The following is a 55073-nucleotide window of genomic DNA, read 5'->3' as shown; positions in this document are numbered from 1 at the left end:
GCGGATGAAGCTGCCATCCGCGTCGCTGGTCATGGCCCGCACCAGCACCACGTCGCCCACGTCCAGAAGGTCGTCCGCCACCTGCGCGCGCGGCCCCAGCTGGCCCGTCTCGCGGTCCAGCGGACGCGCCCACTGCACATCGGCGGCGGGGATCCAGTGGCCGTCGGCATCCTCCTCGATGCCCTCGATGCCGATGCGGGCGTCGGACGCGCCCATCTCCAGCACCACGGCCGGGTGCCAGCCCGGAATGTCGCGCGGCAGGCGCAGGTCCCACAGCGCCCCGCGCCAGGCGGCCTCGTCGGTCAGCAGCCCGGCCTCGATCGCCTCGCCGGTGCCGCGCCAGACGCCGCGGTTGCGGTCGTAATCCTCCAGCGCCGTCTGCAGCGCCGAGGCGGCCTCGGCCTGCAGGTCGGGGTCCACGGTGGCGCGGATTGTCAGGCCGCCGCCGAAGAACTCCTCCTGGCCGAACTCGCGGCTCAGCTGGCGGCGGATCTCGTCGGTGAAATAGTCGCGCGGCGGCAGCGACCGGCGGAAGGACGGATAGTCGCCGTTCTGCACCGAGCGCAGCGGCAGCGCCGCCTCGGCCTCGTAGGTCGCCTGGTCGATATAGCCGTTCTGCCACATCTCGCGCAGCACATAGTTGCGCCGCTCGGTCACCCGCTCCTTGGCGGTGACGGGGTGATAGCGGCCCGGCGCCTGCGGCATGGCGGCCAGCATCGCGGCCTCGTGCGGGGCCAGCTCGGACAGCGACTTGTTGAAATAGGTCTGGGCGGCGGCGGCCACGCCGAAGCTGTTCTGGCCTAGGAAGATCTCGTTCAGGTATAGCTCCAGGATCTGGTCCTTGGTCAGCGTCCGCTCCAGCCGGGCGGCCAGGATCAGCTCCTTGACCTTGCGCTCGACGCTGCGGTCGCTGGACAGAAGAAAGTTCTTCATCACCTGCTGGGTGATGGTGGAGGCGCCGCGCACGCTGGAGCCGCCGGTCGCCGCGGCCTCGTAGGCGGCGCCCAGGATGCCGCGCAGGTCGTATCCGGGATGGCTGTAGAAGTTCTTGTCCTCGGCGCTGACGAAGGCCTGCTTGATCAGGTCGGGCACCTCGTCGATGGGCACGAAGATGCGCCGCTCCTCGGCGAACTCGTCGATCAGCTGGCCCTCTGCGGAATAGACGCGGCTGATGGTCTTGGGCGAATACTGCGCCAGGGTCTCGTGGCTGGGCAGGTCGCGCGAATAGATCCAGAAGATCCCGCCGACCGTCAGGGCCGCGAAGAACACCCCCGTGACCACCCAGGAGAAGATCGCGCCGAAGAAGGACAGGATGGGTCGAAGCACGGGTCGGGGCCTTTCAGGTTACGGCCCGTCTATAGCGCCGCGCGGCCCCCCGGTCAAAGCAAGCTTGCCCCTCAGCGGCGCAGCAGCCCGGCCCGCGACTGCTCGTCCCGCCACCAGCCGGTGACGGCCTCGGCCACCGCCTCGACCATGCGCGCCCGCCAGTCCGGATCGGTCAGGTTGGCCAGGTCCTGCGGGTCGGACACAAAGCCCAGCTCCAGCAGGACCGACGCGATGTCGGGCGATTTGAGCACCGAGAACGCCGCCCCCTGCACCGGCCGCCCGTGCAGCACGATCCCCCGCAGCGCCATGCGCGAGGTCAGGAGCCGCGCGAAGGCCTCGGAGCGGGGCTGGGTGTCGGTGCGCGCGAAATCCATCAGCGCATGGGCCAGCCCGTCGTCCTGCCCGCTCAGATCCATCCCCGACAGCAGGTCGTCGCGCTGATGTCGCAGCGCCAGCTGCGCGGCGGCGCGGTCGTCGGCGGCCGGGGTCCAGACATAGACCGTGGCCCCCGCCGCCTGTCCCTGGGGCAGCGCGTCGGCATGCAGCGACAGCAGCAGCCGCGATCCCGAGGCGCGCGCGACCGTCATGCGGTCCTCCAGCCGGACATAGCTGTCATCCTCGCGCGTCATCGCGACGGTGACGCCCCGCGCCTCCAGCGCCCGGCGCAGCTCCTGGGCAAAGCCCAGAACCAGATGCGCCTCGGTCTCGCCGCCGGCCTGCGCGCCGGGATCAAAGCCGCCATGGCCGGGGTCCAGCGTCACCACCAGCCCGCCCGGCGGCGGCGCCTCGGGCAGGACGGACGGATCGGGCAGGTTGCGCAGCGCGGCCGCCGCCGAGGGGCGGGGCGCGAAATCCTCGGGCGCGACCGGGTCCAGCGCGATCGACAGGCGCGCCTCCGCGCCCTGGGTGCGCATGCCCGCGCGCGCCACGCGGAAGGGGCCGGGCAACTCGATCACCAGCCGCGACCAGCCGCCCTGCACGCCCCCCCACCGGATCGCCGGGGCCAGCGCCGCGCCGAACAGCTGCGCCGGGTCCTGCCCCGACAGATCGACGCCCTTCAGATCGACCACCAGCCGCGCCGGCTCTCCGACCAGAAAGACCCGCCACGGCACGGGCCGGTCCAGCGCCAGCGACAGCGCCAGCGGTTCCGGGCCGAAGATGCGCTGCCACCAGCCCTGCGGCGCAGGCGTCAGCGCCGATCCGCCAAGCGCCAGCCGCGCGGGGTCCTGCGCCAGGACCGGTCCCCCCAGCAGCAGCAGGATCAGCGCCAGAAACCTCATCGCGCCGCCATGAAGGCCGCAAGCCGCGCCAGACCTTCGGCGATGTCGGCGGTGGCGCGGGCATAGCTGAAGCGCAGCGTACGCGCGCCGCGATCGGGGTCGAAATCCAGACCCGGCGTGACGGCGACGCCGGCACCCTCCAGGATCTCGGCCGCGAAGGCCACGGAGTCGTCGGTCAGATGCGACACGTCGGCATAGATGTAGAAGGCCCCCTCGGGCGGGGCGATGCGGTCGAAGCCCGCGCGCGGCAGCCCCTCCAGCATCAGGCGGCGGTTCTCGGCATAGACGGCGCGGTTGGCCTCGGCCTCGGGGATGCAGTCCAGCGCCGCCAGCGCCGCGACCTGGCTGGCATGGGGCGGACAGATGAACAGGTTCTGGGCCAGACGCTCGACCGTGCGCACCATATCGGGCGGCACGACCATCCATCCGACCCGCCACCCTGTCATGGAAAAGTATTTGCTGAAAGAGTTTACGACCAGAACCTCATCCGTCACCTCAAGCGCGGAATGGCAGCGGTCGCCATAGGACAGCCCGTGATAGATCTCGTCCGAGATGACCGCCATGCCCCGCGAGGCGGCGGCCTGGGTCAGGGCCGACAGCTCGGGCACGGTCAGCACCGTCCCCGACGGATTGCCGGGCGAGGCCAGGATCAGCCCATGCGCATCATCGGGCAGATCCTCCGGGCGCGGCTGATAGCGGTCCTCGGCGCGCGTCGGGATGCCCACGGGGGTCAGCGACATGGCGCGCAGGATCTGGCGATAGCTGGGATAGCCCGGAAAGCCCATCGCCACCCGGTCCCCCGCATCGAAGAGCGCCGAGAACGCCAGGATGAAGGCGCCGCTGCTGCCGGGCGTCACCACGACCCGCGCGGGGTCCAGATCGACGCCGTACCAGCGGCGATAGAGATCCGCGATCCCTTGGCGCAGCGCGGGCAGGCCCAGGGCCACGGTATATCCCAGGGGCTGCTCCAGCGCCTGCGCCAGCGCGCGGCGCGCGCCTTCGGGGGCGGGGGTGCCGGGCTGGCCGACCTCCATGTGGATGATATGGCGACCGGCGGCCTCGGCGCGCGCGGCCGCCTCCATCACGTCCATCACGATGAACGGGTCCACCTGTCCGCGCAGGGAGTGTCTCATGGCTCGGCCTCGCTTTTTGGGCCGTGATAGCGCGGCACGGCGCCGCGCTCCAGTTCTTTACACGTCAAGGTGTCCGGGTCGCGGTTGCCTTGGGCCGCCGCCCGGTCCACTCTCTGCGCGACAGAATGCAAGGGGACCGACCCATGAGACGCCTGACCGCCGCCCTGCTGCTGGGGGCAACCCTCTCAACGCCCGCCGCGGCTTTCGACATCTCGGCCATGAGCCCTGAAGAGAAGGAGGCGTTCGGTACGGCGGTGCGCGACTATCTGATGGAGAACCCCGAGGTGCTGATCGAATCGATCAACGTCCTAGAGAACCGTCAGGCCCAGGACGCCGCCACGACCGATCTGCAGCTGGTCCAGCAATATCAGGCCGAGTTGTTCGAGGACGAGGCCAGCTGGGTCGGCGGCAACCCCGACGGCGACCTGACCATGGTCGAGTTCATTGACTATCGCTGCGGCGTCTGCCGGCAGTTCAATCAGGAGGTCCATGACGCGGTCGAGGAAGATGGCAACATCCGCCTGATCCTGAAGGAATTTCCGATTCTGGGAGAGGACAGCATCCGCTCCAGCCGCTTCGCCATCGCGGTGCTGCAGGAGGCGGGGCCGGAGGCCTATGCCAAGGCGCATGACGCGCTGATGGTGCTGCGCACGCCCGCCACGCCCGCCGCGCTGGAGGAGATCGCGGGCGATATCGGCGTCGATGCGGCCGCCGTCATGGCGCGCATGGACAGCGACGACGTGACCGCCGTTCTGGCCGCGAACCAGGCGCTCGGGCAGGCGATGGCGATCCAGGGGACGCCGACCTTCGTGATCGGCGACCAGATGCTGCGCGGGGTTCCGCGGGCGGGCGTGGCCCAGACCATCGCCCAGATCCGCGAGACCATGTGATCAGGCCAGCGCGGCGCGGACCGCCTGATCCAGCGGCTGCGACGGCCGCCCGATCAGCCGCGAGAGCACCGCGCCGTCGCCGTCCAGCGCCCCCTGCGCGGCCGCCGCGTCAAACCCCGCATAGGCCTGCGCCAGCGGTTCCGGCATGACCTGCGCCAGGATCGCGGCGTAGTCGCCTTCGGGCAGATCGAGATAGGGGATGTCGCGCCCGGTCTGGCGGCCGATCTCCTTCGCCAGATCCGCCAGCGTCCAGGCAGGGCTGCCCGCCAGCTCATAGGTCCGGCCGTCATGGCCCGCGCCGGTCAGCACCGCCACCGCCGCATCGGCGTAATCGGCCCGCGCGGCCGAGGCGATGCGCCCCTGCCCCGCCGATCCGACGAGCGCCCCGTGGTCCAGCGCCGCAGGAATGCCCGCCAGGTAGTTCTCATGATACCAGCCGTTGCGCAGGATGGTCACGCTCAGGCCCGAGGCCGCCAGCATCGCCTCGGTCTGGCGATGCTCCTCGGCCAAGGACAAGATCGAGCGGTCGGCATGCAGCACGCTGGTATAGACCACGCGCCGCACCCCGGCCGCGACGGCGGCCTCGATCACGGCCCGGTGCTGGGCCTCGCGGCGGCCGATCTCGCTGCCCGAGATCAGCAGCAGGCTGTCGACGCCCGCCAGCGCCGGGGCCAGGGTCTCGGGGCGGTCATAGTCGAACAGGCGCTGATCGGGGCCGGGCCTGCGCGCCAAGCCGATGGCGGACTGGCCCATGGTGGCAAGTCGGTTGAGGACAAGGCGGCCCAGCTGGCCTGTGGCGCCGGTGATGGCAAGGGTCATCGGATGCTCCGTCATTGAGGTCTTGTCAGATATGGCGCATCCGCTTACTTTCCGTAAGTACGCACAGAAAGGTAAGTATACGATGCCCGACAGCCTGACCGATCATCTGCGGCGCGGCGACCTTCTGGCGCCTCAATGCCCGTCGCGCGCGGTGCTGCGCGCGATCACCAGCCAATGGGGCGTCCTGGTGCTGATGGTGCTGCGCGACGGCACGCTGCGCTTCAGCGCGCTGCGCCGCCGCGTGGGCGGCGTCAGCGAGCGGATGCTGGCCGAGACGCTGAAACGTCTGGAAGCGCATGGGCTGGTGCTGCGCGTGGCCTATCCGGTGGTGCCGCCGCAGACGGAATATTCGCTGACCCCCCTAGGTCAGGAGGCCGCCGCCCATGTCGCGGCGCTGGCCGATTGGGTTGAGGTCACGCTGCCCGCGCTGCTGCCCGATCAGTCGGCGGAACTGCGGGCGTAGACGTCCTCGTAGCGGATGATGTCATCCTCGCCCAGATAGCTGCCGGTCTGGACCTCGATCAGGACCATCGGCACCTTGCCCGGATTCTCCATCCGGTGGACGGCGCCCAGGGGGACATAGATCGACTGGTTCTCGGTCACCAGGGTCACGCGGTCGTCGACCGTCACCCGCGCGGTGCCCGACACCACGATCCAGTGTTCCGACCGGTGCACATGGCTCTGCAGCGACAGGGCCGCGCCGGGCTTCACCACGATGCGCTTGACCTGGAAGCGGTCGGCCAAAGCCAGCGTCTCGAACCAGCCCCAGGGGCGGTGGTCGCGGGGAAAGGCCTCGGCCTGCTTGGCCTTGCGCGCCTTGAGCGCCGAGACGGCCAGCCGCACGTCCTGCGCCCGGCCCCGGTCCGCGACCAGCACCGCATCCGAGGTCGCCACCACCATCACGTCGGTCAGGCCGATGCCCACCACCTCGACCTCATCGCTGTCCGAGCGCAGCAGCACGTCGCGGCAGTCGATCGCGGTCGAGCGCGCATCCGTCACCACGCCCCGATCCGAGGGCGCCTGGCCCAAGGCCTCGCGCCAGACCGCGTCCCAGCCCCCCAGATCGGACCAGCGCCCCGAAAAGCGCACGACCGTCAGGTTCGACGCCTTCTCCATCACGGCATAGTCGATGGACTGATCCTCGGCCTCGGCCCAGGGGGCCCGGGCCAGGCGCAGGAAGCCCAGATCGGTCTGCGCCTCATCGACGGCGCGGCCGACCGGGTCCAGATAGGCCGGCGCATGGTCGCGGAAGGCCTGGATCATCACGTCGGCGCGGAAGAGGAAGATGCCCGCGTTCCACAGATAATTGCCCTCGTCCAGCATCCGGGCAGCGCTGTCGGCATCGGGCTTCTCGACGAAGCGCGCCAGGGGCTGCGGCCCGTCGCCCTGCCCCGCCAGCTCCAGATAGCCGTAGCCGGTCTCGGGGCGGTCGGGGGTAATGCCGAAGGTCACGATGCGCCCCTGCGCCGCGGCCTCGGCCCCCTGGGCAACGGCTGCGGCAAAGGCCGCGCGGTCGGGGATGACGTGATCGGAGGGCGCGACCAGCAGCAGCGCCTGCGGATCGTCCGCCGCGGCCATCAGCGCCGCCGCCAGGATCGCGGGCGCGGTGTTGCGGCCCGACGGCTCGATCACGATGCGGCCGGGCGCGATGCCCGCCTGCTCCAGCTGTTCGGCCACGATGAAGCGGAAGTCGGAATTGGTCATCACCATCGGCGCGGCGAAGCCTTGGCCCGACAGGCGCCGAGCCGAAGCCTGGAACAGCGTCTCGTCGCCCGTCAGGGCCGCGAACTGCTTGGGAAAGCTCTTGCGCGACACAGGCCACAGCCGCGTACCCGAACCGCCCGCCATCAGCACCGGAATGATCGTCATGCAATACCCCCCGGGGCCTGCCGGCCCGCGCAACCTATCCAAAACCGCCGGTGGCCCCGGTCGGGGCCGGACCATCCTACCGACGTAACCCGCAAACGGAACGATATCCACATGATGTTGCAGAAAACTCGTCCGAAACCCGCGGGTCCTGTGGCGCGCGGGTCCGTCAGCCGCCGCAGCCGTCGCAGCGCGGGCCGGTAGCATCGCGGCGGATCGTGTGACGGCCACAGGCGGTGCAGGGATCGCCCTCGTATCCTGCCATCCGCGCCCGGGTGCGCGCATCCAGCACCGGCATGGTCGCCGTGGCCAGCGCCGCGCTGCCCATCAGGACCTGCGGCACCCGCTGGCGCAGATAGCCCGCGCTGCTGATCCGCTTGAGCAGGGTCAGCGACTTCAGCTCGGCCGGGGCGACGGGTCGGCCCTCGTTCCGGCCGCCGCCCAGATCGTCGAAGCGCGCGCCCTCGGGCGCGATCTGGGCCAGATCGGTGCGGTCCAGATAGCTGACGGCCAGCTCGCGGAACACATAATCCAGGATCGAGGTCGCGGCGGTGATGCTGTCATTGCCCTGCACGACCCCCGCGGGTTCGAAGCGGGTGAAGGTGAAGGCATCCACGAACGCCTCCAGCGGCACGCCGTATTGCAGGCCCACCGACACGGCGATGGCGAAGTTGTTCATCATCGCCCGAAAGCCCGCGCCCTCCTTGTGCATGTCGATGAAGATCTCTCCCAGACCGCCATCGTCATATTCGCCGGTGCGCAGATAGACCTTGTGCCCGCCGACGACGGCCTTCTGGGTGTATCCCTTGCGGCGCTGCGGCAGCCGTTCGCGGTGGCGGCGCGCCGCCTCGCGGATGACGACCTTCTCGGCCAGCACGCGCGCCCGCTCATGGGTCGAGCCATGGGCCAGCGCCTCCTCGGCGGCCTCGTCATCGTCGATCAGCGCATCGACCAGCGGCTGGCTCAGACGCGCGCCGTCGCGGTGCAGCGTGCTGGCCTTGAGGCCCAGATCATGCGCCAGCGCGTGCGCCGCCAGCAGGTCCGCGATGTCGGCCTCCGCGCTCAGCGCGACCGTCCGGCCGATCCCGCCCGAGACGAAACCCTGCGCCGCCGCGGCCATGCGGATGCGGCTCTCGACCGACAGGGCGCGCCTGCCGGTCCGCCCGCAGGGCGTGGCGCAGTCGAAGACCGGCAGATGCGCCTGGCTCAGCAGCGGCGCGCCCTCCAGCGTCATCGTCCCGCAGACATGGTCGTTGGCCGCATCGACCTGCGCCGGCGTGAAGCCCAGATGGCACAGCAGGTCGAAGCCCGGATCGGCCAGCCGCTCTGCCGGGATGCCCAGGGTGCGACGGCAGAAATCCTCGCCAAGCGTCCATTGGTTGAAGACGAAGCGGATGTCGAAGGCCTCCGGCAGGGCGGCCTCGATCGCGGCGATCTCGGCCCGGCCGAAGCCGTGACCGGCTAGCGACGCGTGGTTGATGCCGGGGCATCCGGCCAGCGTCGCGTGGCCCACCGCATGGGCCACGATCCGGGCGATCTGGCCGGGGGCATAGCCCAGCCTGTCCAGCGCGGCGGGGACCAGGCGGTTGATCGCCTTGACGGGGGCGCCATCGGCCCCGGCCCGGAACGTGACCGGCGCGACCCCCGGCTCGATGCCGGGCGCGTCGCAATCCAGGATCAGGCCGACCGGGCCTGCGGGCGCGATGGCGGTGGTCTGCGCGTTGCGGAAACCGTGCGCGCGGCCCAGGGTCAGTGCCTCGTCCCAGGCCGCGCGGGCCAGATCGACCAGGCCCGCATCGGGGCAGTTCGCGGCATCCAGCGCCATGGGGGCATTGGCCAAGCCCGCGCAGGGCTGCCCATGGGCCAGGGCGCGGTGGTTGGCGATCACGCGCAGCATCGCATCGGCGTTGCGGGCGTGGCCGGGAAAGGCGCCCAGATCCGCGGCCATCCGCGCGCTGGTCGCATAGGCGGTGCCGGTCATGACCGCCGTCAGCGCCCCGCAGACCGCGCGGCCCGCATCGCTGTCATAGCCGAGGCCCATCGCCATCAGCAGCCCGGCCAGATTGGCATGGCCCAGCCCCACCGGGCGGAAGTCGTGGCTGCGCCGCGCGGTCGCGCGATCGGGGAAGCCCGCCATCAGCACGCCGATCTCCAGCGTCAGCGTCCAGAGGCGCGCGGCATGCGCGAAGCCCACGGCATCGAACCGCCCGTCCCGCCAGAAGGCCATGAGGTTCAGCACGGCCAGGGGCGCGGCCGTGTCCTCCAGGAACAGGCAGGCCCCCGACGCGTCCGACGCGCGGATCGGCCCGTCCTGCGGGCAGGTGTGCCAGGCGTCGACCGTATCGGCGAACTGCACGCCCGGATCGGCGCTGGCCCAGCCCGCATGGCCAATCCGGTCCCACAGATCGCGCGCCGAAACCGTCTGCGCGATGCGGCCGTCGGTGCGGCGGATCAGCGCCCACGGGGCATCCGCGCGCACCGCACGCAGAAAGGCATCCGTCACCCGGACCGTGGTGGCGGAGTGCTGGCCCGAGACCGTCGCATAGGCATCGGAATCCCAATCGGTGTCGAAGGTCGGGAATTCGATGCTGTCGAAGCCCTGCCGCGCGTAATGCAGCACGCGCTGCACGCAGGCATCGGGGATCATCGCGCGCCTGGCGCTGCGGATCGCGGTGCGCAGGGCGGGGTTGGCCGTGGGGTCCGTCTCTCCGCCACCGGCGCGGATGGCGGCGAAGACGCCGTTCAGCTCACGTTCGTGCAGCTTCGATCCGGCGACCAGGGCCGCGACCTTCTGCTCCTCGACCATCTTCCAGGCCACGAAGGCCTCGATCTCGGGATGGTCGATGTCGCAGGCGACCATACGGTCCCGGCGACGGGTCGCGCCGCCCGCCCGGAACGCGCCCGCAGCGCGGTCGCCGATGCGCAGCGCCTCCATCAGACCGGCCGCGACGCCGCCGCCGGGCAGCGCCTCGCCCGCGGCGGGCAGGCCGCCGACATCGGTGCCGATAGCGGTCACGGTCAGGGGCGCCTCGCGGCTCCACAGCGCCATGACGGCGGCCGCATCGCCCCGACCGCCCGCGGCCGAGCGGATGACGCCCGACTGGATCAGCGGGTGTTCATGCCCGCCCGTGACGGCCACCACCCGGCCCGTGCGTTGTTCGACGCGGAACGCCTCCGGTCCCGACCCGTCGATGCCATAGGCCCAGTGCAGGCCGACATGCAGCCATTGCGGTAGGTCGGGCGCGCCCATCTGGCGGGCCAGCATGTGGCGCATCTCGTCGCGATAGGCGCGGGCGTCGTCCTCGGTCGCGAAGCAGCCGCCCTTCCAGCCCCAATAGGTCCAGGCCCCCGCCATGCGGTCGAAGACCTGCCGGGCGCTGGTCTCCGGGCCGAAGCGCTCCTCCTCGGGCAGCGCGGCCAGGGCGGTCGTGTCGGCCTCGTGGCGCCACAGGAAGGCCGGAACGTCCGCCTCCGGCACGGGCCTCAGGCGGGCGGGAACGCCGCCGCGGCACAGGCAGGCCTGCGCCAGGGCATCGCCCGCGGCCGGGCTCCAGCCGCGCGGCCGCTCCACGGCGACATCGCCGGCCGGCATGTCGGGATCGACGGGCGCGCCGCCGCTGCGGGTGAAGGCGATGCCGCCATAGGCCCCGCCCCGCGGGGTGGTAAAGCGCCGTTCGATCCTCATCCCTGCCCCGTCCTTTCGATCCCCCGCGCGCAGCCGCGACCGGCCCCCGCAAAGGGGGGCGCAGGCGGACGGACCGCCCGTCGGTTCGGGGATGCGGCGATGGTCCTTACGGAGGGCCCCACGGGCCCGCCCTATCCAGTGCCATCATGGCCGTCGGGGCCAAGGTGACGCCGGGCCACGGGGCTTTCAACCGGGAAATTAGCAGCGTCCACAGGGGTTTGCCGTTGACAGGCCGCCCGGAGGCCCGCGCGCCGGATTCGCGCACAGACACCCCGCCCGACCCCCGGCACGACGCGGATTGTCCTGCGGATCGAAGGGCTTGCAGGAACCGCCCCACAATCTGTCCACAGGCTTATCCGACCGCCATCCCCAGCCCCGCCGATGGACCACGCATGCGCGAAATTCAGCGCGTCGGAATGATGATGCCGCTTTCGGTGACGATCATGTCCAGCGGCTGATCCAGCGGCTCGGCCGGGATATGGTCCAGCCGCTGGCAGTCGAAGGCCAGTCCGAGTGCTGTGACGGGGCCGGATTTCCTCAGCGATTCCAGCGTCCTGTCAAAGAACCCACCGCCATAGCCAAGCCGGTTCCCCCGCCCGTCGAACCCCGCGAGCGGCACGATCAGCACATTGGGCACCATGACCTCCGCCGATTCGGGCGGATGGGCCGTGCCGAAGGCTCCTGCCTCCAGCGGGCCCCCCTGCCAGCGGCGAAAGACCAGCGGCCGGCCGCGTCCCGTGACCACCGGCAGGACCAGCGGCCCGCGATGGGCGGCCATGGCGGGGCGGGGATCGGCCTCGTCCCGGATCGGCCAGTAGCCGGCCAGGACCGCCCCCGCGAAGGGCGCCAGCGCCGCGATCAGTTCGCGGTCCAGCGCGGCCCGGTCGCCCCCTGCGGCCCGCGCGGCCAGGGCCTGCGCGCGCAGGTCCGCCTTGGCCGTCACAGCAGGACCAGCGTGGCCAGGCCCAGAAAGGCCAGAAAGCCGATCACGTCGGTCATCATCGTGACGAAGGTCCCCGAGGCCAGCGCCGGGTCGGCGCCCAGCTTGTTCAGGCCCAGGGGGATCAGGATGCCCGCCAGCGCCGCGACCAGCAGGTTGATGACCATGGCCGACCCGATCACCGCCGCCAGACCCGGATCGCGGAACCAGGCCCAGGTGATCGCCGCCATGATGATGCCGAAGATCACCCCGTTAGTCAGCCCCACGCAGACCTCGCGGCGCACCACGCGCAGGGCGTTGGCGCGCGACAGATCGCGCGTGGCCAGGCCGCGCACCGCGACGGTCAGGGTCTGCGTGCCCGCATTGCCGCCCATGGAGGCCACGATGGGCATCAGCACCGCCAGCGCCACCAGCTGCGCGATGGCGCCCTCGAACACCGCGATGACCGAGGCGGCGGCCAGCGCGGTCACGATGTTCGTGGCCAGCCACGGCACGCGCTGCCGCACCGTCTGCAGCACGCTGTCCGAGATGCTGGAATCGTCGCCCACCCCGGCCAGGCGCAGGATGTCCTCCTCATGCTCGTCATCCAGGACGGACATGGCGTCGTCGATGGTGATGACCCCCACCAACCGGTCGTCGCGGTCCACCACCGGGGCCGAGATCAGGTGATACTGGTTGAAGACATAGGCGACCTCGGCTTCCTCGGCGAAGGCGCTGATGGTGCGGAAGCTGTCCTCGGCCAGCTCGCGCAGGGGCGCGTCGCGGCGCGAGGCCAGCAGGCGGCCCAAGGTGACGTAGCCCACCGGGTGGCGGCGCGGATCGACCAGCACGATGTGGTAGAACTGCTCGGGCAGCCAGTCCTCGGCGCGGACGAAGTCGATGGCCTCGGCCACGGTCCAGTGCTCGGGCGCGGTCACGACCTCGGACTGCATCAGGCGCCCGGCCGAATATTCGGGATAGGCCAGCGACTGCTGCACCGCCATGCGGTCGCCCGCATCCAGCGCGGCCAGGATCTCGTCGCGTTCGGGCGCGTCCAGATCCTCGACCAGGTCCACGACATCGTCGCTGTCCATCTCGCGCACGGCCTCGGCCAAGACGGCGCGGGGCAGCTGCTCCAGCACCTCCTCGCGGATGGATTCGTCGATCTCGGACAGGATTTCGCCGTCGATCCCGTCGGCGTAGAGCTCCAGGAACTGCCGCCGCTCGGCCGGGGTCATGCGCTCGATCAGGTCGGCGACGTCGGCGGCGTGCATCGGCTCCAGCGCCGCCTCCAGCGCGGCGGGGTCGGCGGCGGCGATGGCCTCGTCCACGCGCGCCATCAGGTCGTCATGCGGATCGGGCCGGGCGTCGCGGTCGTCTTCGGCCATGAGAGGTCCCTTCTGTCAGGCGTCGGGGTCGCTGCGGCTCAGCCGCGGAGGAAATCCAGGGCCGCGCGGTGCAGCGCGGGGGTCGCTGCGGCGATGACGCGCCCGCCCTCATGGGCCGGGCCGCCCTGCCAGTCGGTGACGACCCCGCCCGCCGCCTGCACCACCGCCAGCGGTCCCGCGATGTCATAGGATTGCAGCCCCGCCTCGATCACCAGATCGACCTGCCCCAAGGCCAGCAGCGCGTAGCCGTAGCAGTCCAGGCCATAGCGCGTCAGCCGCACCCGGTCCGCCACGCGGCGGAAGGCCTGCGCCTCCTCAGACGTGCCGATCTCGGGGAAGGTTGTCAGCAGCGTCGCGGCAGCGAGCGTCCCGCAGTCACGCACCCGCAGCGGCCGGTCGCGGCCGCCATGCGACAGCCGGGCGCGGCCCAGCCCGCCCTCGAACCGTTCGGTGGTGAAGGGCTGGTCGATCAGCCCGTAGACGACGCCCTGGGCGTCCGTAACCCCGATCAGCACGCCCCAGCTGGCCGCGCCGCACAGAAAGGCGCGCGTGCCGTCGATCGGGTCCAGCACCCAGGTCAGCCCGGTCGTGCCGGGCTGCGCGCCATATTCTTCGCCCAGGATGGCGTCGTCGGGCCGCTCGCGCGCCAGAACGGCGCGCATGGCGCGCTCGGCCTCGCGGTCGGCCTGGGTCACGGGGTCGAAATCGGCGGGGCGCTTGTTGTCGGCCGCCAGATCCGCGTGGCGGAACCACGGCAGGATGGCCTGCCGCGCGGCGTCGGCCATCAGATGGGCGGTGCGGATGATCTGGTCTGCGTTCTGCATGCGGCCCCCCTGTCACGTCGCGCCCGGTGTAACCCGTCGCCGGCCGGGGGGCCAGCACTCAAAGTCGGTCGTCGCCCGGCGGTCACACGGCGCGGGGCGACGGTGGTGTCAGGCGCCTTCTGGCGCGCTGGACGCTCAGGCCGCGTCGGAGAGGACGCGGGCCAGTTCGAAGATCTGGCGGCGCTGCGCCTCGGGCATGGCGTAATAGGCGCGCACCAGCTGCAGCGCCTCCTTGTCGGCGAAGATGTCGCCTTCGACGACGCCCGGCACCTCGGCATCCGTTAGCCCCTCGAAGAAGAAGCTGACCGGCACGTCGACCGCGCGGGCGATGTCCCACAGACGCGAGGCCGAGACGCGGTTCATCCCGGTCTCGTACTTCTGGATCTGCTGGAACTTGATGCCGACCTTGTCGGCCAGCTGCTGTTGGGTCATGCCGATCATCCAACGGCGATGGCGGATACGTTTACCAACATGAACATCTACACTGTGCTTCATTGCCCAACCTCTTGCAATCTCAGGATGCTCTAGCCCGGAAAGGCACAATTTTCGAGTGTCAACTTGGTTAAGGGGCCCGTTCCTGCCCAAAAAGACAGGTCCACGCGACCGTCCGGGCGGTGTTTCAGCCGCACGTTGACTTGGCCCGCCCAGATGCGAACCTGACGCCCTCAAGATCGCCGCCCCCGAGGAGCCAGATGATTCGCACCGCCGTCATACCCGCCCTAGGCGCAGACCCCGTAATCGAGGACCGCGTCCCGCCCCGCCCGGCCCGCGGCCAGGCCCTGGTCCGGATCGAGGCGGCGGCACTGAATTTCGCGGATCTGCTCAAGGCGCAGGGCCGCTATCAGGAACCGGCCGAGCCGCCCTTCGTGCCGGGCCTGGAGGGGGCGGGCACGGTGATCGAGGCACCGGGCGGCTCGGGCCTCGCGCCCGGCGTGCGGGTCGCGGTCTCGGCGCCGGGCACCATGAGCCAAGTCATGGCGGTCGATTGCGACGCGCTCCTGCCCATGCCCGACGCGATGGGGATGGAGCAGGCGGCGGGCTTTCAGGTGGCTTATGGGACAAGCCACCTGGCGCTGTCCGGGCGTGGCGGCCTGCAACCGGGAGATGCGCTGGTCGTTCTGGGCGCCGCCGGCGGGGTCGGCGTGACCGCGGTCCAGATCGGGGCCGCGATGGGCGCGCGCGTGATCGGCGTGGCGCGGGGCGCCGAGAAATGCGCGGCCGTGCGGCGCGCAGGCGCCCAGGACGCGATCGACAGCGACGCCTGTGCCGATCTGCGCGGCGCGCTGCGCGATCTGGGCGGGGCCGACGTGGTCTATGACCCGGTCGGCGCCGAACCCGGAGAGGCCGCGTTCCGCGCCCTGCGCCCGGGCGGGCGATTCCTGTCGATCGGTTTCGCCGGCGGGCGACCCCCGGCGCTGCCGCTGAACCACGCGCTGGTCAAGAACATCGCCATCCACGGCTTCTACTGGGGCGGCTACCGGCGGCTGGACCCGCAGGCGCTGCGCGCCAGCATGCAGGCGCTGTTCGCCCTGTTCGAGCGGGGCCTGCTGGACCCGGTCGCGGGCGACGTCCTGCCGCTGGAGCGCCTGGCCGAGGGCTTTGCCCTGCTGCGCGAGCGACGCAGCATCGGCAAGGTGATCATCACCCTGTGAACGCGGGGCCGCACCGGCCCCGGCCGGTGGCTGCGGCATTGAAAAATGTGACGATACAACCGATATTATGCCCAAGCCGGACCCCGTCCGGCACGCCTTTCAAGGGAGAGTTCGATGGCAGATTACAACACATACCGCACCGCGCAGGGCGTGGGCCAGCGCCAGGCGGTGGTGGACCAGGGCCTGCGGGCCTACATGAACAAGGTTTATGGGCTGATGGCGGTCGGCATGGGTGTGACCGCCGTCGCGGCCTACGGCATTGCGACCGCCGCGGTCACGCCCACGGGCGAGCTCACGGGTCTGGGCGCCGCGATCTACACCTCGCCGCTGCGGTGGGTGATCATGTTCGCGCCGCTGCTGATGGTCTTCGCCTTCGGCGCCGCGCTGAACCGCCTGTCGGTGGGCGCCGCGACCGGCGTCTTCTACGCCTTCGCTGCGCTGATGGGGCTGTCGATCAGCTCAATCTTCCTCGTCTACACCTCGGTGTCGATCGTGCAGACCTTCCTGGTGACGGCCATCGCCTTCGCGGGCCTGTCGCTCTGGGGCTACACCACGAAGAAGGACCTGTCGGGCTGGGGCACCTTCCTGCTGATGGGCCTGATCGGCCTGATCGTGGCCTCGATCGTGAACATCTTCATCGCCTCCTCGGCCATGCAGTTCGCGATCTCGGTCATCGGCGTGCTGATCTTCGCGGGCCTGACCGCCTATGACACGCAGAACATCAAGAACAGCTACCTGCAGATGCAGGGTTCGGGTGCGGATTTCCTGGGCAAGTCCGCCATCATGGGCGCGCTCAAGCTGTATCTGGACTTCCTGAACCTGTTCATGTTCCTCCTGTCCTTTATGGGCAACCGGGAGTAACCTCGCCTTCATCCATGCTCCGGAAGGCTCCGCCCCATGGCGGGGCCTTTCGCGTTTTCGGGGTGGCAGTCCGTGCGATGCGCGGATGCGGTGCCGTCCGCGATCCACCCGTCGCACGGCCCGCCATGAGACAGGGCCGCCATCCTGTCGGGATGGCGGCCCTGCGGTTCGTCGTCACCGTCGGCGAGGCGGGTCGGGCGCGGGTGATTCAGGCAGCCTGACGGATGGTCAGGGCGGATGCGGCCTCGGCGGCGATCTCGAAGCTGCGCAGGCGCTTGCCATGGTCATGGACCTGCCCGGTCAGGATGATCTCGTCCGGGCGGTGCGTCTCGACCAGGGCCGCCAGCTGGTCCTGCACCTGCGCGCGGTCGCCCACGGCACTGATGCGCAGCGCCCCGTCCACCGCGCGGCGCATCTGGGCGCCGATCTCGGCGTCGATGTCGCGGACCGGGCGCGGCAGCTTGCCGGGCTGACCCGTGCGCAGCCGCGCGAAGGCCAGCTGCATCGTGGTGCGCAGATAGGCGGCCTCGCCGGCATCATCGGCGGCGAAGACGTTGGCCGCCAGGATCGCGTGGGGCCGCTGACCCCAGGGCGAAGGCCGGAACCGGTCGCGATAGATTGCCATCGCCTGCTCCAGGTGATCGGGCGCGAAATGGCTGGCGAAGGCGAAGGGCAGGCCCAGATGCGCCGCCAGCTGCGCGCCGAAGAGGCTGCTGCCCAGGATATAGACCGGCACGCCGGTCCCCTCGCCCGGCAGGGCGCGGACCGGGGCGTCGGGGCGTTCGGGGCCCAGATAGTCCAGCAGTTCGACCACGTCCTGCGGAAAGCTGTCGGCCATGGGGTCGCGGCGCAGGGCGCGGATCACCGCGCCGTCCCCGCCGGGCGCGCGGCCCAGGCCCAGGTCGATGCGGTCGGGAAAGGCGGTGGCCAGCGTGCCGAAAGCCTCGGCCACGGTCAGCGGCGCGTGGTTGGGCAGCATGATGCCGCCCGCCCCCACGCGGATCGTGCGGGTCGCCTGCGCGATCAGCCCGATCAGCACGGCGGTGGCGGAGCTGGCGATGCCCGGCATGTTGTGATGCTCGGCCAGCCAGAAGCGGTGATAGCCCCAGCCCTCGGCGCGCTGCGCCAGATCGATGCTGTTGCGGATCGCATCCTGCGCCGACGACCCCTCGGGGACAGGCGACAGGTCGAGAACGGAATACGGAAGATGCTGTGTCATCCCACCGATCTAGGACCGGTTGCGCATAATGCAATGTCGGACACCGCCCGACGGCACGAAATTCGCGGCCGGGCGGCGCGGATCAGGCCATCTTGCGCAGATAGGTCCAGGTCGGCACGCGGCTGCCGCGCGCGACCGACCAGCTTTCGGCATCGCCCAGATAGACGAAGCCGCAATTGGTCAGCACGCGCGCCGATCCGGGATTGTCTTGGAACGCCTCGGCGAACAGGGTCCGCGCGCCATGCGGATTGGCCGCGACCAGCGCCGCGACCGCTTCGGTGGCGAAGCCCGTGTTCCAGAAGCCGGCCCCGATCCAGAAGCCCAGCTCGGACTGCGACCCCTCCATCCGGGTCAGCGACACCACTCCCAGCAGTTCGGAGAGGTTCTGTTCGCTGCCGTCGATGGCCCAGACATCCTCGGTCCGGTCGGAGGCCAGCGCGCGGGCGACGAAGCTGTCCGACGCACCGGGCGGCAGCGGATGCGGAATGGCGCGGGTGCCCTCGGCCACGCGGCGGTCGGCGGTGTAATGGGCGATCATCCCGGCATCTGAGGCACGCAGCGGCCGCAGCGTGAACCGCTCGGTCGCGATCACGGGCTGGTCGGGCGCGGCGCCCGGAACGGCGCACAGGTCATCCAGACGACTTCCCTCCCGCAGGGGTGCAGACATCACCATGTTTCCTCCCCAAGAAACTGTAAAGAATTGAGACGACAAAACGGTTTGGGGGACCGGCTTGCGCCGATCCCCCCTTAGCATCTGAATATTACGCTAAGGTTACTCGGCTGCTTCCAGCTCGGCGGGGACGATCGAAACGAAGGTCCGGCCCTTCAGGCCCTTCTTGAAGCTCACATGACCGTCGGTCAGCGCGAAAAGGGTGTGATCCTTGCCCATGCCGACGTTGACGCCCGGCCACCAGGTGGTGCCGCGCTGACGTGCGATGATGTTGCCCGCGATGGCGGCCTGGCCGCCGAACAGCTTGACGCCTAGACGGCGACCGGCGCTGTCGCGACCGTTGCGGGAGGAACCGCCTGCTTTCTTATGTGCCATGGGTCGTTCTCCTTAGGCTTCAGCGGCGTCTTTGGCCGGTTTCTTGGTCTTGGCGGGCGCCTCGGCGGCCTCGACCTTGGTGCGGGCGCCGACGGCGGCCTTGACGCCGGTCTTGTCCGCGCCCTTGTCCAGGACGTCCGTGACGCGCAGCAGGGTCAGCTGCTGACGATGACCGCGGGTCCGCTGCGAGCTGTGCTTGCGGCGGCGCTTGACATAGGTGATGACCTTGTCGGCCTTGATCTGCTCGATCACGGTGGCCTGCACGCAGGCACCGGCGACCAGGGGCGCACCCAGGGTCGAGCCGACCATCAGAACGTCGTTGAACTGGACAGTCTCGCCAGCCGCGGCATTCAGCTTTTCAACGCGCAGGACGTCGCCCGCCTGCACCTTGTACTGCTTGCCGCCAGTTTTCAGAACCGCGAACATCGCTTTCTTCCTTCATCACCGCGTCCTGCGGCCCCGACGATGTCGGCGTTGGGGGGCGGACCCCGCCTTCGGACGGCGCACCCTGTTGCGGGTGTCGTTAAAATCAAGAGACCGGCCAAGGGCGCACAGCCCTGCCGGTCGGCGTCAGATGCCCGATCCGCCCCGCGATGTCAAGCCTGTCGAGCCGGCCTGTCCTGCCGGGCGGAACCCGCGCGCGGATCGCGGGCTTGTGTCCCTGCGCCCCGACGGACCGGAACCCACAATGAAACGCTTTACCTGCCCGCATTGCGGCACCCGCGCCTATTTCCACAACCTGCTCTGCCTGTGCGGCGAAGATCTGACCTACGATCCCGGCGCCCGCCGCATGGTTGCCGAGGCCGCGCCCTGCGCCAACCGCGACAGCCTTGCCTGCAACTGGTCCGCGCATCGCGACGGTGCGCTGTGTCAGTCCTGCGCCATGTCGCGGGTCGTCCCGGTCCTGAACGTCGGCGACAACCAGCGCCTTCTGGCCAGCGCCGAGCGGGCCAAGCGGTGGGTGCTGGCCAATCTGGGGGAGTGGGACTGGTTCACCGATGCCGATCCGGGTTGGCGGCCGCGCTTCCTGATGCTATCGGAGCATACCGGCGGGCGCGACCAGCAGATCACCATGGGCCATGCTGACGGAGAGATCACCATCAACGTCACCGAGGCGGACGAGCTGATCCGGCTGAAGCGGCAGCTGAAGCTGGGCGAGCAGTATCGATCAATGGTCGGCCATTTCCGCCACGAGATCGCGCATTTCCTGTTCGACCGCCTGAAGGTCCTGCCCGACTTCCTGCCGGCCTTCCGGGCGATGTTCGGCGACGAGCGCGCCGATTACGCGGCCGCGCTGAAGGCGCATTACGCCGATCCCCGCGATCCGGGCGAGGATTACATCACCAGCTACGCCACCTCGCACCCGCATGAGGACTGGGCCGAGACGGTGGCCCATCTGCTGCATCTGACGGACGTGGCCGACAGCTTCTGCAGCACACATCTGGCCATGCCGGGCGTGCCCGACGACTATCACCCCTATGCCGAGACCGATGCCCACCGCCTGCTGACCATCGCGGCCGAGATCACCATCGCGGTGAACGACATCAACCGCGCGCTGGACAACAGCGACCTCTATCCCTTCGTGCTGACCATGCCGGTGCGCCGCAAGATCGCCTTCGCCCATGGCTGGCTGCAGGGGCATCTGGCCCGCGGCGGTCAGGTCGCCTAGACGGCGGCCTTTTCCTCCAGCATCAGCCATTCCTCCTCGGCATCGGCCAGGGCGGCCTGACGCTCGGAGAGGGCTAGGCTGGCCTTCTCGAACTTGGCGGGGGCGGTCGTGAACAGGTCCGGGTCGGACATGAACTCGGACAGCTTGGCGATCTCGGCCTCCAGCTTGGCGATGATGCCGGGCAGCGCCTCCAGCCGATGCCGCTCGGTGAAGGTCAGCCCGTCGCGCGCCGCCGCCTTGGGCTTCTCCGCGACGGGTGCCGCCTTGGCCACCGCCACCGGCTCGTCGGGCGCGGTCTCGCCGCGCTGCGCCTGATAGTCGCTCCAGCCGCCGGCATAGACGGTCGCGCGACCGTCCCCCTCCATCGCGACCGTGGTGTCGGCCACCCGGTCGATGAAGTCGCGGTCGTGGCTGACCAGCAGCACGGTGCCGTCGTAATCGCCAAGCAGGTCCTGCAGCAGGTCCAGCGTCTCGACATCCAGATCGTTGGTCGGTTCGTCCATGACCAGCAGGTTCGACGGCCGCGCCATCAGCCGCGCCAGCAGCAGACGCGCCTTCTCGCCGCCCGACAGGCTGCGGACGGGGGCGCGGGCCTGGGCGTCGTCGAACAGGAAATCCTTCAGATAGGCCACGACATGCTTGGGCTGGCCCCGCACCATCACCTGATCGGCGCGGCCCGACACGCGCATCTCCGGATCGCCGGTCAGCGATTCCCACAGCGTCTGGTCGGGGTTCAGCGCCGCGCGGGCCTGGTCGAACACCGCGATCTCCAGGTTGGTGCCCATCGTGACGGTTCCCTGATCGGGGGCGATCTCTCCGGTCAGCATCTTGATCAGCGTGGTCTTGCCCGCGCCGTTCGGCCCGACAAAGGCGATGCGGTCGCCGCGCTGGATGCGCAGGTCGAAGGGCCGCAGGATGACCTTGTCGCCGAAGGCCTTGGCGATGCCGCTGGCCTCGACGACCTTCTTGCCGCTGGTCGTGCCGCTGTCGAACGCCATCGCGGCGGTACCCTGACGGCGGATCTGGCTGCTGCGCTCGGCCCGCAGGGCGGCCAGGGCGCGGACGCGGCCCTGGTTGCGCTTGCGGCGCGCGCTGATGCCCTCGACCGCCCATTTGGCCTCGGCCTTGATCTTGCGGTCCAGCTTGTGGCGGGCGTCGTCCTCGGCCGCCCAGGTGGCCTCGCGCCAATCCTCGAACCCCTCGAAGCCGCGCTCCTGGCGACGGACCTGGCCGCGGTCGATCCACAGCGTCGCCTTGGTCAGGCGGCGCAGGAAGGCGCGGTCGTGGCTGATCAGCACGAAACCCGCGCGGGTCTGGGACAGATGGTCCTCCAGCCAGCCGATGGCCTCGATGTCCAGGTGGTTGGTCGGCTCGTCCAAGAGCATCAGCTCGGGCGCCTGCGCCAGCAGGCGGGCCAGGGCCGCGCGGCGACGCTCGCCGCCCGATGCGGTGGCCACGGGGCGATGAGGGTCGAACTTCAGCCCTTCGGCGGCCATGTCGACGCGGTAATCCTCGCCCGGCTCCAGCCCGTCGCGGGCGAAATCGCCAAGCGTCTCGAAGCCCGACAGGTCAGGATCCTGCTCCATGTAGCCGGTCGAGACGCCGGCGGCCAAGACCACCTCGCCCCGGTCGGGTTCGACGAAGCCGGCCATCACCTTCATCAGGGTGGACTTGCCCGAGCCGTTTCGGCCGACCAGCGCGACGCGGTCGCCCGGCTGGACGTTCAGGGACAGGCCGTCGAAAACGGGATCGCCGCCATAGGTCAGCGAGATGTCGGAAAGTTGCAAAAGGGGTGCGCGTGCCATGCCCGCGCCCTAGCGCGCGGCCCGCCCGTGGTCAATGCGTCGCAGCGCGCAGGCCCTGTCGGGAAAAGATTGACAGGAACGCTAGGGATAGGCCAGAACGCCATTCATATTCTGACCAAAGGAGTCAACATGCGTCCCCTGATCCTTGCCTCGCTGCTGGGTGCCACCGCCATGCCCGCCCTGGCCCAGGAGGTGAACGTCTATTCCCACCGTCAGCCCGAGCTGATCCAGCCCCTGATCGACGCCTTCACCGCCGAGACCGGCATCACCGTGAACGTGGCCTTCGTGGACAAGGGCATGGTCGAGCGCCTGCAGGCCGAGGGCGACCGCTCTCCGGCCGATCTGGTGCTGACCGTGGACGTGGCGCGTTTGGGCGAGGTCAAGGAGGCGGGCGTTCTGCAGCCGGTCGATGACGCGACCCTGACCGAGGCGATCCCCGCGGCGCTGCGGGACGACGAGAACCAGTGGTTCGCCCTGACCACCCGCGCCCGCGTCGTCTATGCCCACAAGGACCGCGTGGCCGATGGCGAGGTGACCACCTACGAGGACCTGGCCGATCCGAAGTGGCAGGGCCGCATCTGCACCCGCAGCTTCACCAACGACTACAACGTCGCGCTGACCGCGGCATATCTGGCCCATCACGGCGAGGAGGAGACGGTCGCCTGGCTGGAGGGCGTCAAGGCGAACCTGGCCAAGCGCCCGGAGGGCGGCGACCGCGACCAGGTCAAGTCGATCTGGGCCGGCGAATGCGACATCAGCCTGGGCAACACCTATTACATGGGCGCCATGCTGAAGGACCCCGAGCAGCAGGAATGGGCCGAATCGGTCCGCATCGTCTTCCCGACCTTTGAGGATGGCGGCACGCATGTGAACGTCTCGGGCGTGGCGATGACCAAATCGGCCCCGAACCGCGACGCGGCACTGCAGCTGATGCAGTTCCTGGCCGGCGATGAGGCGCAGCGCATCTATGCCGAGACCAACAACGAGTTCCCGGTCAAGGAAGGCGTCGAGCGTTCGGAGCTGGTCGCCAGCTGGGGCGAGTTCACCCCGGACGACCTGACCCTGACCGAGATCTCGGACCTGCGCCCGCAGGCGCTGGACCTGATCGAGCGCGTCAACTTCGACGGCTGATCAGGGCGCGATCACGAAGAAAAAGAAAGGCGCAGACAAGGGCTTGCGCCTTTTTCCATACTGACGCACAAATCCGCGTCCGGACCGGAGGGAGAGCGGAATTGGCGCAGAAGATCATCATCGACACCGATCCCGGCCAAGACGACGCCGTGGCGATCCTGCTGGCGCTGGCCTCGCCCGAGCTGGAGGTTCTGGGCGTCGTCGCGGTGGCGGGCAACGTGCCGCTGGCGCTGACGCAGGTGAACGCGCGCAAGGTGGTCGAGCTGTCGGGCCGGACCGACATTCCGGTCTATGCCGGCTGCGATCGGCCGCTGTCGCGCGATCTGGTCACGGCCGAACATGTCCACGGCAAGACCGGCCTGGACGGGATCGAACTGCCCGAGCCTGTGCTGCCCCTGCAGGAGGTCCATGGCGTCGAGTTCATCATCGACACGCTGCGCGCGCATGAGGCGGGCACCGTCACGCTGGTCGCCATCGGCCCGCTGACCAACGTCGCCGAGGCCTTCCGCCGCGCCCCCGACATCATCGGGCGGGTGCAGCGGATCGTGCTGATGGGCGGCGCCTATTTCGAGGTGGGCAACATCACCCCCGCCGCCGAGTTCAACATCTATGTCGATCCCGAAGCCGCGGCCGAGGTCTTTTCCGCGGGCGTGCCGCTGGTCGTCATGCCGCTGGACGTGACCCACAAGGCGCTGACGGATCGCGAATGGGTCGATGCCATGCGCGCCCTGCCCGGCCGCTGCGGTCCCGCCGTCGCGGGCTGGACCGATTTCTTCGAGCGTTTCGACACGGCCAAATACGGCAGCCTCGGCGCGCCGCTGCACGACCCCTGCACCATCGCCTGGCTGCTGCGGCCCGACCTGTTCCAAGGCCGCGAGATCAACGTCGAGATCGAGACCGAGGGCCGCTGGACCACCGGCATGACGGTCGCCGACTGGTGGCGGGTCAGCGGGCGCGCGCCGAACGCGCTTTTCCTGAAGGATGTGGACCGGGACGCGCTGTTCGCGCTCCTGTCCGAACGGATCGCGCGGCTGCCCTAGTCCGTTCCGGGCTGCGCGGGCAGCGGCACCGCGCCCTGCCCGTCGCCGATCCGCTGATCCAGCGTGTCGATCAGCTGCTGCGTCACGTCGATCGCGTCCAGCGACACGAAGACCGTGCGCCGGTCCAGCACCGCCACGGCGCCGCGTTCCTGCATGATCTGTCCCATCACCGGCAGCGCGTCGCGGAAGAAGGCGGCGCGGTCGCTCTCGGCCCAGGTGTTCAGGTCCTGGACGGCCTGCGCGCGTTCGCGGCGGATGCGGGTCGCGCGCAGATCGAACGCCTCGGCCAGTTCGCGAAAGCGCGCGGCGTCCAGCGTCGCGCGCTGCTGGGTCAGCGCGGCCTCCTCGGAGGAGAGAAGCTGGGTCAGGCGCTCGTTCTCGGCCGCGACCTCGGCGCCCTCGGCCTCCAGTTCGGCCTGCGCGCGCAGGCCCCAGGCCGAGTTCAGGTAGAGCACATCCAGGTCCAGCGTCAGGATCGGCGCGTTCTCGGCCAGATCGCCCGGCCCGGGAACGACGGTGCTGGGCAGCGTCGAGGGCGCAACCACGGGCGGCAGCTGCGGGTCGCCCGGATCGGCGTCCTGCGGTTCCGTCGCAGGAACCGGCAGATCGGCCGCGGGCTGCTGGGCGGCCAGGGGACCGGCCAGCAGCACCGCCGCGAGGGTCGCCGCGCCGCGCCGCATCAGAACGTCGTCTGGATCGTCAGGTCGAAGTTCTGTTCCAGGTCGTAATCCTCCTTCTTCAGCGCCTGCGAGAAGTTGAAGCGCAGCGGACCGATGGGCGTGGTCCAGAAGATCGAGGCGCCCACGGCGGCGCGCACATACATGTCGTCATCGACCAGCACCCCGTCGGTGCCGACGCGCTGATCCAGACCCCAGAGCGATCCGACATCGGCGAACAGGCCGCCCTCGATGCCGTATTCCTCGGGCAGGCCCAGGGGGAACTGCGCCTCGGCGCGGGCCGCCCAGTAGTAGTTGCCGCCCAGGCCGTCCTGGTTCTCCGCCTGCAGGTCGCGCGGGCCGATGCCGTTCGGCTCGAAGCCGCGGACGCGGTTGCCGGTGCGGAAGCGGTCCAGGATCCAGGTCGAATAGTCGCCATAGGTGTAGATCGCCCCGGCCTCCAGCTCGGCACGCAGCGTCACGCTCTCGCGCCAGGCGTTGCTCTCGACGCCGGCCAGGGCGGTGGTGGTGATGGTCTTGGTGTCGCCGCCCGCGCCCGCGAAGTCCTGCGAGAAGCGGAACCGGTAGGCGGTCAGCGGATCCAGCCCGGTGCGGCGCGAATCCCAGTTGTAGGTATAGCCCAGGGCCGAGGTCAGGCGCGTGCCCTCCTCGTCGATCAGCAGCTGCGAGCTGTCCTCGGTCACGCCGGTCAGCTTGTCCTCGGAGATGCGATAGCGCAGCTCCAGCCGGCCGTTCTCGGAGACCGGGAATTCCAGCGACGGCTGCACGCGGATCTGGCGGGTGTCGTAATCCGAGTTCAGCCCGTCCGTCTCGGCATAGCTGGCCGAGAAGCCGAAGCGCAGGTCGCGGCCCAGGAAGAACGGCTCGACGAAGTTGATGCTGGCCGAGGCGTCGTCGGTCGCGGTCTGCAGCTGCAGGCCGACGGTCTGCCCGCGGCCTAGGAAGTTGCGCTCGGTCAGGCCGATGTTGAAGCCCACGCCCGAATTGACGCCGTAGCCCGCGCCCAGGGACAGCGAACCGGTCGGCTGCTCCTCGACGTTGACGCCAACGATGACCTGGTCGGGGCTGCTGCCCTCGCGGGTCTGGACCTGCGCATCGGCGAAATAGCCCAGGGCGCGCACGCGCTCGGCCGAATTGCGGATCTCGCGCGGGTTGAAGGGGTCGCCCTCGACGGTAGTGAACTGGCGGCGGATCACCTCGTCCAGGGTCGTGGTGTTGCCCTCGATGTCGATGCGCTCGACGAAGATGCGCTGACCGCGGGTCAGGGCGAAGGTCAGGTCCAGGGTCTGGTTCTCGGGGTTGCGGGTGACGCGCGGCTCGATGTTGACGAAGTTCAGGCCCTGCTGGATGGCGATGGTCTCCATCCGCCGGATCGACGTGTCGATGACCGAGGGGTTGTAGTAGGTTCCGCGCCGCACGCGGCTCTGCTCGGCAAAGGCCGCGGCATCGACGCCGGGGATCTCGGAGACGGTCTGGACGCGCCCGAAGCGATAGCGCGGGCCTTCCTGGATGTTGAAGGTGATGAAGAACGCGTCGCGTTCGCGCGCGATCTCAGGGGCGACGCCCTGCACGCGGAAGTCGGCGTAACCCTGCGAGCGGTAGAAGTCGGTCAGGAGCTGCTCGTCCAGCGGGATGCGCTCGGGCGCGAACGTGTCGCGGCGGATGAAGGTGCGCAGCAGGCCCGCCTGTTTGGTCTCCAGCACGTTGCGCAGCCGGCGGTCCGAATAAGCGCGGTTGCCGACAAAGCTGATGCGTTCGATCTCGGTGACGTTGCCCTCGCGGATCTCGAAGACCAGATCGACGCGGTTGCCGCTGCGGCGGATGATGCGCGGATCGACGCGGGCGGCCAGGCGCCCTTCGGCGGCATAGATCTGGGCGATAGCCTGCGCGTCCTGGATGGCCTGGGCGGGCTGATAGACGCGGCGCGCCTCGCTGCGCACGATCTCGGCCAGACGCTCGTCGTTCAGGCGGCGGTTGCCCTCGAAGCTGATCTGGTTGACGATCGGGTATTCGCTGACGCGCACGACCAGGGTTCCGCCCTGCGGGATCAGCTCGACCGACTCGAACAGGCCGGAATTCTGCAGGCGCTGCAAGCCGTCGTTGATCTCTCCGGGGCTGAGGTCTTGGCCCTGAGGCAGGGCTAGGGTGGACAGGACGGCGCCGGTCTCGATCTGCTGGTTGCCCTGCACGACGATGCTGCCGAAGACGGCGGCGCGAGCCTCAAGCGGGACCAGACCCGCCGGCATCGCGATCGCCAGGGACGTCACCAGCGCCAGCGCGCCCTTGCCCAGTTTCCGTTCCATGATGGCCCCTCTATCCGCCTGCACGCGCCCGGTTCGGGCTGTCGTTTTGCCTATGGTCTCTAGCGCCAAGAGGGCCGCGCTGTCAAAAGCGCATGCGCGTCAGGGGCAGAAAAGATCGTTCGTGAGCCCGAAAATCATCAGTGACAGCACCGCCGCCATGCCGATCGCGGTCAGCAGGTTCAGCGCGCGCTCCGATGGCGGACGCCCCCGGACGGCCTCGTAGGCATAGAACATCAGGTGACCCCCATCGAGGACCGGGATCGGCAGCAGGTTCAGAAAGCCGATGGCCGCCGACAGGACCGCGATCCACCACAGGAAGTTCGCGCCCCCCGCGCTGGCGGCCTGCCCGGTGCTTTCCGCGATGCTGATCGCGCCGCCCAGGTTGCAGGTGCCGATCTGCCCCGAGATCATCGCCCACATCCCCGTCAGCGACGAGGTGATGATCCCCCACGTCTGCCCCACCCCCAGGGACAGCGCCTCCAGCGGGCCGGCGCTGCGGGTCTCCGGGGTGAAGAAGCCGCCGCCGCCGGTCACCCCGATCAGCCAGCGCTGCTCGAAGCCGCCGCCCTCGGCGGGCAGGTCCGACAGTTTCGGCGTCAGCGTCACGTCGATCTCTCCGGCGCCCGGCCGCCACAGGCGCAGGGCCAGGGGCGCCCCTTCGGCCGCGTCCACCGCCTCGCGGATCTGGGTGAAGCGGGTGACGGGCCGGTCGCCGATGACCAGGACCACGTCGCCCGCCCGGAGACCCGCATCGGCCGCGGCGCTGCGCGGGGCGACGCCGCCGATCAGCGCGGGCATCGGGTCGGGTCCGGCGACGGTCAGGCGGCGTCCGTCGCGCTCGACCTCCCAATCGACGCGGGGGGCCGGCTCCAGCGTGGCGGTCGCAGCCCCGATATCGGCCCAGCTTGCCACGGGCTGCCCGCCCACGGACAGGATGCGGTCGCCGGGCTGCAGGTCGCTGGCGATGCCGGGTGGGGCCTCGGTCACGCGGCCCACGCGGACCTCCTCCACCGGCAGGCCCTGGACGATGGCGAAACCCGCGAAGACCGCAATGGACAGCACGAAGTTGAACACCGGCCCCGCCAGCAGCGTGGCGAAGCGCGCCCAGAGCGGCGCGCCCTGCAAGGTCTGCCGCCGCAGCGCCGGATCGACCGCGCGCCCGGGACCCGCACTGGCCACGTTGTCGTCGCCCAGGAACCGGACATAGCCGCCGAGCGGCAGCGCCGCGACCTGCCAGACCGTGCCGCGCCGGTCGCGCCGCGAGACCAGCCGCGGGCCAAAGCCGACGCTGAACACCTCGGCGCGGATGCCCGACCAGCGGCCGACGATGTAATGGCCGTATTCATGCACCGTCACGATCACCGCCAGCGCCGTGACGAAGGCCAGAAGCGTGCCGCCGGTCTGCAGGACGGTGTCGATCATCGGGCGGCCTTTCGTCGGGCCATCGCGTCCCAGTCCAGGACGGTGGGCAGGTCTTCGGGGTCGCGGGCAAAGCCGGGCTCGGCGGACAGCGCCTCCAGCGTGGCCTCGACCCGCGGGGCCATGTCGGTGAAGCGGATGCGACCCGCGATGAAGTCGTCCAGCGCCTGTTCCTTGGCGGCGTTGAAGACCGCGCCCGCCGCCCCGCCCGCGGCCATCACCTCGCGCGCCAGGCGCAGGGCGGGCCAGCGGACTTCGTCGGGCGCGCGGAAGGTCAGGCTGCCGATCGCGGCCAGGTCCAGCGCCGGGACCGGCAGGGGGCGGCGCGCCGGCCAGTGCAGGGCATAGCCGATGGCGTGGCGCATGTCGGGCGCGCCCAGATGCGCGATGGTGCCGCCGTCATGATGGGTGACCATGGCGTGGATGATGGATTCGGGATGGACCAGCACCTTGATGCGCGCCGCGTCCAGACCGAAGAACTCCTTGGCCTCAATGACCTCCATTGCCTTGTTGAACATCGACGCGCTGTCGATTGTGATGCGCTGACCCATGGCCCAGTTGGGATGGGTCGAGGCCTCGGCCACCGTCGCCGCCGCCAGCCGCTCCAGCGGCCAATCGCGGAAGGCGCCGCCCGAGGCGGTAATGGTCACATCCTTGACGCTGTCGAGCTTGTCCGCCCCAAGCGCCTGAAACAGCGCGGAATGTTCGCTGTCCACCGGCAGGATGGTCGCGCCCGAGGCCGCCGCCGTGCCGCTCAGCAGCGCGCCGGCGCAGACCAGCGATTCCTTGTTGGCCAGCGCCAGGACCCCGCCCTGCGCGAGCCCCGCCAGCCCCGGAGCCAGCCCCGCCGATCCCACAATGGCCGACAGGATCCAGTCGGCGGGCCGCGCGGCGGCCTCGATCAGCGCCTGCGGTCCGGCGGCGACCTCGACCCCGCTGCCCGCCAGCGCGGCGCGCAGGTCGTCCAGCGCATCCTCATGGGCGGTCACGGCGATCTCGGCGCGCAGGTCGCGGGCCATCTGCGCCAGCCGCGCGATGTTGCGCCCGCCGGTCAGCGCAACGGTGCGATAGGCGTCCGGGTCGCGGCGGATCAGGTCGACGCCATTGGCCCCGACCGAGCCGGTGGCCCCGAAGATGGAAATGCGTCGCATCGGTCAGTTCACCACGGGCAGGCGCGTCAGGACACCGATCAGCATGGCGGCCAGGACCGCGCCGGTCACTGCGTCAAAACGATCCATGAAGCCGCCATGCCCCGGGATCAGGTTCGAGCTGTCCTTCTTGCCCGCCCGCCGCTTGAGCCAGCTTTCGGCCAGATCGCCCATCTGCCCCGCAAAGCATACCAGTGGCGAGACCCAGATCAGCGCCGCATCGCCCTGTCCGGCCACCCACAGGACGGCGCCGAACAGGCAGCTGCCGATCCAGCCCGCCGCGGTGCCCGACCAGGTCTTCTTGGGGCTGAGGGCGGGCCAGAACTTGGGTCCGCCCAGCATCCGCCCGAAGAAATAGCCGGCCGTGTCCGAGATGATGATGACCCCCATCAGCCACAGCACGAAGTTCAGGCCGTAATTCTCGCGGAACCCCACCAGCCCGAAGGCCACGATCAGGATCGCGATGCCGAACAGCGCATAGGTGGCGCGGTCGCGCCGGGACGCGCCCGGCAGGCCCAGCAGGATCGGCACCGCCAGCGCCATCCACGCCCAAGGCAGGCCGGTCAGCGCGACCGCCTGCGACAGGCCCGCGATGGCCGCCAGCGCGATGGGGCGGGAGCGGCCGAACAGCGTGACGTGGCGCGCCGGGTTGCGCCAGCCGGTCATCGCCGCCAGCTCCCAGAAGGTGATGGCCGAGATGACCGCCATGCCCAGCCTGAGCCACGGCCCCTGCGCCACCGCCAGCAGCACGCCGATCGCCAGAAGCACCAGCGTCGAGGCCACGCGCCGCGACAGGTCGGCCCATTTGCCCGGGCCGGCCTGACCCTGCGGGATGCGTCGTGCCGTCATGCGCCGCCGAAGCGCCGGTCGCGCAGCCCGAAGCGGTCCAGGATCGTCGCTAGATGGTCGGGCGTGAAGTCGGGCCAGAGCGTCGGGGTGAATTCGTATTCGGAATAGGCCGCCTGCCACGGCAGGAAGTTGGAGGTCCGCGTCTCGCCGGAGGTGCGGATGACCAGGTCCGGATCGGGATGGCCGGCCGTGTCCATGCAGTCGGCCAAATCGGCCTCGGTCGGGGAGGCCACGTCGCCGCGGGCGATGCGTTCGGCCAGGCGCGCGGAGGCGCGCAGCAGCTCGTCCCGGCCGCCGTAATTGACCGCGACCGTCAGGTTCAGCCGCGTGTTGCCCGCCGTGCGCGCCTCGATCGAGGCCATCAGGTCCTGCAGCTTGCGGTCAAGCCGGCCGCGTTCGCCGATGAAGCGCATCCGCACGCCCTCGACCGACATGTCCTCGGCCTCGCGCTGGATGTAGCGGCGGAAGATCTTCATCAGACCCAGCACCTCCTCGGTCGACCGCTTCCAGTTCTCGGTCGAGAAGGCATAGATCGTCAGCCAGTCCACGCCCAGGTCGGGACAGGCGCGCACGATCTGCTTGACGCGCTCGGCGCCCCGCCGGTGGCCGACCAGTCGCGGCCAGCCGCGTTCGGTCGCCCAACGGCCGTTGCCGTCCATGATGATCGCGACATGCCGGGGGCGCGCCGTCCCGCCATCGGTCCGTGCCACCGTCGCTGCCCCCCTGCCCCATACCATGATGCGCTCAGACCTGCATGATCTCGGCCTGCTTGGCCGCAAGCGCCTCGTCGACCGACGCGATCATGCGGTCGGTCAGGGACTGGATCTCGGTCTCCCAGAACTTCTGGTCGTCCTCGGGCATGCCGTTGGCCTTGCCCTTCTTGACTTGGTCCATGCCGTCGCGGCGCACGTTGCGGATCGAGACGCGGGCGCTTTCGGCATATTGCGCGGCGACCTTGGTCAGTTCGCGCCGGCGCTCCTCGTTCAGCTCGGGGATGGGCAGCATGATGATGGTGCCGTTCAGCTGCGGGTTGATGCCCAGGCCGCTCTCGCGCAGAGCCTTCTCGACCTTGCCGACCATCGCCTTGTCCCAGATGTTGATCGTCACCATGCGCGGCTCGGGCACGTTCACGGTGCCCAGCTGGTTGATGGGGGTCATCTGGCCATAGGCCTCGACCTGAACGGGATCGATCATCGAGGCCGAGGCGCGGCCGGTGCGCAGGCTGGCGAATTCGCCGCGCAGGCTGTCCATCGCGCCCTTCATGCGGCGCTCCAGGTCGTCAATGTCGATTTCGATGTCCTCAGCCATGTCGGACTGCCTCTGCTTAGGATTTTTTCCGCTTGTAACCACAATGTCGCAGCTTGGCAAAGCCTTTGCCCGGCCTTTCGGCAGCGCGCGCGGTCATGCGCCGTCCGGACCGGACGCGCCCCGGCGCTGCGCCTCCAGCCGCCGCTCGATGGCCTCCAGCCGCGCCAGGACCTCGTCACGATAGGCCTCGGTCGCGGCGGTCCCCTCCTCGGAATGGGCCTCCTGCATGGAGTTCACGATCAGGCCCACGACCAGGTTCATCACCGCGAAGGTGGTGACCAGGATGAAGGGGACGAAGAACAGCCAGGCCTGCGGATGGACCTCCATCACCGGGCGCACGATGCCCATGGACCAGCTTTCCAGCGTCATGATCTGGAACAGCGAATAGGCCGAATTGCCCATGTCGCCGAACCAGTCGGGGAAGGTCGCGCCGAACAGGTTCGTGGCCATCACCGCGAAGATGTAGAAGATGATCCCCATCAGCAGGAAGACCGACGCCATGCCGGGCAGCGCGGCCAGGAACCCCTCGACCACCCGGCGCAGGCGCGGCGTGACCGACACGATGCGCAAGAGCCGCAGGATGCGCATGGCGCGCAGCACCGACAGGCCCTCCGCCGCGGGCAGCAGCGCGATTGCGACCACGGCAAAGTCGAAGACATTCCAGCCGTCGCGGAAGAAGCGCCAGCCGCGGGCATAAAGCTTCAGCCCGATCTCGGCCACGAAGATCGCCAGACAGATCCGGTCCAGCGCGATCAGCAAGGGCCCCGCCGCGGCCATCGCGCGGGGCCAGGTCTCCAGCCCCAGGACCACCGAGTTGAACAGGATGACGGCGGTGATGAACCCCTGGGCGCGCGGGCCGTGGACCCACGCGTCGATGCGGTCGCGACGGCTGGCGGTCATCTCAGTTGTGGACCCGCGTGTAGGTCCCCCGGCCTTCCAGGATCGAGCGGAACCCGCCCGGCGCGTCCAGCGAGAAGACGATGATCGGCAGCTTGTTGTCGCGGGCCAGCGCGATGGCCGACGCGTCCATCACGCCCAGATGCTTCTGCAGCACCTCGTCATAGCTGACATTGCCATAGCGCTTCGCGTCGGCATGCTTGACCGGGTCCTTGTCATAGACGCCGTCGACCTTGGTGCCCTTGAAGATCGCCTCGCAGTTCATCTCGGAGGCGCGCAGCGTGGCCGCGGTGTCGGTGGTGAAGTAGGGGTTGCCGGTGCCCGCGGCAAAGATCACGATCCGCTTCTTCTCCAGGTGGCGGATGGCGCGGCGGCGGATATAGGGCTCGCAGACCTCGTCCATGCGGATCGCGCTGATCACCCGGCAGTGCAGGCCGCGCGCCTCCAGCGACGACTGCATCGCCAGCGCGTTCATGACCGTGGCCAGCATGCCCATGTAATCGGCGGTGGTGCGCTCCATCCCCTGGGCGCTGCCCTGCAGGCCGCGGAAGATGTTGCCGCCGCCGATCACCATGCAAACCTCGACGCCCATCGACTGGACGGCCTCGACCTCGCTGGCGATGCGGGCGACGGTGGGCGGGTGCAGGCCGTATCCCTGATCCCCCATCAGCGCCTCGCCCGAGATCTTCAGCATCACGCGGCCATATTGCTTCGGTGTCTCGGTGGTCATTCGGGGGCTCCTGTCGCCGGTCGCTTTCATCGCGCCGTTAAATGTCGCAAAAGGGCTGCCGGATCAACTGCCCGGATCGGCCATGCGCGACCCTGACCTGACACAGATCGATGCCGCGCGCCACCTGCTGATCGCCGGGCCGACGGCCAGCGGCAAATCCGCGCTGGCGCTGGCCGTGGCCGAGGCCCAGGGCGGGTTGGTGGTCAATGCCGACGCGCTGCAGGTCTGGTCCTGCTGGCGGGTGCTGACCGCGCGTCCCGGCCCGGACGACCTGGCCCGCGCACCGCATGCGCTCTATGGTCATGTCGCGCCGGGGACAGCCTATTCCGTGGGCGACTGGCTGCGTGACGTTGCGTCGCTCATGGGTCAGCGGCTGATCGTGGTGGGCGGAACGGGCCTCTATCTGGGTGCGCTGACGCGCGGGCTGGCGGCGATCCCGCCAACCCCGCCGGAGGTCCGCGCCACCGCTGACGCGCGGCTGGCCGAACCGGGCGGGCTGGCGGCGCTGGTGGCGGAGCTGGACTCCGCCACCCGCTCGCGGATCGATCTGGCTAACCCCGTGCGCGTGCAGCGCGCGTGGGAGGTGCTGACCGCCACCGGGCGCGGCATCATCGCCTGGCAGGCCGAGACGCCGCCCCCCCTGCTAGAGCCTGCCGCCTGCCAGCGCATCGTGCTGAGCGCCGACCGCGACTGGCTGGCCGACCGGATCGCGCGCCGCTTCGACGCCATGCTGGACCAGGGCGCGCTGGAGGAGGTCCGCGCCATGCGGCCGCTCTGGGACCCTGCCGCGCAATGGGCCAAGGCCATCGGCGCGCCCGAACTGATCGCCCATCTGGAGGGCCGCATCTCCCTGGACGAGGCCGCGCGCCTCGCGGTCATTGCGTCCTGCCAATACGCCAAGGCGCAGCGCATCTGGTTTCGCAACCGGATGCGCGACTGGCAGCTGTGGCCCGTGGGCAACTGACCGCTCCCATTTGCGCGATAATGCGCAACCCGACGCCGATTCATTGAGTTTAAACCGGAATGGGCGATAATCCGCCGAGAGGTTTTGCAAGGATCGGGCTCCATCCATGTCGCTCTGGGAACGCTCTGGCTGGAAAGGCGGCTTTCCGTTTTCACCCTCGCGCCTCGGCCCGCTCGGCAGGGCCGCGCGCGGGGCGATCGACGTCGCCGCGCCCCAGGTTCCGGATGCGGGCCTGCCCGCACGGCGGCTGCCCATGGCGACCTCCGGCCGGATCGTGGTGCCCGATGCGCTGACGGTGCGCGTGGCGCCCGCCTCGCGCCGCTTCGCCCCGCGCAAGGCCAGCCTGCGGCTGATGCCGCTCGGGGCCTTCGCATGGGGCAGCCGCAGCCAGCCGCCCCAGCCCCGCACGCGGCCCGACCACACGCTGGTCTGGGTGACCGAGGGGCTGATGCGGCTGGACTTTCCGCGCAACGGCGGCCTGATGCGCGCGGGCTGCGTGCGGCTGATCCCGGCGGGCACGGCCTTCGTCGCCCGCCCCCAGGACGGCGCTCAGGGCCATGTGCTGCTCATCGCGCCCGAACTGGTGAACGAGGTGGATCCCCCCTGGCCCGGCGCCGTCGTGGCCGGACAGGCCGGACAGGGCGCAGCCGTCCTCGAGGCGACGCTGCACGCGCTGGTCGAGGAGGCCGCGCGCAGCGGCGACCGTCAGGCGCTGGACTGCTATCTGAACGTGCTGTCGCTGCGCCTCTCCCGGCTGGAGCCGCAGCGCGACGGGCGGGGCGATCCTGCCGGTCCGCAGGCGGACCGCCCGATGGTGGACCGCTTCCTGACGCTGGCCGGGGTCCAGATCGGATCGGCCCGAACCCTGGCCGAGATGGCGCAGGACCTGGACACAACGCTGACGCAGCTGGACCGCGCCTGCCTGGAGGCGCGCGGCCGCCGCGCCATCGACCTGCTGAACGGCCTGAGGCTGGAGCGCGCGGCCGAGATGCTGACCCATACAGACCGCCCCGCGCCGCGCATCGCTCAGGATCTGGGCTATTGCAGCCACACTCACTTCACCCGCGCCTTCGTCACTGCCACGGGGCGCACGCCCGAAACCTATCGCAGCCAGATGCGTCGCCCGCCCGCCCCCTGACGGGCCGCCGCCGTCGAACGTCAGCACTATGGCGCAGGGGGTCCGGGGGATGCCTCAATCCCCCGGGGCGGCGCGGGACGCGATCAGGCGTCGCGGGCCTCGTCCTCGGGGACGTTGCGGCCGTGAAATCCAGTGGCGACCACGAACTTCTCCGAGGAATCGCTGCGGCTGGCCGGAGGCTTGACGTTCGCGACCTTGGCGAAGTTGCGCTTCAGCATGGCCTGCATCTCGGTCTCGGCACCGCCCGCCAGCACCTTGGCGACGAAGGTTCCGCCCGGTTCCAGCACGTCGAAGGCCAGTTGCGCCGCCGCCTCGACCAGCGCGACGATGCGGATATGGTCCGTGCCCTTGTGCCCCGACGAGGCCGCGGCCATGTCCGACATCACCACGTCCGCCGGCCCGCCCAGCCAGCCCTTCACCAGATCGTCCGCGCCCTCGGACAGGAAGTCCAGCACGTGGATCTCGGCCCCGACGATCGGATCCACCTCCTGAAGATCCAGACCCAGCACCCGGCCGACCTTTTTGCCCGACTTCTCGCCCAAGGCGTTCACGCGGGCCACGGCCACCTGGCACCAGCCCCCCGGCGCGCAGCCCAGATCGACCACCCGCGCCCCCGGCACCAGGAAGCGGTACTTGTCGTCCAGCTCGATGATCTTGTAGGCCGCCCGCCCGCGATAGCCCTCGCGCTTGGCGCGCGCGACATAGGGGTCGTTCAGCTGCCGCTCCAGCCACAGCTTGGAGGACATCTTGCGGCCCTTGGCGGTCTTGACGCGCACCTTCAGGTCGCGCGTGCCGCGGCCGCTGGTCTTGCCGGCCCGGCTGGTGGGTTGTTTCGTCATCAGGCCACTCCGTTCAGTCCTTCGGGCGTCAGCACCCCATCGCGCACCATCTGGGCATAAAGCAACCCCTCGCGCAGGCCGCGATCGGCCACGGACAGCTTGGTCGTGGGCCAGACCCGCATCAGCGTCTGCAGGATCGCGGCGCCCGACATGATCAGCGCGTGATGCTCGCGGCCGATGCGCGGGTCGGTGCGCCGCCCTTCGGGACCCAGCTGCAGATAGGAATGGATCACCCGGTCGATCTGGTCACTGGTCATCTCCAGCCCGTCCACCTTGGTCCGGTCATAGCGGCGCAGGCCCAGGAAACTGGCCGCGACCGTGGTGACCGTGCCCGACGTGCCGATGATCTGGAACCCCTCGTCGGGCGATCCGTCCGCATAGGGGGTGAAGCCCGACAGCGCCTCCTCGAAGAACCACGACATCAGCGCGAAGCGGCCCTGGTCGTCCTCGACATCCGCGAACTGGTCGCGCAGCGTCGCCACGCCCATCGGCACGCTGATCCAGTCCACGACCCGCGCGCCGCCGGGCTGCGGATTGCCGAAGCCCTCCGACAGGCGCATGATCGCCCGCGGACGCTCCTTGGGCTCCACATCCTCCAGGTCGATCCAGACCAGCTCGGTCGAGCCGCCGCCGATATCGACGACCATCAGCGTCTCGGTCTTGTGGCTGACCAGCGGGGCGCAGCTGATGACGGCCAGCCGTGCCTCCTCCTCGGCACCGATGATCTCGATGGGCAGGCCGGTCTCGCGGCGAATGGTGCGCAGGAAGTCGCGGCTGTTGCGGGCCCGCCTGCACGCCTCGGTCGCCACCAGGCGCATGTTGCGCACCTTGTGCTGATCCAGCTTGCGCTTGCAGACCTGCAGCGCGTGCACGGTACGCGCCATCGAGCTGCGGGACAGGCGTCCCGAAGCTTCCAGCCCCTGCCCAAGCTGAACCGGCTTGGAGAAGCTGTCGACGACCTGAAACTGACTGCCCGTCGGTCGGGCAATCAGCATCCGGCAAGAATTCGTTCCCAAATCCAGGGCCGCGTACAGCGCCCCTTCCTCGGGTTGTCGGGTGCCCGACGGCTCGACCGTATTTCTCGGGAACGCGTCCGCACCCGCAGGACGCTTGGGCGTCATGACACACGCCCTCCGATGACAAGTTGCCCAAAAGGTAGCCTGACCGCCGGTGTCATTCAAGAGGCCGCGCGCCGGCCCATCCGCCGCACCGGCCCGCGGGGCCACTTGACGCGCCGCGGCGCGCTTGGCAACCAGAGGCGATGATCGACATCCGCCCCGTGGCCCATCCGATCGGAAAGATCCTGACCGTGATCGGCGCCATGATGGTCGCTCCGATGGCGGTGGACTGGTGGCATGGCGACCCGCATTGGGTCGTGTTCCTGCAATCGGCGGTGCTGACCATGGTGTCGGGGGTGATGCTGGCCGTCGCCACGGCCGGGCGCTACGACCACCTGACGCTGCATCAGGCCTTTCTGCTGACCTCGGGCATCTGGATCGTGCTGCCCGCCTTCGGCGCCCTGCCCTTCATGCTGGGAGAGCCGGATGCCAGCTTCACCGACGCGATGTTCGAATCCATGTCGGGCTTCACCACCACCGGCACCACCGTCTTTCCCGAACTGGACGATCTGGCGCGGGGCATCCACCTGTGGCGCGCGATCCTGCACTGGGCGGGGGGCCTGGGGATCGTCGTGGTCGCGATGGTCTTCCTGCCGGTGATGAAGGTGGGCGGCATGCAGTTCTTCCGGTCCGAGGGCTTCGACACGTTCGGCAAGGTGCTGCCCCGCGCGGGCCAGATCGCCGGAGAGATGACACAGCTCTACCTGATCCTGACCGGGGCCTGCCTGGTGACCTACCTGATGCTGGGCATGACCGGGTTCGATGCGGTGGTGCAGGCCTTCAGCACGGTCTCGACCGGCGGGTTCTCGAACTATGACGCCAGCTTCGGGGCCTTTCTGGGACCGGCGCAATGGGCCTCGTCGGTCTTCATGATCCTGGCCTCGGTGCCGTTCATCCGGATGGTGCAGCTGATGCGCGGTCAAGCCAAGCCGTTGTGGCGCGACATCCAGGTCCGGGCCTATCTGCGCTGGATCTGCTATGCGGTGATCATCATCCTGCTCTATCGCGTGCTGTGGCTGGGACAGGTCGACGACCCGCAGGGGATGGTGCGCAGCACGGTCTTCAACGTCGTCTCGACCTTCTCGGGGACCGGTTTCGCCAGTGAGGACGTGACCGGATGGGGCCATCTGCCGCTGATGGTGCTGGTCATCGTCGGGCTGATCGGCGGCTGCACCGGATCGACGGGCTGTTCGGTCAAGATCTTCCGCTATCTGGTGCTGTTCGAGGCCGTGCGCGCCCAGATCCGCCGGATGCACTCGCCGCACCGCGTCTATCCGCTGCGCTATGACGGCCAGCCGCTGGACCAGGACGTGGTCGATTCGGTGATGGCCTTCTTCACGTTGTTCTTCCTGACCTTCGGCCTGCTGATCGTGGGCCTGTCGCTGACCGGGCTGCACCCGCGCACCGCGCTGACCGCCGCCTGGACGACCATCGCCAACATCGGCCCGGTCTGGGGACCGGAGGTGACCGGCAACGGCTCGATCGCCGACTTCCCGGAACTGGCCAAATGGATGATGACGCTCGGCATGTTCCTGGGCCGGCTCGAGCTGATCTCGGTCCTGGTGCTGCTGCTGCCCCGCTTCTGGCGGGGCTGAGGCGCTCAGGGCAGCGCGGGGGGCTGGGGCGCCTCGTTCGCGCCGGGGGCGTGGCGGGTCAGGCTGTCGCTCAGCTCCGCGGCCAGGCGCGTCGCGGTCTCCGCGTCCGACGCGGGCCAGATCAGCACATATCCCTCCGCCCGGCCGTCGCGGACCCAGCCCTCGGCCGTCGCCGCATGGGCCGCATTTGCGCCGCGCAGGCTGACATGGTCGCGCGCCACCGCGCGTTCGGGGCTGGGCACCCAGCCAAGCGCCGTCACCAGCCCCGCCAAGTCCAGCAGCTCCTGCTGACCGCCGGGCTGGCTGAAGAGGATCAGCGCCGCCCCCGACCCGTCCTTGGGCCCATAGATCGACAGCGCGCGCTCCGCCCGGTCGAAGGTCAGCGCGCGCATCGGCGCGGTGACGCGCAGCCCGGTGGCCGCATCGACCAGCGGCGCCAGCCCCTGCGCGCGCGACCAGGCCGCGCGCCGCTCCTCCAGCAACCGCAGCGCGGTGCCGGGATCGGTCGAGGCCCGCGCGGTGGCGATCTCGGCCCGGATCGCGGCCTGGGTGCGCGGACCGTCCTTGCCGTCGATCGCTCCGTCGTAATGCCCCGCCCATCGCAGCGCGCGCTGGACCTGATCCAGCGGCGGCAGGGGCTGGGGCGCGTCGGGCGCGGGCAGGTCCGGCGCCGCGCCGGCCTCGATGGCCGTGCCCAGATCGGCGGCGGGGTTCACGACCGCGTCCTTGGGGATCACCCCCGCCTGCGACAGGATCGGCAGCCAGGCGTCAGCCGCCTCGCGCGGGAGCGGCCCCAGGGCCACCGCGAACCAGCCGTCGGGCAGCGCCCAGAGCCCCGCCTGCGGCAGATCGGCGCGAACCCGCGCCAGGGCCGCCTCGGCCGCGGGGCGGGTCTCGAAGGATTCCAGCCGCAGGAACCAGCCCGGCGGCGGCGGGGCCGCGGGTTCGGCCACTGTCGCGGGCGCGACGGCGGTGTCGCCGACCGGCGTCAGCACCGTCCCGGCGGCAGGCTGGCTGACGAAGGCGTCCTGCGGCACCTTGCCCGCGGCCTTTAGCTGCTCCAGCAGCGGCCCGGCCCGGTCGGCGGGCAGCGGGCCGATGGCGATGCTCGTCCAGCCCCCCTCCAGCGGCAGCGTCACCACCCCGTCGAAGCGTCCGGCCCAGTCCCGCGCGGCCTGGGCCACGGCCTCGGGGGCGCGCTTGGCCTCCAGCCGGATCACCGCCTCCTGCGCAGGCGCGAGGCCCGGCACCATCGCCGCCAGCATCCACGCCGCCACGCCGCCCGACCGCATCATCCTGCCCGTCATTCCGTCCTGCCATTCTGTCGCGGTCGCCGCCGCCGTCGGGCCATTGTTGACCCTGTTCCACCGCGCGCCTAGAAGACGCCGACGCATGCGCCCGATCTACGCAAAAGGATGGCCCGATGACCAGCCCCAACCGACCCCGCAGCTTTCAGGAGATCATCTTGGCGCTGCAGACCTATTGGGCGGCGCAGGGCTGCGCCGTGCTGCAGCCCTATGACATGGAGGTCGGCGCCGGGACCTTCCACCCCGCGACCACGCTGCGCGCTCTCGGCGGCCGGTCCTGGGCCGCGGCCTATGTCCAGCCATCCCGCCGCCCGACCGACGGCCGCTATGGCGAGAACCCGAACCGCCTGCAGCACTACTATCAGTATCAGGTCATCATCAAGCCCAGCCCCCCCGACCTGCAGGAGCTGTATCTGGGCAGCCTGCGCGCGATCGGGCTGGACCCGATGGTCCATGACGTCCGCTTCGTCGAGGATGACTGGGAGAGCCCGACGCTCGGCGCATGGGGCCTGGGCTGGGAGGTCTGGTGCGACGGCATGGAGGTCAGCCAGTTCACCTATTTCCAGCAGGTCGGGGGCCATGACTGCAAGCCCGTCAGCGGCGAGCTGACCTACGGGCTGGAGCGTCTGGCCATGTATGTGCTGGGCGTCGAGCATGTCATGGACATGCCCTTCAACGACCCCGACAGCCCCATTCCGCTGACCTATGGCGACATCTTCCGCCAGACCGAGCAGGAATACAGCCGCTGGAACTTCGATCAGGCCGACACCGAGATGCTGTTCCAGCATTTCAAGGACGCCGAGGCCGAATGCGCCCGCATCCTGGCGGCCGAGCGCACCGACGCCGCAGGCCGCACCATCCCGATGGCCCATCCCGCCTATGACCAGGCGATCAAGGCCAGCCACCTGTTCAACCTGCTGGACGCGCGCGGCGTCATCAGCGTGACCGAACGCCAGGCCTATATCGGCCGCGTGCGCGCGCTGGCCAAGGGCTGCGCCGACCTGTTCCTGACCACGGACGCGGCCGGAGCGGCCCCGTGAACTGGGGCAAGGTCGCGGCCGTCGCCCTGCTGGGCAGCACCGTCGCCGCGGGCGCGGGCATGTGGTACGCGCAGGAATACCTGTATTACGATCCGATCGACCCGAACGGGCCCGGCGCGGCCATCGTGCTGGCCACGGCGGACGGCGCGCGCGACCTGCCCCTGACCGGGTTCGAGGGGATCGACGCCGACAGCAGCCCGCTGCGCTGGCGCGCCTGCGCCACGGTCGATCAGGCCGCGCTGGACGGGCTGATGGCCAGTGCCCTGCCCTTCGACGGGGCCACGCCGCTGAACGCGCCGCGCTGGTTCGCCTGTTTCGACGCGGCGCGGATCGGCGGCGATCTGGAAAGCGGCGCGGCCCGCGCGGTCCTCTCGGTCAGCGACATCCGCCCCGACGTGGACCGGGTGCTGGCCGTCTATCCCGACGGCCGCATCTATGGCTGGCACCAATATAACGACAAGACCCCGGAACGCGGAGTGATGGACTGATGCCCGACCTGCTGATCGAGCTTTTCTCGGAAGAAATCCCGGCCCGCATGCAGGCCCGCGCGCGTGAGGACCTGAAACGTCTGGTGACCGACGGCCTGGTCGAGGCCGGGCTGACCTATGCCGGCGCGGGCGCCTTCAGCACGCCGCGCCGCCTGGCCCTGACCGTCCAGGGTCTGACGGCCGCCAGCCCCACGACGCGCGAGGAACGCAAGGGTCCCCGCACCGACGCCCCCGAGGCCGCGCTGGAGGGCTTTCTGCGCAGCACGGGCCTGACCCGCGATCAGCTGGAGGCGCGCGACGACAAGAAGGGCCAGGTCTGGTTCGCCACCATCGAACGCCCCGGCCGCCCGGCGGCCCATATCGTGGCCGAGGTGCTGGAGGCCACGATCCGCAACTTCCCCTGGCCCAAATCCATGCGGTGGGGTTCGGGCAATCTGCGGTGGGTGCGTCCGCTGCATTCGATCCTGTGCATCCTGTCCGATGAGGCCGGCGCGACCGTCGTCCCGCTGACCGTGGACGGCATTGAGGCGGGCAACACCACCCGCGGCCACCGCTTCATGGCGCCCGACGCCTTCACCGTCAGCGGCTTTGACGACTATGCCGCGAAGCTGCGCCCCGCCCGCGTGATGCTGGACGCCGAGGAGCGGGCCTCCGAGATCCGGTCGCAGGCCGACAACCTGGCCTTTGCCCGCGGCTGGCGGATCGTCCCCGACGACGGCCTGCTGGCCGAGGTCGCGGGCCTAGTCGAATGGCCCGTCCCCCTGATGGGCGTGATCGAGGAGCGTTTCCTGGCCCTGCCCCCGGAGGTCCTGCAGACCTCGATGAAGGAGCATCAGAAGTTCTTCTCGGCCCAGAACCCCGCCACCGGCCGGATCGAGGGTTTTGTCACCGTCGCGAACATCCAGACGCCCGATGACGGCGCGACGATCCTTGCGGGCAACCAGCGCGTCCTAGCCGCGCGCCTCTCGGACGCCGCCTTTTTCTGGGAGAACGACCTGCGCGAGGCGAAGGCGGGCATGGCGGCCTGGGCCGAGGGCCTGGGCGTGGTGACCTTCCACAACAAGCTCGGCTCCCAGGCCGACCGCATCGAACGCATCGCCGCACTGGCCCGCGAGATCGCGCCTCTGGTCGGGGCCGACCCGGACCAGGCGGAACGCGCCGCGCGTCTGGCCAAGCTGGACCTGCGCTCGGCCATGGTCGGAGAGTTCCCCGAACTGCAGGGCACGATGGGCCGCTATTACGCACTGAAGGCCGGAGAGCCCGAGGCCGTGGCCGATGCCGCGCGCGACCACTACTCCCCCCTCGGCCCCTCCGACGCGGTGCCGACCGCGCCCGTCTCGGTCGCCGTGGCCCTGGCCGACAAGATCGACACGCTGACCGGCTTCTGGGCAATTGATGAAAAACCTACGGGATCCAAGGACCCGTTTGCGTTGCGGCGGGCGGCCTTGGGGGTGATCCGGTTGCTATACGGAAACGCGATACACCTCCGGCTATCTGAAATACTGAAATCCGCATTTGCATCGGTCATTTCCGGTGTCGAGGACGGTCAAGGGAAGTGGTTGTTCAGGTCGATAAAGCCGGGCGAACGCCTTGAAGAAATTGCGCAGCGTCGGCTGCTTTACAGTGCATCGCCGTTCCAGCCTTGGACGCTCGAAGCTGACCAAGATCGATGGTTCACACCTTTGTTTTTTACAACGTTCAATGTCAACGACTGGGCCGATGCAGAACTGTGGCGTGTGGTTTGTACCGTTGATCCGATGAACTGGCCACCGGAGCACGTAGACTTCCTTGGCGCTCAAGAAGCACAGTTCAATCTGGTTATTCCCACGGCTGGAGAGTTGATTTCAAATCTCCTCTCCTTCCTCCACGACCGCCTGAAGGTCTACCTGCGCGACCAGGGCATCCGTCACGACATCATCGACGCGGTGCTGGCGCAGGAGGGCAATGACGACCTGGTCCGCGTGGTGGCCCGTGCCACGGCGCTGAACGCGATGCTGGCGACCGAGGATGGCCGCAACCTGACCCAGGGCCTGAAACGCGCGGGCAACATTTTGGCCCAGGCCGAGGCGCAGGACGGCGTCGAATACAGCTTCGGCGCCGACGTCAAGTTCGCCGAGACCGACCAAGAACGCGCCCTCTTCGCCGCGCTGGACCAGGCCGAACCCGCGATCAGGCGCGCCATGGCCGCCGAGGACTACCCGGCGGCGATGACCGCCATCGCCGCCCTGCGCGCCCCCATCGACGCCTTCTTCGAGGCCGTCCAGGTCAATACCGACCACCAGATCGTCCGGCGCAACCGCCTGAACCTGCTCAGCCGCATCCGCGAGGCGGGGCGGCAAATCGCCGACTTCACCCGCATCGACGGCTGAACGGCAAACGGCCCGGAGATCGCTCTCCGGGCCGTTTCCACAAGCGCCGTCCCGCAGGGGAGCCCGAGGGGACGGCACGTCCCCTCGGCGGGGGGTGCGGGGGGCTGGCCCCCCGCCCTCCGTCGCGGGACGCAAAATCAGACGGCGCGTTCCACCATCATGTGTTTGATCGAGGCGATGGCCTTGGCGGGGTTCAACCCCTTGGGGCAGGTGTTGGTGCAGTTCATGATTGTGTGGCAACGGTACAGCTTGAAGGGATCCTCCAGCTCGTCCAGCCGCTCGCCCGTCGCCTCGTCGCGGCTGTCGATGATCCAGCGATAGGCATGCAGCAGCGCGGCCGGTCCCAGATAGCGGTCGCCGTTCCACCAATAGCTCGGGCAGGAGGTCGAGCACGACGCGCACAGGATGCACTCATACAGACCGTCCAGCTTCTTGCGGTCCTCGATCGACTGCTTCCACTCCTTGCCCGGCGTGGGCGACTTGGTCTGCAGATAGGGGTTCACCGAGGCGTGCTGCGCATAGAAATGCGTCAGGTCCGGCACCAGGTCCTTGACCACCGGCATGTGCGGCAGCGGATAGATCGCCACGTCGCCCTTGACCTCGTCGATGCCGAAGATGCAGGCCAGCTTGTTGCCGCCGTCGATCACCATCGCGCAGGACCCGCAGATACCCTCGCGGCACGAGCGGCGGAAGGACAGGGTCGGGTCGATCTCGGATTTGATCTTGATCAGCGCGTCCAGCATCATCGGGCCGCATTTGTCCAGATCGACGAAATAGGTGTCCAGACGCGGGTTCTCGCCGGTCTCGGGGTCCCACCGATAAATCTTGAACTTCTTGACGTTGGTCGCGCCCTCGGGCTTGGGCCAGGTCTTGCCGACCCGGATCTGGCTGTTCTTGGGCAAGGTGAACTGGACCATGGGGTAGCTCCTTTCAGAGAGTGCCTTCGGACGGCACATGGGCCGTGAACAGGGGTTGCGAGCGGGCCACCAGATCGGCCACCCGGTCGCGGGCATGCGGGTTCAGCGCCAACCCGTTCAGGCGGCGCAGGAATTCGGTGGCGCCCGGGGACAGGCGCTCCATCGCGCGTTCCGCCAGCGGGGGCAATGCGGCAAGACGCGCCTCGGGCAGTCCGGCCAGCGCCATCAGCGCGAGGCCCGGCCGGTCGGGATCGCCCTCCTCCAGCCGCAGCCGCGCCACACGCCGGGGTCCGACCGCCGCTTCCAGCCGCCGGATCAGGTCGCCCCAGCCCGGCAGGTCGCGCGTCTCGGTGCGGAAGGTCTCCAGCGTGCCGGAATAGCTGTCGGTGCGCACCGCCTGCGCCCAGACCGAGGGTAGCCAGGTCTGCATTCGGCGCGTGCAGACCGCGACGACAGGGGCAAAGCCCCGCGCCTCGGCCAAGGGCAGCAGCCGCGACAGGATCGCGGGCAGCGCCGGGAACAGCCTCGTCTCGCCGCCATTTCCCGGCATGGCGCCGGCCAGGTTCTCATGGCTCAGGATCACCGCGCGACCGTCGTCGGGGATGCCGTCCAGCACCGTTTCAAAGGCCGCGTCCAGCACCGCGCCCTCGATCTCGCCGCCCGACAGGCTGAAGGCGATGGCTGCGCGGCCCAGGGGCCGCATCGGGGTCCCGGCCTCGGGGGTGCGCACGATCAGCGCATCCGACAGGCCCGGTTGCGACAGGCGCAGAAAGCGTTGCAGGCTGGTCGTGCCGGTCTTCTGCACGCCAACATGCAGGACGAGGGGGCGGTCCATCAGCCCCTCCAGCCCGGCTGGTCGGCCAGCACGCGGACGGGCATCTGGCCCGACCGGCGCAGGACGCAGCGGTTGAACACGTCCGACGGGTCGCGCCTGCGGACATAGTCGCTGCTGATCTCCAGCTCCAGCCGGCCATAGCCGCGGGTGCCGCCCGAGCCGGAGCCGACGCCCATCGCGACGCTGCCGCGCGGGCGTTCGGCCAGTTGCGCGTCGCGCAGACATATCCGTTCGGCCTGATCCACCGGGATCGGGCCGCAGGCCGCCACCGCCGCGATCAGCGGCAGCAGCCCGAGACGGATGGCCTGCGCGATCATCAGGTCAGGCCGTGCGCGCCGCGGCGGCGATGCACTGGGTCGTGGCCGGGCGCGAGACGATCGACGCCACGCTGTCGGCGGTGCCGGTCGCACCCGAACGCGACATCTGCGCGATGTCGATCAGCTCCGCCGTGGTGGCGTTGTTGACCACGCAATCGGTGTAGGGCGAGACGTTGACGCCCGGCAGGCGGCGGCTCATCTCCGCGTCCACGACATTGCGCGCGATCTGGCGCGACGCAGCGTCCAGAATGGTCGGCGCCGGGGCGACGCCCGGGGCCGAGGGGACGGCCGGTCCGGTCGTGGGAACCGGAGCCACGCAGCCGGCCAAGGTGGCGGCCGCCAGGCCGAAGGCGGCGAGAAGGTTGAAACGCATCAATAAACCCTTTTCTTCGGAGCGATCTTCTGCAGGTCGATCCCGCCTTCCTCGGCCTTGGTGAGCGGCTCCAGATGGACGGGGCGGTAGGCCAGTTTAACCTTGTTCCCGTCCACCCAGGCAAGCGAATGCTTGCGCCAGTTGGCGTCATCCCGCTCAGGATAATCCTCGTGCGCATGGGCGCCGCGGCTTTCCTTGCGCGCTTCGGCCGCCACGATGGTCGTCAGGGCGTTGGGCATCAGGTTCGTCAGCTCCAACGTCTCCATCAGGTCCGTGTTCCAGATCAATCCGCGATCCGTCACCTTCAGGTCGTCCAGCTTGGCCGCGATGGCCTCCATCTTGCTGACGCCCTCGGCCAGGGTCTTGTCGGTGCGGAACACCGCGGCATCGGCCTGCATGGTGCGCTGCATCTCGTTGCGCAGCTCGGCCGTGCCGACGCTGCCCTTGGCGTGGCGCAGCCCGTCGAAGCGGTCCAGCGCGCGGTCGACCTCGGCCTGGTTGGTGGAGGGCACGGCGCCCGCACGGTCCACGACCTCGCCCGCGCGGATCGCGGCGGCGCGGCCGAAGACCACCAGGTCGATCAGGCTGTTCGAACCAAGCCGGTTCGCGCCATGCACCGAGGCGCAGCCCGCCTCGCCCACGGCCATCAGGCCGGGGAAGACCGCGTCGGGGTTTTCCGGCGTCGGCGCCAGCACCTCGCCCCAATAGTTCGTGGGGATGCCACCCATGTTGTAATGCACGGTCGGGATCACCGGGATCGGCGCGCGGGTCACGTCGACGCCGGCAAAGATCTTGGCGCTCTCGCTGATGCCCGGCAGACGCTCATGCAGGGTCTCGGGCGGCAGGTGCATCAGGTTCAGGAAGATGTGGTCCTTGTCGCCGCCGACGCCGCGACCCTCGCGGATCTCCAGCGTCATGCAGCGGCTGACCACATCGCGGCTGGCCAGGTCCTTGTAGGTGGGCGCATAGCGCTCCATGAACCGCTCGCCCTCGGAGTTGGTCAGGTAACCGCCCTCGCCCCGCGCGCCTTCGGTGATCAGGCAGCCAGAGCCGTAGATGCCGGTCGGGTGGAACTGCACGAACTCCATGTCCTGCAGGGGCAGGCCCGCGCGGGCGACCATGCCGCCGCCGTCGCCGGTGCAGGTATGGGCGCTGGTCGCGCTGAAATAGGCGCGGCCGTAACCGCCGGTCGCCAGCACCACCATCTTGGCGTTGAAGACATGCATCGTGCCGTCGTCCAGCTTCCAGCAGACGACGCCAGTGCAGCGGCCATCGGTGATGATCAGGTCCAGCGCGAAATATTCGATGAAGAATTCCGCGTTGTTCTTGAGCGACTGGCCATAGAGCGTGTGCAAGATGGCGTGGCCGGTGCGGTCGGCCGCGGCGCAGGTGCGCTGGACCGGGGGGCCTTCGCCGAATTCTGTCGTGTGGCCGCCGAAGGGACGCTGATAGATGCGCCCGTCCTCGGTCCGGCTGAACGGCACGCCGTAATGCTCCAGCTCATAGACGGCCTTGGGCGCCTCGCGCGCCAGGTATTCCATGGCGTCCGTGTCGCCCAGCCAGTCCGACCCCTTGACGGTGTCGTACATGTGCCACTGCCAGCTGTCGGGTCCCATGTTGGACAGGGACGCGGCGATGCCGCCCTGGGCCGCGACGGTGTGCGAGCGCGTCGGGAAGACCTTGGTCACGCAGGCCGTGCGCAGGCCCTGTTCGGCCATGCCGAGCGTCGCGCGCAGACCCGCGCCACCGGCACCCACGACGACCACGTCATAGTCGTGAACGGTTGTTTGGTAAGCTGCCATGTCGTCCTCAGATCGCGGGAAGGGTGAAGGCCATCTTGGCCAGCGCAAAGATGGCGGCGGCGATCACGCCCCAGCCAAAGATCGCGATCGCGACCATCGCCAGCTGCTGGGCGGTGCCGTGGACATAGTCCGCGATCGCGCCGCCCTGCGACCCCTTGATGAAATGCAGCATGCCGACGATCACGAACAGCGCGGTGATGATGCCCGGGAAGGGGCGGCCGAAATGGGCCACCACCTGGTCCTGGGGCAGGCCGATGGCGCCGCCCACGGCGATCAGGAACAGCGGCGTCAGCACGATCAGCGCATAGCTGCTCATCGTGATGTTCCAATGGTGCTGGGTGCCCGCGCGGGCCGATCCCAGCCCCTGCGCGGCCTTGCGGGGGGTGATGTATCGCATGATGCCCTCAGCCGATGAAGAAGATGATCAGGCTCAGCACGGTCAGCGCGACCGAGCCGATGATGATGGCCCAGGAGGAGTTGCGCGCCTCCGCGATCTCCAGCCCCAGGCCGTTGTCGTAGAAGAGGTGCCGCACGCCCGACAGCGCGTGGAACCACAGCGCCCAGGTGGAGGCGGTCATGACCAGGAAGCCCAGCCAGGAGCGCATGACCCAATCGGCCGCGGCGAAGGCGCCGGGGCTGGTCACGGCGGCGACCAGCCACCAGACCAGCAGCAGGAGGCCCGCCGACAGCGCGTGCCCGGTGATGCGGGTCAGGATCGAGGTGATCGCCGGCATCGGCAGACGATAGACCTGAAGATGGGGGGAAAGCGGCCGGTTACCCCGGTTCACGTCGGCCATTGGCGGCCCTCCTTTGATCGGTTCAGCGATCCCGGCGCGGGGGCCCATCAGGGTCGGGCTGGCCCGCGCGGGCTGGCGATTGGTGCCGTTACTGGCCTGACAGATGACACCTGTCACGCCGGGATGCCACCCCGCGCGCGCAAATGCCGCGGAAATCCGCCTTTGTGATCACGGGCGTGGCAGCTGTGATCACAGCCCCGCCGACCGTTAGCGCAGGACAGCGGGGCGGCCGACTCAGACCGGGATCAGCGCCCAGTAATCCAGATCCAGCAGCACGTCGGGCAGGTAGCGCCACTGATCGTCGCGCAGCGCTCCCGGCGCTGCATCGCCCCGTGTCGCGACCAGGCGCAGGCGGATTGCGCCGACGCCCGGCGCCTCGGTCGGGGCGCGGTCCAGGACCTCGGACCAGGCCCGCACCGTATCGCCCGCAAAGCAGGGATTCGCATGCGCGCCCGCGTTCAGCGCCACGATCATCTGCGCATTGGCCAGCCCGTTGAAGGACAGCGCGCGCGCCAGGCTGATGACATGGCCGCCATAGATCAGCCGCCGCCCGTCGGGGCGGTGGGTGGCGTCGAAATGCACCTTGGCGGTGTTCTGCCACAGGCGGGTGGCCAGCATGTGCTCGGCCTCCTCGATGGTGACGGCATCGACATGGTCGATGACCTCGCCCACCGCGTAATCGCCCCACCGATGGGGTTCTGCTGCCAGATCAAAGTCGTATTCGGAGAAGTTCAACCCCTCCGGCACGATCAGGTCGGCCGGATCGACGCTGTCGGCCAGATCGGGCACCACCGTCTCGGGCGCCGGGGCATGGGGGTCGCGCTTGCGGACCATGACCCACCGGACATAGTCCAGCACGACCTCCTCGACCTGGTTCAGCCCCTGGGTCCGCACCCAGACCACGCCCGACTGGCCGTTGGAGTTCTGCCGCAGGCCGATCACCTGGCTTTCGGCGCGCAGCGTGTCGCCCGGCCATACCGGCCGCAGCCAGCGCCCCTGGGCGTATCCCAGATTGGCCACCGCGTTCAGGCTGACATCGGGCACCGTCTTGCCGAAGACCGTGTGGAAGGCCAGCAGATCGTCCAGCGGGCTGCCGTCCAGACCACAGGTGATCGCGAATTCGTCCGACGAATACAGCGCATGCCGCGCAGGATAGAGCGCGTGGTAGAGCGCCCGCTCCCCCTCCGCCACGGTGCGGGGCACGGCATGGCGGATGGTCTGGCCGACCGTGTAATCCTCGAAGAACCGTCCCGGATTGGTCTTGGTCATTGCTGTCCCAGCTTCATCTCGGGGTGGTAGTCCGCCTCGATCTGCTTGGTGACGGCCTGACCCATGCGCATCACGCCCTTCACGGGGTCATGGGCCATGGTGGGGCTGCCGTGCAGCGACCAGCCCTTGGACAGGGCCTCGCTGACGCGGTGGCAGAACTGCGACGTGTCGTCCTCGGTGATGCAGCGATAGATCAGGGGCATTTCAGGCTCCTCCGAAGGGCCAGGGGCCGATCCAGCCGTGGATCAGGCCGATCACGATCATGACGATGACGGCGCCGACGGCGGCCATCGCCTCCTTGCGGGCGGGGAAGGGTCCGGTCGGGCGGACCCAGGGGGCGGCGCGGTTGATCACCGCCATCTCGACCAGCGCCCAGGCCAGCAGCCCGCCGAACAGCACGAAGGACGGCGTGTCGCCGTTCACCAGCAGATGCGCCGCCGCCCAGAGCGAGAAGCCCCAGAGCTGCGGATGCCGCGTGAGCGCGGTCACCCGCGTCTTCATTCCCGCGGCCGCGAACAGGTAGAAGGCCACCAGCACCAAAAGGTTGTTGATCCCCACGAAGGCCGGGTTCGGACCCCAGAAGAACGCGCCCGTCGCGCCGCGATAGCCGATGACCATCAGCACGACCGACAGGACCAGCAGGCCCGCGACCAGGCCCTTGCCCCGGTCGCCCATCGCCGCGCGGCTGGCGGGCGCCATCCGCTTGTAGAGATGCGCCGCCCACCACAGGGCCACGCCTAGGATCAGGATCAGCATCTGGCTTTCCTCTCGCTGGAGCTTGTGGCGCGCAGACTGCCCTTATTGCGCCATGGCCGCAATCGCCTCCGCGCGCTCCAGCGTCTGGCGGGCGGTCGCGACATGCAGGTTCTCCACGATGCGGCCATCGACCACGGCGACCCCCTTGCCCTCGGCCGCGGCGGCGTCGAAGGCCTCGATCTGGCGGCGGGCCAGGGCGACCTCCTCCCCGGTCGGCGCGAAGGCCGCGTTGGCGATGTCCAGCTGGGCGGGGTGGATCAGGGTCTTGCCGTCGAAGCCCATGTCGCGGCCCTGTTCGCATTCCGCGCGCAGGCCGTCCTCGTCCTTGAACGCGTTGAAGACGCCATCCACGATCACGACCCCCTCCGCCTTGGCCGCCAGCAGGCACAGGCCCAGCCCGGCCATCATCGGCAGGCGATCGGGACGGAAGCGGCTGCCCAGCTCCTTGGCCAGGTCGTTGGTGCCCATCACCATCCCCTCCAGCCGCGGATGGGCGGCGATGGCGGCAGCGTTCAGCATCGCGCGCGGCGTCTCCATCATCGCCCAGAGGGGCGTGTCGGGGACCAGCGCGGCCACGCGGTCCAGATCGTCCGGGCCGTCCACCTTGGGGATCAGCACCGCGTCGATCGCCAGCCCCGCACAGGCGCGCGCGTCATCCGCGCCCCATTCCGTGGACAGCGCGTTGATGCGCACGATCCGCGCGCGGGGGCCGTAATCCTGCGCCAGGGCCTGGGCCAGCGCATCGCGGGCCGCGTCCTTGGCGTCGGGTGCTACGGCATCCTCCAGGTCGAAGATGATCGCGTCGGCGGCAAGGCCGCGCGCCTTCTCCATCGCGCGGGCATTGGCGGCGGGGATGTAGAGGACTGAACGGTAGGGGCGGGCCATAGGAAAACCTCCGGGCAACAATCTTGCGCCTTGGTGACGCGTCGCGTCACATATGGCAAGCGCAAAATGCCGCAGCGCGGCGATCAGCCTGCCAGACCTTGCCAGATCAGCCTTAGCGACACCGCCAGCAGGCCCCATGTGATCAGCCGATAGAACAGCGCGGCCGGGATGATCCGCACCAGCCGCAGCCCGACCCAGACCGAGACCAGCGACAGCGGCATCAGGACCGCAGCCGTGGCCAGGTTCGCCGCCGACAGCTGCCCGAGCGCGGCATAGGGAATCAGCTTAACCCAGTTGCCGATGGCAAAGAACCAGGTCGTCGTGCCCGCATAGATCAGCGGCGACAGGCGCAGGGGCTGGGCATAGACCTGCCACAACGGCGCGCCCGCATGGCTGACGAAGCTGGTATAGCCCGCCAGCCCGCCCCAGATCGTGGCCGCCCTGCCCCGCGCCGGGCGCGGCGCGGCATCCGGCGCCGGCCGGATCAGCGCGTTCAACGCGAATCCCAGCCCAATGACGCCCACGATCAGCGTGACGCCACGCACCGGCACGATGCTGGCCGTGGCCCAGCCCACGCCGATGCCCACCATCGCGCCGGGCAGCGCCAGCATCAGCGCGCGGCGGTCCAGGTTGCGGCGAAACGCGATCAGCCCGCCCACGTCCGACACCACATAGATGGGCAGCAGCAGCCCCGCCGCCTGCACCGGCGACATGACCAGCGACATCAGCGGCACGCTGATGATGCCGACCATGGCCAGCCCGCCCTTGGACAGGCCCACCGCGACCGCCGCGATGACGGCCAGCGCCCAGCCCCCCGCCGTCAGATCCAGCATCCGCACCCTCCTGCACGACGTGCAATCCCTGCCCCGCCGCAGCGGCGGAGTCCAGTGTCAGCGCCAACAGTGCCGCAGCGCGGCAGGGACGGCTTGCGCATTCATGCGCGAGCGCTTACCCCTGCCGCAACATTCCACCATGTATCGGAGGTTACCCATGGCCCGACCCAAGATTGCACTGATCGGTGCAGGGCAGATCGGCGGCACGCTGGCGCATCTGGCCGCGATGAAGGAGCTGGGCGACGTCGTCCTGTTCGACATCTCGGAAGGCACCCCCCAGGGCAAGGCCTTGGACATCGCCGAATCGGGCCCGTCCGAAGGCTTCGACGCGCGCCTGAAGGGCACGAACGACTATGCCGACATCGCCGGCGCCGACGTCTGCATCGTGACCGCGGGCGTGCCGCGCAAGCCGGGCATGAGCCGCGACGACCTCTTGGGCATCAACCTCAAGGTCATGAAGTCGGTGGGCGAGGGCATCGCCAAGCACGCCCCGGACGCCTTCGTGATCTGCATCACCAACCCGCTGGACGCGATGGTCTGGGCGCTGCGCGAGTTCAGCGGCCTGCCCCACAACAAGGTCTGCGGCATGGCGGGCGTGCTGGATTCCGCGCGCTTCCGCCATTTCCTGTCGCTGGAATTCGACGTGTCGATGAAGGACGTGACGGCCTTCGTGCTGGGCGGGCATGGCGACACGATGGTGCCGCTGGTCCGCTATTCGACCGTCGCGGGCATCCCGCTGCCCGACCTGGTCAAGATGGGCTGGACGACGCAGGACAAGCTGGACGCCATCGTCCAGCGCACCCGCGACGGCGGCGCCGAGATCGTGGGCCTGCTGAAGACCGGCAGCGCGTTCTACGCCCCCGCGACCAGCGCCATCGAGATGGCCGAGGCCTATCTGAAGGACCAGAAGCGCGTCCTGCCCTGCGCGGCGCATGTGGAAGGCGCCTATGGCCTCAAGGGCATGTATGTCGGCGTCCCGACCGTGATCGGCGCCGGCGGCGTCGAGAAGATCATCGACATCAAGCTGGACAGCGCCGAGCAGGCGATGATGGACAAGTCGGTGGACGCGGTGAAGGGCCTGGTCGAGGCTTGCAAGGGCATCGATCCCTCGCTGGCCTGATCGGCACTTGCGAAACCGTGGAACGGCGCGCCATGATCGGCGCGCCGTTTCCTTTTTCCGGGGTCCGCCATGTTCCGCCTGCTTGCCGCCCTGTCGCTGATCGCGGCCCCCGCCTGGTCGCAGGAGGCGGGCGCGCTGATCGCCCGCGACGGCCCCGCCGCAGCCCGCGCCGCGCTGGAGGCGCAGCCCGCCTCGCCCGACCGCGACCTGGGCCTGGCCGCCGCGCATTTCCTGGGCGGGATCGAGGCCGCCTTCCAGGCCCGCCACCGGATCGGCGCGATCGAGCCGCTGCTGCCGCTGCCGCTTCTGGGCGCGCCCCTGCCCCCCAATCCCGACCCGCAGCCGATGACGGCCGATTTCGTGAGCGCGATCATGCGCGACATCTCGGGCGCGATGCAGCGGACGCGTGACGCGCTGCCCGACGATCC

General features: G+C 69.6%; 54 protein-coding genes (2 of these 54 cut by a window edge). 15 read left to right on the top strand and 39 right to left on the bottom strand.

What is annotated here, in order from left to right:
• From AC2SGK_RS08700 to AC2SGK_RS08690, 3 genes are all read right to left on the bottom strand, one after another.
• A protein-coding gene (locus AC2SGK_RS08700; RefSeq protein WP_488323188.1) for a penicillin-binding protein 1A crosses the window boundary here: on the bottom strand, window positions 1-1326 show its 5' portion. It extends 1224 nt beyond the left edge of the window; 1326 of the gene's 2550 nt are visible here — the first part of the coding sequence; the start codon lies at window positions 1324-1326; its stop codon lies beyond the left edge, outside the window.
• Between the two features lie 71 nt (window positions 1327-1397).
• Window positions 1398-2606, bottom strand: a complete 1209-nt coding sequence (locus AC2SGK_RS08695) for an N-acetylmuramoyl-L-alanine amidase (RefSeq protein WP_488323187.1) — start codon at window positions 2604-2606, stop codon at window positions 1398-1400.
• Entirely contained in the window at window positions 2603-3739 is a 1137-nt protein-coding gene (locus AC2SGK_RS08690) for a pyridoxal phosphate-dependent aminotransferase (protein ID WP_488323186.1), read from the bottom strand. Before AC2SGK_RS08690 ends, AC2SGK_RS08695 begins: the two co-directional genes overlap by 4 nt.
• Window positions 3740-3882: 143 nt before the next feature.
• Between AC2SGK_RS08690 and AC2SGK_RS08685 the strand changes: the two genes are divergently transcribed.
• Window positions 3883-4629, top strand: coding sequence for a DsbA family protein (locus AC2SGK_RS08685; protein ID WP_488323185.1), 747 nt, complete (start codon window positions 3883-3885; stop codon window positions 4627-4629).
• On the opposite strand, the gene AC2SGK_RS08680 is transcribed toward AC2SGK_RS08685, so the two are convergent.
• The gene (locus tag AC2SGK_RS08680) at window positions 4630-5448 is read right to left on the bottom strand and encodes an NAD(P)H-binding protein (protein ID WP_488323184.1); all 819 of its coding nucleotides are present in this window, start codon (window positions 5446-5448) and stop codon (window positions 4630-4632) included.
• A gap of 82 nt (window positions 5449-5530) precedes the next feature.
• Between AC2SGK_RS08680 and AC2SGK_RS08675 the strand changes: the two genes are divergently transcribed.
• On the top strand, window positions 5531-5911 hold the full coding sequence (locus AC2SGK_RS08675) for a winged helix-turn-helix transcriptional regulator (protein ID WP_488323183.1): 381 nt from the start codon (window positions 5531-5533) through the stop codon (window positions 5909-5911).
• Here the strand turns inward: AC2SGK_RS08675 and AC2SGK_RS08670 are convergent.
• The 6 genes from AC2SGK_RS08670 to AC2SGK_RS08645 all read right to left on the bottom strand — a co-directional run bounded on the left by AC2SGK_RS08670 (window position 5887) and on the right by AC2SGK_RS08645 (window position 14625).
• On the bottom strand, window positions 5887-7317 hold the full coding sequence (locus tag AC2SGK_RS08670) for a mannose-1-phosphate guanylyltransferase/mannose-6-phosphate isomerase (protein ID WP_488323182.1): 1431 nt from the start codon (window positions 7315-7317) through the stop codon (window positions 5887-5889). The two genes, AC2SGK_RS08675 and AC2SGK_RS08670, sit on opposite strands and share 25 nt — an antisense overlap.
• A gap of 166 nt (window positions 7318-7483) precedes the next feature.
• Window positions 7484-10999 carry a TSCPD domain-containing protein gene (locus AC2SGK_RS08665; RefSeq protein ID WP_488323181.1) on the bottom strand — a complete coding sequence of 1172 codons (3516 nt, stop codon included), beginning with the start codon at window positions 10997-10999 and terminating at the stop codon, window positions 7484-7486.
• A 403-nt stretch (window positions 11000-11402) separates the two neighbouring features.
• Window positions 11403-11942: a 5-formyltetrahydrofolate cyclo-ligase gene (locus AC2SGK_RS08660; RefSeq protein ID WP_488323180.1), complete on the bottom strand. Its 540-nt coding sequence runs from the start codon at window positions 11940-11942 to the stop codon at window positions 11403-11405.
• Window positions 11939-13306: a magnesium transporter gene (gene mgtE / locus AC2SGK_RS08655; protein WP_488323179.1), complete on the bottom strand. Its 1368-nt coding sequence runs from the start codon at window positions 13304-13306 to the stop codon at window positions 11939-11941. Before mgtE ends, AC2SGK_RS08660 begins: the two co-directional genes overlap by 4 nt.
• A gap of 38 nt (window positions 13307-13344) precedes the next feature.
• Entirely contained in the window at window positions 13345-14130 is a 786-nt protein-coding gene (locus tag AC2SGK_RS08650) for an inositol monophosphatase family protein (protein ID WP_488323178.1), read from the bottom strand.
• 135 nt (window positions 14131-14265) lie between these two features.
• Entirely contained in the window at window positions 14266-14625 is a 360-nt protein-coding gene (locus AC2SGK_RS08645; RefSeq protein WP_488323177.1) for a helix-turn-helix domain-containing protein, read from the bottom strand.
• Between the two features lie 197 nt (window positions 14626-14822).
• Between AC2SGK_RS08645 and AC2SGK_RS08640 the strand changes: the two genes are divergently transcribed.
• Together AC2SGK_RS08640 and AC2SGK_RS08635 are read left to right on the top strand one after the other, a co-directional pair.
• A complete protein-coding gene (locus AC2SGK_RS08640; RefSeq protein ID WP_488323176.1) occupies window positions 14823-15782 on the top strand; it encodes an NADPH:quinone oxidoreductase family protein in 960 nt (319 codons plus the stop codon).
• A 114-nt stretch (window positions 15783-15896) separates the two neighbouring features.
• Window positions 15897-16643 carry a Bax inhibitor-1/YccA family protein gene (locus AC2SGK_RS08635; protein WP_488323175.1) on the top strand — a complete coding sequence of 249 codons (747 nt, stop codon included), beginning with the start codon at window positions 15897-15899 and terminating at the stop codon, window positions 16641-16643.
• A gap of 208 nt (window positions 16644-16851) precedes the next feature.
• On the opposite strand, the gene AC2SGK_RS08630 is transcribed toward AC2SGK_RS08635, so the two are convergent.
• The 4 genes from AC2SGK_RS08630 to rplU form a co-directional block, all read right to left on the bottom strand.
• Window positions 16852-17862 (bottom strand): LLM class flavin-dependent oxidoreductase, encoded by a 1011-nt coding sequence (locus AC2SGK_RS08630; RefSeq protein WP_488323174.1) that lies wholly within the window; start codon window positions 17860-17862, stop codon window positions 16852-16854.
• An 82-nt stretch (window positions 17863-17944) separates the two neighbouring features.
• Entirely contained in the window at window positions 17945-18529 is a 585-nt protein-coding gene (locus tag AC2SGK_RS08625; RefSeq protein WP_488323173.1) for a GNAT family N-acetyltransferase, read from the bottom strand.
• Between the two features lie 105 nt (window positions 18530-18634).
• Window positions 18635-18907, bottom strand: coding sequence for a 50S ribosomal protein L27 (rpmA, locus tag AC2SGK_RS08620; protein ID WP_411839174.1), 273 nt, complete (start codon window positions 18905-18907; stop codon window positions 18635-18637).
• A 12-nt stretch (window positions 18908-18919) separates the two neighbouring features.
• Window positions 18920-19333, bottom strand: a complete 414-nt coding sequence (gene rplU, locus AC2SGK_RS08615; protein ID WP_488323172.1) for a 50S ribosomal protein L21 — start codon at window positions 19331-19333, stop codon at window positions 18920-18922.
• A gap of 262 nt (window positions 19334-19595) precedes the next feature.
• Here rplU and AC2SGK_RS08610 point away from each other — a divergent pair, with 262 nt between their 5' ends.
• The gene (locus AC2SGK_RS08610) at window positions 19596-20576 is read left to right on the top strand and encodes a zinc-binding metallopeptidase family protein (protein ID WP_488323171.1); all 981 of its coding nucleotides are present in this window, start codon (window positions 19596-19598) and stop codon (window positions 20574-20576) included.
• Here the strand turns inward: AC2SGK_RS08610 and AC2SGK_RS08605 are convergent.
• A complete protein-coding gene (locus tag AC2SGK_RS08605; protein ID WP_488323170.1) occupies window positions 20573-22381 on the bottom strand; it encodes an ABC-F family ATP-binding cassette domain-containing protein in 1809 nt (602 codons plus the stop codon). The genes AC2SGK_RS08610 and AC2SGK_RS08605 overlap by 4 nt on opposite strands.
• 129 nt (window positions 22382-22510) lie before the next feature.
• On the opposite strand from AC2SGK_RS08605, the gene AC2SGK_RS08600 reads away from it, so the two are divergent.
• Complete coding sequence (locus AC2SGK_RS08600) at window positions 22511-23512, top strand: Fe(3+) ABC transporter substrate-binding protein (RefSeq protein ID WP_488323169.1); 1002 nt, start codon at window positions 22511-22513, stop codon at window positions 23510-23512.
• A 101-nt stretch (window positions 23513-23613) separates the two neighbouring features.
• Window positions 23614-24552: a nucleoside hydrolase gene (locus AC2SGK_RS08595; protein WP_488323168.1), complete on the top strand. Its 939-nt coding sequence runs from the start codon at window positions 23614-23616 to the stop codon at window positions 24550-24552.
• Here AC2SGK_RS08595 and AC2SGK_RS08590 read toward each other — a convergent pair.
• The 9 genes from AC2SGK_RS08590 to pyrH all read right to left on the bottom strand — a co-directional run bounded on the left by AC2SGK_RS08590 (window position 24549) and on the right by pyrH (window position 33883).
• Window positions 24549-25232, bottom strand: a complete 684-nt coding sequence (locus AC2SGK_RS08590; RefSeq protein WP_488323167.1) for an OmpH/Skp family outer membrane protein — start codon at window positions 25230-25232, stop codon at window positions 24549-24551. The genes AC2SGK_RS08595 and AC2SGK_RS08590 overlap by 4 nt on opposite strands.
• Window positions 25232-27532: an outer membrane protein assembly factor BamA gene (bamA, locus tag AC2SGK_RS08585; protein WP_488323166.1), complete on the bottom strand. Its 2301-nt coding sequence runs from the start codon at window positions 27530-27532 to the stop codon at window positions 25232-25234. The genes AC2SGK_RS08590 and bamA overlap by 1 nt, the downstream gene beginning before the upstream one ends.
• Window positions 27533-27631: 99 nt before the next feature.
• On the bottom strand, window positions 27632-28954 hold the full coding sequence (gene rseP / locus AC2SGK_RS08580; protein WP_488323165.1) for an RIP metalloprotease RseP: 1323 nt from the start codon (window positions 28952-28954) through the stop codon (window positions 27632-27634).
• Window positions 28951-30102: a 1-deoxy-D-xylulose-5-phosphate reductoisomerase gene (gene dxr / locus AC2SGK_RS08575; RefSeq protein WP_488323164.1), complete on the bottom strand. Its 1152-nt coding sequence runs from the start codon at window positions 30100-30102 to the stop codon at window positions 28951-28953. Before dxr ends, rseP begins: the two co-directional genes overlap by 4 nt.
• Window positions 30103-30105: 3 nt before the next feature.
• Window positions 30106-30948, bottom strand: a complete 843-nt coding sequence (locus AC2SGK_RS08570; RefSeq protein ID WP_488323163.1) for a phosphatidate cytidylyltransferase — start codon at window positions 30946-30948, stop codon at window positions 30106-30108.
• Window positions 30945-31685: a polyprenyl diphosphate synthase gene (uppS, locus tag AC2SGK_RS08565; protein ID WP_488323162.1), complete on the bottom strand. Its 741-nt coding sequence runs from the start codon at window positions 31683-31685 to the stop codon at window positions 30945-30947. Before uppS ends, AC2SGK_RS08570 begins: the two co-directional genes overlap by 4 nt.
• 7 nt (window positions 31686-31692) lie before the next feature.
• Window positions 31693-32256 (bottom strand): ribosome recycling factor, encoded by a 564-nt coding sequence (gene frr, locus AC2SGK_RS08560; protein WP_488323161.1) that lies wholly within the window; start codon window positions 32254-32256, stop codon window positions 31693-31695.
• 93 nt (window positions 32257-32349) lie between these two features.
• The gene (locus AC2SGK_RS08555; RefSeq protein ID WP_488323160.1) at window positions 32350-33156 is read right to left on the bottom strand and encodes an ion transporter; all 807 of its coding nucleotides are present in this window, start codon (window positions 33154-33156) and stop codon (window positions 32350-32352) included.
• 1 nt (window position 33157) lies between these two features.
• Entirely contained in the window at window positions 33158-33883 is a 726-nt protein-coding gene (pyrH, locus tag AC2SGK_RS08550) for a UMP kinase (RefSeq protein WP_488323159.1), read from the bottom strand.
• An 82-nt stretch (window positions 33884-33965) separates the two neighbouring features.
• Here pyrH and miaA point away from each other — a divergent pair, with 82 nt between their 5' ends.
• Window positions 33966-34847, top strand: coding sequence for a tRNA (adenosine(37)-N6)-dimethylallyltransferase MiaA (gene miaA, locus AC2SGK_RS08545; protein ID WP_488323158.1), 882 nt, complete (start codon window positions 33966-33968; stop codon window positions 34845-34847).
• Window positions 34848-34953: 106 nt separating this feature from the next.
• Window positions 34954-35985 carry a helix-turn-helix domain-containing protein gene (locus tag AC2SGK_RS08540; RefSeq protein WP_488323157.1) on the top strand — a complete coding sequence of 344 codons (1032 nt, stop codon included), beginning with the start codon at window positions 34954-34956 and terminating at the stop codon, window positions 35983-35985.
• 83 nt (window positions 35986-36068) lie between these two features.
• Here AC2SGK_RS08540 and AC2SGK_RS08535 read toward each other — a convergent pair whose 3' ends face one another.
• Both AC2SGK_RS08535 and AC2SGK_RS08530 read right to left on the bottom strand, forming a co-directional pair.
• Window positions 36069-36824, bottom strand: coding sequence for an RlmE family RNA methyltransferase (locus AC2SGK_RS08535; protein WP_488323156.1), 756 nt, complete (start codon window positions 36822-36824; stop codon window positions 36069-36071).
• Complete coding sequence (locus AC2SGK_RS08530; RefSeq protein ID WP_488323155.1) at window positions 36824-37945, bottom strand: Ppx/GppA phosphatase family protein; 1122 nt, start codon at window positions 37943-37945, stop codon at window positions 36824-36826. The genes AC2SGK_RS08535 and AC2SGK_RS08530 overlap by 1 nt, the downstream gene beginning before the upstream one ends.
• A gap of 140 nt (window positions 37946-38085) precedes the next feature.
• Between AC2SGK_RS08530 and AC2SGK_RS08525 the strand changes: the two genes are divergently transcribed.
• The gene (locus AC2SGK_RS08525; RefSeq protein ID WP_488323154.1) at window positions 38086-39537 is read left to right on the top strand and encodes a TrkH family potassium uptake protein; all 1452 of its coding nucleotides are present in this window, start codon (window positions 38086-38088) and stop codon (window positions 39535-39537) included.
• A 5-nt stretch (window positions 39538-39542) separates the two neighbouring features.
• Here the strand turns inward: AC2SGK_RS08525 and AC2SGK_RS08520 are convergent, their stop codons facing one another.
• Window positions 39543-40844 (bottom strand): peptidoglycan-binding domain-containing protein, encoded by a 1302-nt coding sequence (locus tag AC2SGK_RS08520; RefSeq protein ID WP_488323153.1) that lies wholly within the window; start codon window positions 40842-40844, stop codon window positions 39543-39545.
• Between the two features lie 116 nt (window positions 40845-40960).
• Here AC2SGK_RS08520 and AC2SGK_RS08515 point away from each other — a divergent pair, with 116 nt between their 5' ends.
• Genes AC2SGK_RS08515 through glyS form a run of 3 tightly spaced genes read left to right on the top strand, consistent with a single transcriptional unit; the run spans window position 40961 to window position 44741 of the window.
• Window positions 40961-41884, top strand: a complete 924-nt coding sequence (locus AC2SGK_RS08515) for a glycine--tRNA ligase subunit alpha (RefSeq protein ID WP_411839153.1) — start codon at window positions 40961-40963, stop codon at window positions 41882-41884.
• Complete coding sequence (locus AC2SGK_RS08510; protein WP_488323152.1) at window positions 41881-42372, top strand: DUF6446 family protein; 492 nt, start codon at window positions 41881-41883, stop codon at window positions 42370-42372. Before AC2SGK_RS08515 ends, AC2SGK_RS08510 begins: the two co-directional genes overlap by 4 nt.
• Window positions 42372-44741 (top strand): glycine--tRNA ligase subunit beta, encoded by a 2370-nt coding sequence (gene glyS / locus AC2SGK_RS08505; RefSeq protein WP_488323151.1) that lies wholly within the window; start codon window positions 42372-42374, stop codon window positions 44739-44741. The genes AC2SGK_RS08510 and glyS overlap by 1 nt, the downstream gene beginning before the upstream one ends.
• Window positions 44742-44878: 137 nt before the next feature.
• Here the strand turns inward: glyS and AC2SGK_RS08500 are convergent, their stop codons facing one another.
• The 12 genes from AC2SGK_RS08500 to AC2SGK_RS08445 form a co-directional block, all read right to left on the bottom strand.
• Window positions 44879-45658 (bottom strand): succinate dehydrogenase iron-sulfur subunit, encoded by a 780-nt coding sequence (locus AC2SGK_RS08500; protein WP_488323150.1) that lies wholly within the window; start codon window positions 45656-45658, stop codon window positions 44879-44881.
• Window positions 45659-45671: 13 nt separating this feature from the next.
• Window positions 45672-46493 carry a hypothetical protein gene (locus AC2SGK_RS08495; RefSeq protein ID WP_488323149.1) on the bottom strand — a complete coding sequence of 274 codons (822 nt, stop codon included), beginning with the start codon at window positions 46491-46493 and terminating at the stop codon, window positions 45672-45674.
• On the bottom strand, window positions 46493-46810 hold the full coding sequence (locus tag AC2SGK_RS08490; RefSeq protein ID WP_488323148.1) for a hypothetical protein: 318 nt from the start codon (window positions 46808-46810) through the stop codon (window positions 46493-46495). Before AC2SGK_RS08490 ends, AC2SGK_RS08495 begins: the two co-directional genes overlap by 1 nt.
• A 4-nt stretch (window positions 46811-46814) precedes the next feature.
• A complete protein-coding gene (locus tag AC2SGK_RS08485; protein WP_488323147.1) occupies window positions 46815-47183 on the bottom strand; it encodes a hypothetical protein in 369 nt (122 codons plus the stop codon).
• Window positions 47183-48985 carry a succinate dehydrogenase flavoprotein subunit gene (gene sdhA / locus AC2SGK_RS08480; RefSeq protein WP_488323146.1) on the bottom strand — a complete coding sequence of 601 codons (1803 nt, stop codon included), beginning with the start codon at window positions 48983-48985 and terminating at the stop codon, window positions 47183-47185. The genes AC2SGK_RS08485 and sdhA overlap by 1 nt, the downstream gene beginning before the upstream one ends.
• A 7-nt stretch (window positions 48986-48992) precedes the next feature.
• Window positions 48993-49382 carry a succinate dehydrogenase, hydrophobic membrane anchor protein gene (locus tag AC2SGK_RS08475; RefSeq protein WP_488323145.1) on the bottom strand — a complete coding sequence of 130 codons (390 nt, stop codon included), beginning with the start codon at window positions 49380-49382 and terminating at the stop codon, window positions 48993-48995.
• 7 nt (window positions 49383-49389) lie between these two features.
• Window positions 49390-49782 (bottom strand): succinate dehydrogenase, cytochrome b556 subunit, encoded by a 393-nt coding sequence (gene sdhC, locus AC2SGK_RS08470; protein ID WP_488323144.1) that lies wholly within the window; start codon window positions 49780-49782, stop codon window positions 49390-49392.
• A gap of 234 nt (window positions 49783-50016) precedes the next feature.
• Window positions 50017-51051 (bottom strand): MaoC family dehydratase, encoded by a 1035-nt coding sequence (locus AC2SGK_RS08465; protein WP_488323143.1) that lies wholly within the window; start codon window positions 51049-51051, stop codon window positions 50017-50019.
• Complete coding sequence (locus AC2SGK_RS08460; protein WP_488323142.1) at window positions 51048-51254, bottom strand: DUF1737 domain-containing protein; 207 nt, start codon at window positions 51252-51254, stop codon at window positions 51048-51050. The genes AC2SGK_RS08465 and AC2SGK_RS08460 overlap by 4 nt, the downstream gene beginning before the upstream one ends.
• A 1-nt stretch (window position 51255) precedes the next feature.
• A complete protein-coding gene (locus tag AC2SGK_RS08455; protein ID WP_488323141.1) occupies window positions 51256-51807 on the bottom strand; it encodes an NnrU family protein in 552 nt (183 codons plus the stop codon).
• Between the two features lie 42 nt (window positions 51808-51849).
• Window positions 51850-52692, bottom strand: coding sequence for an HpcH/HpaI aldolase/citrate lyase family protein (locus AC2SGK_RS08450; RefSeq protein ID WP_488323140.1), 843 nt, complete (start codon window positions 52690-52692; stop codon window positions 51850-51852).
• 83 nt (window positions 52693-52775) lie between these two features.
• Window positions 52776-53525 (bottom strand): sulfite exporter TauE/SafE family protein, encoded by a 750-nt coding sequence (locus tag AC2SGK_RS08445; RefSeq protein ID WP_488323139.1) that lies wholly within the window; start codon window positions 53523-53525, stop codon window positions 52776-52778.
• Window positions 53526-53682: 157 nt separating this feature from the next.
• Between AC2SGK_RS08445 and mdh the strand changes: the two genes are divergently transcribed.
• Both mdh and AC2SGK_RS08435 read left to right on the top strand, forming a co-directional pair.
• Complete coding sequence (gene mdh, locus AC2SGK_RS08440; RefSeq protein ID WP_488323138.1) at window positions 53683-54645, top strand: malate dehydrogenase; 963 nt, start codon at window positions 53683-53685, stop codon at window positions 54643-54645.
• 69 nt (window positions 54646-54714) lie between these two features.
• Window positions 54715-55073 carry the beginning of a hypothetical protein gene (locus tag AC2SGK_RS08435; protein WP_488323137.1) on the top strand. 811 nt of this gene lie beyond the right edge of the window, so 359 of the gene's 1170 nt are visible here — the first part of the coding sequence; it begins with the start codon at window positions 54715-54717; the stop codon falls past the right edge of the window.

Source organism: Paracoccus sp. NIOT.M2S5SZ12, from assembly GCF_057748165.1.
The sequence above is the reverse complement of the archived record's forward strand: the minus strand, read 5'-3'. Positions and strand labels throughout refer to the sequence as shown.

What these genes read in the sequence shown, in the direction of transcription:
- AC2SGK_RS08695 (WP_488323187.1), bottom strand. Translation starts at nt 2,606, where the DNA reads ATGAGGTTTCTGGCGCTGATCCTGCTGCTGCTGGGGGGACCGGTCCTG.
- AC2SGK_RS08690 (WP_488323186.1), bottom strand. Translation starts at nt 3,739, where the DNA reads ATGAGACACTCCCTGCGCGGACAGGTGGACCCGTTCATCGTGATGGAC.
- AC2SGK_RS08685 (WP_488323185.1), top strand. Translation starts at nt 3,883, where the DNA reads ATGAGACGCCTGACCGCCGCCCTGCTGCTGGGGGCAACCCTCTCAACG.
- AC2SGK_RS08680 (WP_488323184.1), bottom strand. Translation starts at nt 5,448, where the DNA reads ATGACCCTTGCCATCACCGGCGCCACAGGCCAGCTGGGCCGCCTTGTC.
- AC2SGK_RS08675 (WP_488323183.1), top strand. Translation starts at nt 5,531, where the DNA reads ATGCCCGACAGCCTGACCGATCATCTGCGGCGCGGCGACCTTCTGGCG.
- AC2SGK_RS08670 (WP_488323182.1), bottom strand. Translation starts at nt 7,317, where the DNA reads ATGACGATCATTCCGGTGCTGATGGCGGGCGGTTCGGGTACGCGGCTG.
- AC2SGK_RS08665 (WP_488323181.1), bottom strand. Translation starts at nt 10,999, where the DNA reads ATGAGGATCGAACGGCGCTTTACCACCCCGCGGGGCGGGGCCTATGGC.
- mgtE (WP_488323179.1), bottom strand. Translation starts at nt 13,306, where the DNA reads ATGGCCGAAGACGACCGCGACGCCCGGCCCGATCCGCATGACGACCTG.
- AC2SGK_RS08650 (WP_488323178.1), bottom strand. Translation starts at nt 14,130, where the DNA reads ATGCAGAACGCAGACCAGATCATCCGCACCGCCCATCTGATGGCCGAC.
- AC2SGK_RS08645 (WP_488323177.1), bottom strand. Translation starts at nt 14,625, where the DNA reads ATGAAGCACAGTGTAGATGTTCATGTTGGTAAACGTATCCGCCATCGC.
- AC2SGK_RS08640 (WP_488323176.1), top strand. Translation starts at nt 14,823, where the DNA reads ATGATTCGCACCGCCGTCATACCCGCCCTAGGCGCAGACCCCGTAATC.
- AC2SGK_RS08635 (WP_488323175.1), top strand. Translation starts at nt 15,897, where the DNA reads ATGGCAGATTACAACACATACCGCACCGCGCAGGGCGTGGGCCAGCGC.
- AC2SGK_RS08630 (WP_488323174.1), bottom strand. Translation starts at nt 17,862, where the DNA reads ATGACACAGCATCTTCCGTATTCCGTTCTCGACCTGTCGCCTGTCCCC.
- AC2SGK_RS08625 (WP_488323173.1), bottom strand. Translation starts at nt 18,529, where the DNA reads ATGTCTGCACCCCTGCGGGAGGGAAGTCGTCTGGATGACCTGTGCGCC.
- rpmA (WP_411839174.1), bottom strand. Translation starts at nt 18,907, where the DNA reads ATGGCACATAAGAAAGCAGGCGGTTCCTCCCGCAACGGTCGCGACAGC.
- rplU (WP_488323172.1), bottom strand. Translation starts at nt 19,333, where the DNA reads ATGTTCGCGGTTCTGAAAACTGGCGGCAAGCAGTACAAGGTGCAGGCG.
- AC2SGK_RS08610 (WP_488323171.1), top strand. Translation starts at nt 19,596, where the DNA reads ATGAAACGCTTTACCTGCCCGCATTGCGGCACCCGCGCCTATTTCCAC.
- AC2SGK_RS08605 (WP_488323170.1), bottom strand. Translation starts at nt 22,381, where the DNA reads ATGGCACGCGCACCCCTTTTGCAACTTTCCGACATCTCGCTGACCTAT.
- AC2SGK_RS08600 (WP_488323169.1), top strand. Translation starts at nt 22,511, where the DNA reads ATGCGTCCCCTGATCCTTGCCTCGCTGCTGGGTGCCACCGCCATGCCC.
- AC2SGK_RS08590 (WP_488323167.1), bottom strand. Translation starts at nt 25,232, where the DNA reads ATGCGGCGCGGCGCGGCGACCCTCGCGGCGGTGCTGCTGGCCGGTCCC.
- bamA (WP_488323166.1), bottom strand. Translation starts at nt 27,532, where the DNA reads ATGGAACGGAAACTGGGCAAGGGCGCGCTGGCGCTGGTGACGTCCCTG.
- rseP (WP_488323165.1), bottom strand. Translation starts at nt 28,954, where the DNA reads ATGATCGACACCGTCCTGCAGACCGGCGGCACGCTTCTGGCCTTCGTC.
- dxr (WP_488323164.1), bottom strand. Translation starts at nt 30,102, where the DNA reads ATGCGACGCATTTCCATCTTCGGGGCCACCGGCTCGGTCGGGGCCAAT.
- AC2SGK_RS08570 (WP_488323163.1), bottom strand. Translation starts at nt 30,948, where the DNA reads ATGACGGCACGACGCATCCCGCAGGGTCAGGCCGGCCCGGGCAAATGG.
- uppS (WP_488323162.1), bottom strand. Translation starts at nt 31,685, where the DNA reads ATGGTATGGGGCAGGGGGGCAGCGACGGTGGCACGGACCGATGGCGGG.
- frr (WP_488323161.1), bottom strand. Translation starts at nt 32,256, where the DNA reads ATGGCTGAGGACATCGAAATCGACATTGACGACCTGGAGCGCCGCATG.
- AC2SGK_RS08555 (WP_488323160.1), bottom strand. Translation starts at nt 33,156, where the DNA reads ATGACCGCCAGCCGTCGCGACCGCATCGACGCGTGGGTCCACGGCCCG.
- pyrH (WP_488323159.1), bottom strand. Translation starts at nt 33,883, where the DNA reads ATGACCACCGAGACACCGAAGCAATATGGCCGCGTGATGCTGAAGATC.
- miaA (WP_488323158.1), top strand. Translation starts at nt 33,966, where the DNA reads ATGCGCGACCCTGACCTGACACAGATCGATGCCGCGCGCCACCTGCTG.
- AC2SGK_RS08540 (WP_488323157.1), top strand. Translation starts at nt 34,954, where the DNA reads ATGTCGCTCTGGGAACGCTCTGGCTGGAAAGGCGGCTTTCCGTTTTCA.
- AC2SGK_RS08535 (WP_488323156.1), bottom strand. Translation starts at nt 36,824, where the DNA reads ATGACGAAACAACCCACCAGCCGGGCCGGCAAGACCAGCGGCCGCGGC.
- AC2SGK_RS08530 (WP_488323155.1), bottom strand. Translation starts at nt 37,945, where the DNA reads ATGACGCCCAAGCGTCCTGCGGGTGCGGACGCGTTCCCGAGAAATACG.
- AC2SGK_RS08525 (WP_488323154.1), top strand. Translation starts at nt 38,086, where the DNA reads ATGATCGACATCCGCCCCGTGGCCCATCCGATCGGAAAGATCCTGACC.
- AC2SGK_RS08520 (WP_488323153.1), bottom strand. Translation starts at nt 40,844, where the DNA reads ATGACGGGCAGGATGATGCGGTCGGGCGGCGTGGCGGCGTGGATGCTG.
- AC2SGK_RS08515 (WP_411839153.1), top strand. Translation starts at nt 40,961, where the DNA reads ATGACCAGCCCCAACCGACCCCGCAGCTTTCAGGAGATCATCTTGGCG.
- glyS (WP_488323151.1), top strand. Translation starts at nt 42,372, where the DNA reads ATGCCCGACCTGCTGATCGAGCTTTTCTCGGAAGAAATCCCGGCCCGC.
- AC2SGK_RS08500 (WP_488323150.1), bottom strand. Translation starts at nt 45,658, where the DNA reads ATGGTCCAGTTCACCTTGCCCAAGAACAGCCAGATCCGGGTCGGCAAG.
- AC2SGK_RS08495 (WP_488323149.1), bottom strand. Translation starts at nt 46,493, where the DNA reads ATGGACCGCCCCCTCGTCCTGCATGTTGGCGTGCAGAAGACCGGCACG.
- AC2SGK_RS08490 (WP_488323148.1), bottom strand. Translation starts at nt 46,810, where the DNA reads ATGATCGCGCAGGCCATCCGTCTCGGGCTGCTGCCGCTGATCGCGGCG.
- AC2SGK_RS08485 (WP_488323147.1), bottom strand. Translation starts at nt 47,183, where the DNA reads ATGCGTTTCAACCTTCTCGCCGCCTTCGGCCTGGCGGCCGCCACCTTG.
- sdhA (WP_488323146.1), bottom strand. Translation starts at nt 48,985, where the DNA reads ATGGCAGCTTACCAAACAACCGTTCACGACTATGACGTGGTCGTCGTG.
- AC2SGK_RS08475 (WP_488323145.1), bottom strand. Translation starts at nt 49,382, where the DNA reads ATGCGATACATCACCCCCCGCAAGGCCGCGCAGGGGCTGGGATCGGCC.
- sdhC (WP_488323144.1), bottom strand. Translation starts at nt 49,782, where the DNA reads ATGGCCGACGTGAACCGGGGTAACCGGCCGCTTTCCCCCCATCTTCAG.
- AC2SGK_RS08465 (WP_488323143.1), bottom strand. Translation starts at nt 51,051, where the DNA reads ATGACCAAGACCAATCCGGGACGGTTCTTCGAGGATTACACGGTCGGC.
- AC2SGK_RS08460 (WP_488323142.1), bottom strand. Translation starts at nt 51,254, where the DNA reads ATGCCCCTGATCTATCGCTGCATCACCGAGGACGACACGTCGCAGTTC.
- AC2SGK_RS08455 (WP_488323141.1), bottom strand. Translation starts at nt 51,807, where the DNA reads ATGCTGATCCTGATCCTAGGCGTGGCCCTGTGGTGGGCGGCGCATCTC.
- AC2SGK_RS08450 (WP_488323140.1), bottom strand. Translation starts at nt 52,692, where the DNA reads ATGGCCCGCCCCTACCGTTCAGTCCTCTACATCCCCGCCGCCAATGCC.
- AC2SGK_RS08445 (WP_488323139.1), bottom strand. Translation starts at nt 53,525, where the DNA reads ATGCTGGATCTGACGGCGGGGGGCTGGGCGCTGGCCGTCATCGCGGCG.
- mdh (WP_488323138.1), top strand. Translation starts at nt 53,683, where the DNA reads ATGGCCCGACCCAAGATTGCACTGATCGGTGCAGGGCAGATCGGCGGC.